Source organism: Actinospica durhamensis, assembly GCF_018139695.1.
Classification (GTDB): Bacteria; Actinomycetota; Actinomycetes; order Streptomycetales; family Catenulisporaceae; genus Actinospica; species Actinospica durhamensis.
Genome location: NZ_JAGSOG010000014.1, coordinates 1 through 57,671, shown reverse-complemented (window position 1 = coordinate 57,671; position 57,671 = coordinate 1). Strand labels below are relative to the sequence as shown.

Annotated in this window: 48 protein-coding genes (1 of these 48 running past the window's edge); 22 read left to right on the top strand and 26 right to left on the bottom strand. The window is 72.3% G+C overall.

The window, feature by feature from the left end; translation table 11 throughout:
- Positions 1 to 389, top strand: partial view of an adenine phosphoribosyltransferase gene (locus KDL01_RS05335; protein ID WP_307846109.1) — the 3' portion only. Its footprint begins 172 nt before the window's first position; the window shows 389 of its 561 coding nt (coding positions 173-561); its start codon lies beyond the left edge, outside the window; the stop codon is at positions 387 to 389.
- A gap of 182 nt (positions 390 to 571) precedes the next feature.
- A complete protein-coding gene (locus KDL01_RS05330) occupies positions 572 to 2,971 on the top strand; it encodes a RelA/SpoT family protein (RefSeq protein ID WP_212527191.1) in 2,400 nt (799 codons plus the stop codon).
- Between the two features lie 144 nt (positions 2,972 to 3,115).
- Here KDL01_RS05330 and KDL01_RS45120 read toward each other — a convergent pair whose 3' ends face one another.
- Complete coding sequence (locus KDL01_RS45120; protein ID WP_212527205.1) at positions 3,116 to 4,381, bottom strand: DUF349 domain-containing protein; 1,266 nt, start codon at positions 4,379 to 4,381, stop codon at positions 3,116 to 3,118.
- Positions 4,382 to 4,810: 429 nt separating this feature from the next.
- Positions 4,811 to 5,668 (bottom strand): peptidylprolyl isomerase, encoded by an 858-nt coding sequence (locus tag KDL01_RS44395; protein WP_212527190.1) that lies wholly within the window; start codon positions 5,666 to 5,668, stop codon positions 4,811 to 4,813.
- 227 nt (positions 5,669 to 5,895) lie between these two features.
- Between KDL01_RS44395 and KDL01_RS05315 the strand changes: the two genes are divergently transcribed.
- The 9 genes from KDL01_RS05315 (at position 5,896) to KDL01_RS05275 (ending at position 15,682) form a co-directional block, all read left to right on the top strand.
- A complete protein-coding gene (locus KDL01_RS05315) occupies positions 5,896 to 6,603 on the top strand; it encodes an MBL fold metallo-hydrolase (protein WP_212527189.1) in 708 nt (235 codons plus the stop codon).
- 34 nt (positions 6,604 to 6,637) lie between these two features.
- The gene (hisS, locus tag KDL01_RS05310) at positions 6,638 to 7,900 is read left to right on the top strand and encodes a histidine--tRNA ligase (protein WP_212527188.1); all 1,263 of its coding nucleotides are present in this window, start codon (positions 6,638 to 6,640) and stop codon (positions 7,898 to 7,900) included.
- The gene (aspS, locus tag KDL01_RS05305; RefSeq protein ID WP_212527187.1) at positions 7,897 to 9,678 is read left to right on the top strand and encodes an aspartate--tRNA ligase; all 1,782 of its coding nucleotides are present in this window, start codon (positions 7,897 to 7,899) and stop codon (positions 9,676 to 9,678) included. The genes hisS and aspS overlap by 4 nt, the downstream gene beginning before the upstream one ends.
- Before the next feature lie 99 nt (positions 9,679 to 9,777).
- A complete protein-coding gene (locus KDL01_RS05300) occupies positions 9,778 to 10,287 on the top strand; it encodes a GtrA family protein (protein ID WP_212527186.1) in 510 nt (169 codons plus the stop codon).
- A gap of 30 nt (positions 10,288 to 10,317) precedes the next feature.
- Positions 10,318 to 11,469 (top strand): MFS transporter, encoded by a 1,152-nt coding sequence (locus KDL01_RS05295; RefSeq protein ID WP_212527185.1) that lies wholly within the window; start codon positions 10,318 to 10,320, stop codon positions 11,467 to 11,469.
- 45 nt (positions 11,470 to 11,514) lie between these two features.
- Entirely contained in the window at positions 11,515 to 12,750 is a 1,236-nt protein-coding gene (locus KDL01_RS05290) for a GNAT family N-acetyltransferase (RefSeq protein WP_212527184.1), read from the top strand.
- 55 nt (positions 12,751 to 12,805) lie between these two features.
- Positions 12,806 to 13,735, top strand: a complete 930-nt coding sequence (locus KDL01_RS05285; RefSeq protein WP_212527183.1) for an NAD(P)-dependent oxidoreductase — start codon at positions 12,806 to 12,808, stop codon at positions 13,733 to 13,735.
- 82 nt (positions 13,736 to 13,817) lie between these two features.
- Positions 13,818 to 14,369 (top strand): hypothetical protein, encoded by a 552-nt coding sequence (locus tag KDL01_RS05280; protein WP_212527182.1) that lies wholly within the window; start codon positions 13,818 to 13,820, stop codon positions 14,367 to 14,369.
- A gap of 77 nt (positions 14,370 to 14,446) precedes the next feature.
- A complete protein-coding gene (locus KDL01_RS05275; protein WP_212527204.1) occupies positions 14,447 to 15,682 on the top strand; it encodes a cytochrome P450 in 1,236 nt (411 codons plus the stop codon).
- A gap of 212 nt (positions 15,683 to 15,894) precedes the next feature.
- On the opposite strand, the gene KDL01_RS05270 is transcribed toward KDL01_RS05275, so the two are convergent.
- Positions 15,895 to 16,395, bottom strand: a complete 501-nt coding sequence (locus KDL01_RS05270) for a DUF5709 domain-containing protein (RefSeq protein ID WP_212527181.1) — start codon at positions 16,393 to 16,395, stop codon at positions 15,895 to 15,897.
- Positions 16,396 to 16,577: 182 nt separating this feature from the next.
- Positions 16,578 to 16,985, bottom strand: a complete 408-nt coding sequence (locus KDL01_RS05265) for a four-helix bundle copper-binding protein (RefSeq protein ID WP_212527180.1) — start codon at positions 16,983 to 16,985, stop codon at positions 16,578 to 16,580.
- 217 nt (positions 16,986 to 17,202) lie between these two features.
- On the opposite strand from KDL01_RS05265, the gene KDL01_RS05260 reads away from it, so the two are divergent.
- The 3 genes from KDL01_RS05260 (at position 17,203) to KDL01_RS45115 (ending at position 21,975) form a co-directional block, all read left to right on the top strand.
- Positions 17,203 to 18,660, top strand: a complete 1,458-nt coding sequence (locus KDL01_RS05260; RefSeq protein WP_212527179.1) for a hypothetical protein — start codon at positions 17,203 to 17,205, stop codon at positions 18,658 to 18,660.
- Entirely contained in the window at positions 18,657 to 20,309 is a 1,653-nt protein-coding gene (locus KDL01_RS05255) for a hypothetical protein (RefSeq protein WP_212527178.1), read from the top strand. Before KDL01_RS05260 ends, KDL01_RS05255 begins: the two co-directional genes overlap by 4 nt.
- Before the next feature lie 316 nt (positions 20,310 to 20,625).
- On the top strand, positions 20,626 to 21,975 hold the full coding sequence (locus tag KDL01_RS45115; RefSeq protein WP_212527177.1) for an AAA domain-containing protein: 1,350 nt from the start codon (positions 20,626 to 20,628) through the stop codon (positions 21,973 to 21,975).
- Between the two features lie 106 nt (positions 21,976 to 22,081).
- Here KDL01_RS45115 and KDL01_RS05245 read toward each other — a convergent pair whose 3' ends face one another.
- The 12 genes from KDL01_RS05245 to KDL01_RS05190 all read right to left on the bottom strand — a co-directional run bounded on the left by KDL01_RS05245 (position 22,082) and on the right by KDL01_RS05190 (position 36,614).
- Positions 22,082 to 23,149: an oligopeptide/dipeptide ABC transporter ATP-binding protein gene (locus tag KDL01_RS05245; protein WP_212527176.1), complete on the bottom strand. Its 1,068-nt coding sequence runs from the start codon at positions 23,147 to 23,149 to the stop codon at positions 22,082 to 22,084.
- Positions 23,146 to 24,123 carry an ABC transporter ATP-binding protein gene (locus tag KDL01_RS05240; protein WP_212527175.1) on the bottom strand — a complete coding sequence of 326 codons (978 nt, stop codon included), beginning with the start codon at positions 24,121 to 24,123 and terminating at the stop codon, positions 23,146 to 23,148. The genes KDL01_RS05245 and KDL01_RS05240 overlap by 4 nt, the downstream gene beginning before the upstream one ends.
- Positions 24,101 to 25,021, bottom strand: a complete 921-nt coding sequence (locus KDL01_RS05235; RefSeq protein WP_307846105.1) for an ABC transporter permease — start codon at positions 25,019 to 25,021, stop codon at positions 24,101 to 24,103. Before KDL01_RS05235 ends, KDL01_RS05240 begins: the two co-directional genes overlap by 23 nt.
- A gap of 5 nt (positions 25,022 to 25,026) precedes the next feature.
- A complete protein-coding gene (locus KDL01_RS05230; RefSeq protein ID WP_212527174.1) occupies positions 25,027 to 26,013 on the bottom strand; it encodes an ABC transporter permease in 987 nt (328 codons plus the stop codon).
- A 125-nt stretch (positions 26,014 to 26,138) separates the two neighbouring features.
- Positions 26,139 to 27,854, bottom strand: a complete 1,716-nt coding sequence (locus KDL01_RS05225) for an ABC transporter substrate-binding protein (protein ID WP_212527173.1) — start codon at positions 27,852 to 27,854, stop codon at positions 26,139 to 26,141.
- A 283-nt stretch (positions 27,855 to 28,137) separates the two neighbouring features.
- Positions 28,138 to 29,139, bottom strand: a complete 1,002-nt coding sequence (locus tag KDL01_RS05220) for an N-acetylglucosamine kinase (protein WP_246575974.1) — start codon at positions 29,137 to 29,139, stop codon at positions 28,138 to 28,140.
- The gene (locus KDL01_RS05215) at positions 29,136 to 30,404 is read right to left on the bottom strand and encodes a 6-phospho-beta-glucosidase (protein ID WP_212527172.1); all 1,269 of its coding nucleotides are present in this window, start codon (positions 30,402 to 30,404) and stop codon (positions 29,136 to 29,138) included. Before KDL01_RS05215 ends, KDL01_RS05220 begins: the two co-directional genes overlap by 4 nt.
- 8 nt (positions 30,405 to 30,412) lie before the next feature.
- A complete protein-coding gene (locus KDL01_RS05210) occupies positions 30,413 to 31,624 on the bottom strand; it encodes an ROK family transcriptional regulator (protein ID WP_212527171.1) in 1,212 nt (403 codons plus the stop codon).
- 354 nt (positions 31,625 to 31,978) lie between these two features.
- Positions 31,979 to 32,809 (bottom strand): HAD family hydrolase, encoded by an 831-nt coding sequence (locus tag KDL01_RS05205; protein ID WP_212527170.1) that lies wholly within the window; start codon positions 32,807 to 32,809, stop codon positions 31,979 to 31,981.
- 44 nt (positions 32,810 to 32,853) lie between these two features.
- On the bottom strand, positions 32,854 to 34,473 hold the full coding sequence (locus KDL01_RS05200) for a molybdopterin-dependent oxidoreductase (RefSeq protein ID WP_246575973.1): 1,620 nt from the start codon (positions 34,471 to 34,473) through the stop codon (positions 32,854 to 32,856).
- A gap of 36 nt (positions 34,474 to 34,509) precedes the next feature.
- Entirely contained in the window at positions 34,510 to 35,616 is a 1,107-nt protein-coding gene (locus KDL01_RS05195; protein WP_212527169.1) for an NAD(P)/FAD-dependent oxidoreductase, read from the bottom strand.
- Positions 35,617 to 35,735: 119 nt separating this feature from the next.
- Positions 35,736 to 36,614, bottom strand: a complete 879-nt coding sequence (locus KDL01_RS05190; RefSeq protein WP_212527168.1) for a sigma-70 family RNA polymerase sigma factor — start codon at positions 36,612 to 36,614, stop codon at positions 35,736 to 35,738.
- 180 nt (positions 36,615 to 36,794) lie between these two features.
- On the opposite strand from KDL01_RS05190, the gene KDL01_RS45110 reads away from it, so the two are divergent.
- On the top strand, positions 36,795 to 38,402 hold the full coding sequence (locus KDL01_RS45110) for a glycoside hydrolase family 53 protein (RefSeq protein WP_212527167.1): 1,608 nt from the start codon (positions 36,795 to 36,797) through the stop codon (positions 38,400 to 38,402).
- A 166-nt stretch (positions 38,403 to 38,568) separates the two neighbouring features.
- Here KDL01_RS45110 and KDL01_RS05180 read toward each other — a convergent pair whose 3' ends face one another.
- The 4 genes from KDL01_RS05180 to KDL01_RS05165 are packed head-to-tail and all read right to left on the bottom strand — an operon-like array spanning position 38,569 to position 41,941.
- Positions 38,569 to 38,979 (bottom strand): DUF3037 domain-containing protein, encoded by a 411-nt coding sequence (locus tag KDL01_RS05180; RefSeq protein WP_212527166.1) that lies wholly within the window; start codon positions 38,977 to 38,979, stop codon positions 38,569 to 38,571.
- Positions 38,976 to 39,758 carry a HipA family kinase gene (locus KDL01_RS05175; protein ID WP_212527165.1) on the bottom strand — a complete coding sequence of 261 codons (783 nt, stop codon included), beginning with the start codon at positions 39,756 to 39,758 and terminating at the stop codon, positions 38,976 to 38,978. The genes KDL01_RS05180 and KDL01_RS05175 overlap by 4 nt, the downstream gene beginning before the upstream one ends.
- A 44-nt stretch (positions 39,759 to 39,802) precedes the next feature.
- On the bottom strand, positions 39,803 to 41,128 hold the full coding sequence (murA, locus tag KDL01_RS05170) for a UDP-N-acetylglucosamine 1-carboxyvinyltransferase (RefSeq protein WP_212527164.1): 1,326 nt from the start codon (positions 41,126 to 41,128) through the stop codon (positions 39,803 to 39,805).
- A gap of 27 nt (positions 41,129 to 41,155) precedes the next feature.
- Complete coding sequence (locus KDL01_RS05165; RefSeq protein WP_212527163.1) at positions 41,156 to 41,941, bottom strand: GNAT family N-acetyltransferase; 786 nt, start codon at positions 41,939 to 41,941, stop codon at positions 41,156 to 41,158.
- Between the two features lie 51 nt (positions 41,942 to 41,992).
- Between KDL01_RS05165 and KDL01_RS05160 the strand changes: the two genes are divergently transcribed.
- Entirely contained in the window at positions 41,993 to 43,390 is a 1,398-nt protein-coding gene (locus KDL01_RS05160; protein ID WP_212527162.1) for a replication-associated recombination protein A, read from the top strand.
- On the opposite strand, the gene KDL01_RS05155 is transcribed toward KDL01_RS05160, so the two are convergent.
- The 4 genes from KDL01_RS05155 to KDL01_RS05140 all read right to left on the bottom strand — a co-directional run bounded on the left by KDL01_RS05155 (position 43,288) and on the right by KDL01_RS05140 (position 47,486).
- Complete coding sequence (locus tag KDL01_RS05155; protein ID WP_212527161.1) at positions 43,288 to 44,028, bottom strand: Pr6Pr family membrane protein; 741 nt, start codon at positions 44,026 to 44,028, stop codon at positions 43,288 to 43,290. The genes KDL01_RS05160 and KDL01_RS05155 overlap by 103 nt on opposite strands.
- A gap of 75 nt (positions 44,029 to 44,103) precedes the next feature.
- Positions 44,104 to 45,351 (bottom strand): MFS transporter, encoded by a 1,248-nt coding sequence (locus KDL01_RS05150; RefSeq protein WP_212527160.1) that lies wholly within the window; start codon positions 45,349 to 45,351, stop codon positions 44,104 to 44,106.
- Between the two features lie 138 nt (positions 45,352 to 45,489).
- The gene (locus tag KDL01_RS45105; RefSeq protein ID WP_212527159.1) at positions 45,490 to 46,257 is read right to left on the bottom strand and encodes a GNAT family N-acetyltransferase; all 768 of its coding nucleotides are present in this window, start codon (positions 46,255 to 46,257) and stop codon (positions 45,490 to 45,492) included.
- A 158-nt stretch (positions 46,258 to 46,415) separates the two neighbouring features.
- Entirely contained in the window at positions 46,416 to 47,486 is a 1,071-nt protein-coding gene (locus KDL01_RS05140; RefSeq protein ID WP_212527158.1) for a serine/threonine-protein kinase, read from the bottom strand.
- A 182-nt stretch (positions 47,487 to 47,668) separates the two neighbouring features.
- Between KDL01_RS05140 and KDL01_RS05135 the strand changes: the two genes are divergently transcribed.
- From KDL01_RS05135 to KDL01_RS05110, 6 genes are all read left to right on the top strand, one after another.
- Positions 47,669 to 48,079 carry a DUF948 domain-containing protein gene (locus tag KDL01_RS05135; protein WP_212527157.1) on the top strand — a complete coding sequence of 137 codons (411 nt, stop codon included), beginning with the start codon at positions 47,669 to 47,671 and terminating at the stop codon, positions 48,077 to 48,079.
- A gap of 5 nt (positions 48,080 to 48,084) precedes the next feature.
- The gene (locus tag KDL01_RS05130) at positions 48,085 to 48,336 is read left to right on the top strand and encodes a hypothetical protein (RefSeq protein WP_212527156.1); all 252 of its coding nucleotides are present in this window, start codon (positions 48,085 to 48,087) and stop codon (positions 48,334 to 48,336) included.
- 172 nt (positions 48,337 to 48,508) lie between these two features.
- Positions 48,509 to 51,172 (top strand): alanine--tRNA ligase, encoded by a 2,664-nt coding sequence (alaS, locus tag KDL01_RS05125; RefSeq protein ID WP_212527155.1) that lies wholly within the window; start codon positions 48,509 to 48,511, stop codon positions 51,170 to 51,172.
- A 191-nt stretch (positions 51,173 to 51,363) separates the two neighbouring features.
- Positions 51,364 to 51,894, top strand: a complete 531-nt coding sequence (gene ruvX, locus KDL01_RS05120; protein WP_212527154.1) for a Holliday junction resolvase RuvX — start codon at positions 51,364 to 51,366, stop codon at positions 51,892 to 51,894.
- A complete protein-coding gene (gene mltG / locus KDL01_RS05115; protein ID WP_212527153.1) occupies positions 51,891 to 53,990 on the top strand; it encodes an endolytic transglycosylase MltG in 2,100 nt (699 codons plus the stop codon). The genes ruvX and mltG overlap by 4 nt, the downstream gene beginning before the upstream one ends.
- Positions 53,990 to 54,820 (top strand): shikimate dehydrogenase, encoded by an 831-nt coding sequence (locus tag KDL01_RS05110; protein ID WP_212527200.1) that lies wholly within the window; start codon positions 53,990 to 53,992, stop codon positions 54,818 to 54,820. The genes mltG and KDL01_RS05110 overlap by 1 nt, the downstream gene beginning before the upstream one ends.
- Positions 54,821 to 54,864: 44 nt before the next feature.
- On the opposite strand, the gene KDL01_RS05105 is transcribed toward KDL01_RS05110, so the two are convergent.
- Together KDL01_RS05105 and KDL01_RS05100 are read right to left on the bottom strand one after the other, a co-directional pair.
- The gene (locus KDL01_RS05105) at positions 54,865 to 56,307 is read right to left on the bottom strand and encodes a DUF6882 domain-containing protein (protein ID WP_212527152.1); all 1,443 of its coding nucleotides are present in this window, start codon (positions 56,305 to 56,307) and stop codon (positions 54,865 to 54,867) included.
- Between the two features lie 362 nt (positions 56,308 to 56,669).
- Positions 56,670 to 57,518 (bottom strand): SAM hydrolase/SAM-dependent halogenase family protein, encoded by an 849-nt coding sequence (locus tag KDL01_RS05100; RefSeq protein ID WP_212527151.1) that lies wholly within the window; start codon positions 57,516 to 57,518, stop codon positions 56,670 to 56,672.
- Between the last annotated feature and the right edge of the window lie 153 nt (positions 57,519 to 57,671).

Here is a 57,671-nt window from a genome sequence, read left to right as displayed (position 1 = left end):
AGCTCGGCGCGACCAAGGTGGTCGGCCTCGAGGCGCGCGGCTTCATCCTGGCCGCGCCGGTGGCCGTGGACGGCGGCTTCGGCTTCGTGCCGGTGCGCAAGGCCGGCAAGCTCCCCGGCGAGGTCTTCGCGGTGTCCTACCAGCTGGAGTACGGCGAGGCCGTGCTCGAGATCCACCGCGACTCGTTCCAGCCCGGCGACCGGGTGCTGATCGTGGACGACGTGCTGGCCACCGGCGGCACCGCGGCCGCCGCGCTCCAGGCCATCCGCGAGTGCGGCGCCGAGACCGTGGGCCTGGCCGTCCTGCTCGAGCTCACCTTCCTCGACGGCCGGGCCCGGCTGTCCGCCGAGGCCCCCGCGATGCCGGTGCACGCCCTGCTGGCCGTCTGAGGCCGGGCCGCCGGCCCGCCCGACGGCCCGCCCGGCGGACCTCCCGCGGCCGCCCGGCCGGGGCGCCCGGAGCGGGAAAACTGCCCGTTTTCTCCCTCCATCGTGTTTTTTTGCCCACATATCCGCAGGTCAGGGCTGGTTCCTCATCAAGAGCTGTCTTCACGGGGGCAGCAACCGATACCATGGAACCCGGAGTACGCCCAGTCGGATTTACTGGAGGCGGTGGCTTGACGACTACGCCGGAGACTTCTGAGGCGGCGCCGAGCATCGAGCGTTCGGCACCTGCGTCTCGCCTGCCCGCGCTGCCGGTGCCGGCTCCCTCTCCGTCGCAGCCCTCCAGCCGCGTCCGCGCCCGGCTCGCCCGCTTGGGCGGCGCCCGCGCGGGTGGCCCCAACCCGGTGCTCGAGCCGCTGTTCCGGATCGTGCGGGCCTCGGACCCCAAGGCCGACCTGCGCCAGCTCGAGCGCGCCTACCAGGTGGCCGAGCGCTACCACCGCGGGCAGCGGCGCAAGAGCGGCGACCCGTACATCACCCACCCGCTGTCGGTGACCACCATCCTGGCCGAGCTGGGCATGGACGTGCCCACCCTGTGCGCCGGGCTGCTGCACGACACGGTCGAGGACACCGACTACAGCCTGGACATGCTCCGGCGCGACTTCGGCGACACCGTCGCGCTGCTGGTGGACGGCGTGACCAAGCTGGACAAGGTCAAGCTGGGCGAGGCCGCGCAGGCCGAGACCGTGCGCAAGATGGTCGTGGCCATGGCCAGGGACATCAGGGTCCTGGTCATCAAGCTGGCCGACCGGCTGCACAACATGCGCACCATGCGCTACATGAAGCGGGAGAAGCAGGAGCAGAAGTCCCGCGAGACTCTCGAGATCTACGCCCCGCTGGCGCACCGGCTGGGCATGAACACGATCAAGTGGGAGCTCGAGGACCTGGCCTTCGCCATCCTCTACCCCAAGATGTACGACGAGATCGTGCACCTGGTGGCCGAGCGCGCGCCCAAGCGCGAGGAGTTCCTGGCCCAGGTCACCGACATCGTCCAGGGCGACCTGCACGGGGCCCGGATCAAGGCCACCGTGACCGGCCGGCCTAAGCACTACTACAGCGTCTACCAGAAGATGATCGTGCGCGGCCGCGACTTCGCCGACATCTACGACCTGGTGGGCATCAGGGTCCTGGTCGAGTCGGTGCGCGACTGCTACGCGGCGCTCGGCACGATCCACGCGCGGTGGAACCCGGTCCCCGGCCGGTTCAAGGACTACATCGCGATGCCCAAGTTCAACATGTACCAGTCGCTGCACACGACCGTGATAGGGCCCGAGGGCAAGCCGGTCGAGCTGCAGATCCGTACCCACGCCATGCACCGCCGGGCGGAGTACGGCGTCGCGGCGCACTGGAAGTACAAGGAGGACGCGCGCGCGGGCAACTCCGGCGACAAGTCCCCGGACACCGGCCCCGGCGACATGGCCTGGCTGCGGCAGCTGCTCGACTGGCAGCGCGAGACGGCCGACCCGGGCGAGTTCCTGGACGCGCTGCGCTTCGACCTGAGCGCCTCCGAGGTGTACGTGTTCACCCCGAAGGGCGACGTCGTCCCGCTGCCCTCGGGCTCGACTCCGGTGGACTTCGCCTACGCCGTGCACACCGAGGTCGGCCACCACTGCATCGGCGCCCGCGTCAACGGCCGCCTGGTGCCGCTGGAGTCCAAGCTGGACAACGGCGACGTGGTGGAGATCTTCACCTCCAAGGCCCCGACGGCCGGCCCGAGCCGCGACTGGCTCGGCTTCGTCGCCTCCCCGCGGGCCCGCAACAAGATCCGCGCGCACTTCACCAAGGAGCGGCGCGAGGAGGCCATCGAACAGGGCCGCGAGCAGATCGCCAAGGCGATCCGCAAGCAGGGCCTGCCGCTGCAGCGGCTGCTCTCCAGCGAGGCGCTGTCCTCGATCGCGCTGGACCTGCACTACGCCGACATCTCCGCGCTGTACGCGGCCGTCGGCGAGAACCACGTCTCGGCCCAGTCCATCGTCCAGCGCCTGCTCCAGACGCTCGGCGGCGAAGAGGGCGCCGAGGAGGACCTGGCCGAGTCCACCCTGCCGACCCTGCCCGGCGACCGGCGCGAGCGCAAGCGCTCCGGCGGCGACCCGGGCGTGCTGGTCAAGGGCGTGGACGACGTCTGGATCAAGCTCTCCCGGTGCTGCACCCCGGTGCCCGGCGACGCCATCATGGGCTTCGTCACCCGCGGCAACGGCGTCTCGGTGCACCGCGCGGACTGCACCAACATCGAGCAGCTCAAGGCCCAGCCGCAGCGCATGGTCGAGGTCGAGTGGGCGCCCACCGCCTCCTCGGTCTTCCTGGTCTCGATCCAGATAGAGGCGCTGGACCGCTCGCGCCTGCTCTCGGACGTGACCCGGGTGCTGTCCGACCAGCACGTCAACATCCTGGCCGCGACGGTCAACACCTCCCGGGACCGGGTGGCCACGAGCCGCTTCACCTTCGAGATGGGCGACCCGAAGCACCTCGGCCACGTGCTCAAGGCCGTACGCGGCATCGAGGGCGTCTACGACGTCTACCGGGTCTGAGAACGTCTGAGGGCCCTGAGTCCTGAGCCCTGAGTCCGGGCCCTGAGCCCGAACGAGCGTGCGAGAAAGGCCCGTCCCCTTCCGGGGGACGGGCCTTTCGCTCGATCGGGTGAGCCGCCGGCCGGTGCGCCGCGGTGCGGCGGACTACCGGGTGAACTCGGCCAGGGCCGACTGGGCCTGCTCGAGCCACTCGCGCCGAGCGCTGATCGCGGCCTCGGCGTCGGCGGCCTTGCGGGCGTTGCCGGCCGCCTTGGCCTTGTTCAGCTCGGTCTCGAACTTCTCCAGCGAGGCCTCGAGCTGACGGACCGTCGCCTCGGCCCGGGCACGGGCCTCGGGGTTGGTGCGCTGCCACTCGGCCTGCTCGGCGTCCGCCACGGCGCGCTCGACGTCGCGCAGCTGGCCCTCGATCCGCGACTTCGCGTCGCGCGGGACCGGGCCGACGTCTTCCCAGCGCTCCTGGACGGCGCGCAGGGCCGACTTGGCCGCCTTCAGATCCGTCACCGGCAGCACGGCCTTGGCCTCGACCAGCAGCTCCTCCTTGCGCGCCAGGTTCTCCTTGAACCCGGTGTCGCGGCGGTCAAGGTCGGCGTTGCGGGCCGCGAAGAAGCCGTCCTGGGCCGCCTTGAAGCGCACCCACAGCTTGTCCTCGACGTCGCGCTGGGCGTGGCCGGCCTTCTTCCAACTGGCCATCAGGTCGCGGAAGCCCTGGGCGTTCTCGGCCCAGTCGGTCGGCTGGGTGATCGGCTGGGCGGCGAGCTCCTCGGCCTGCTCGACCAGCTCCTCCTTGCGGGCCCGGGCGGCCTCGCGCTCGGAGTCGAGCTCGGCGAAGTGGGCCTTGCGGCGCTTGGCGAAGGCGGAGCGGGCGGTGGCGAAGCGGTTCCACAGCTCGTCGTCGGCCTTGCGGTCCAGCCGCGGGACGGCCTTCCACTCCTCGACCAGCGCGCGCAGCCGCTCCCCGGTGGACTTCCACTGGCCCGACTCGGCCAGCGACTCGGCCTCGGCGACGATGTGCTCCTTGCGCTCGGCCGCCTCGACCAGTTCCTTGGCCCTGGCCTCCTTGCGCGCGGCGCGGCGCTGCTCGGCCAGCTGCTCGAGCGCGTCCAGCCGGCCCAGCAGCGCGGCGAGGTCGCCGATCGCGTGGGCGTCGGTGATCGCCCCGCGCAGCTCCGCCAGCGTCGCGGCCGCGTCCTTGCCGCCCTGGTCCGAGCGCAGCCGGCGCTCGAGCAGGTCGACCTTCGTGCGCAGGCCGTCGAAGCGCGTCTGGTAGAACGCCAGGCCCTCGGCCGGGGTGCCGGCCGCCCAGTTGCCGATCTCGCGCTCGTCGCCCTCGGCCGTGCGTACGAACACGGTCCCGTCGACCGCGACCCGGCCCCACGAGCTCTTGGCTTCGACGGCCGGCGCGGCAGGCACCGGCGCGGTGGGAACCGGGGCGGCGGGAACGGGCGCGGTGGGCACCGGCGCGGCAGGCACCGGCGCCGGAGACGGCGACGGCTCGGCGACGGGCTCGGGCTCGGCGGCGGGCGCCGACTCAGCGGCGGGCGCGGGCTCGGGCTCGGCGTCAGGCACCGGCTCGGCGGCGGGCGCCGCGGCGACGGGCACGGCCTCGTTCGCGACGGTCTCGTTCGCGACAGGCGTCGGCTCGCCGGCGCCCTGCGGCGCCTCGGTCGCTGCGCTCACCTCGCCGGCGCCGCTCTCGATCGCCGCGCTGGTCGCGATGGTGGGCTGCTCGCCGTCGGACACGGTAGTCCTCCTACGTTCACTACGGACGGACTCCCGCCCGCACCGGGCACTCTACAGGCGCACGCGGGGCGGACGGGAGGGTGAATCCAGCTAAACCGCTCAGCTCGCCTGGATCGTGACCTTCTCGATGGTGGTCGCGTCCTTGGGCGGCGTGTTGCCGTTGCTGTCCGCGGCGGCGGCGCCCGCCTTGCCGATGCTCTGGAGGATGTCCAGGCCCTTGGTGATGGTGCCGAACGGCGTGTAGGTCGGGGCCAGCGTGGAGTCCTCGCCGACCAGGAAGAACTGGCTGCCGCCGGTGTGCGCCGCACCCGTGTTCGCCATCGCGACGACACCGGTCTTGTAGGTCACGGTGCCGGAGGAGCCGGCCGCGCCCAGCGAGGCCAGGTTCTCGTCCGGGATGGTGTAGCCGGGGCCGCCCTGACCGGTGCCGGTCGGGTCGCCGCACTGGAGCATGAAGAGGCCGGAGGCCCACACCAGGCGGTGGCACTTCGTGTTGTCGAAGTAGCCCTTCTGCGCCAGGTACACGAACGAGTAGACCGTGTACGGCGCTGCCTTGCCGTCCATGCTGATCACGATGTCACCGCGGTTGGTGGCGAGCGTGACCGTGTAGGTCTTCTCCGCGTCGGCCGCGTTGTACGTCGGGACGGCGATGCCGGACTTGGCGGCGGTGCCGGAGGCCTCGTACGCGAGCGGGTTCGCGGCGGCGGTGGAGGACGCGCTCGCGCTGGCGCTCGCCGACGCGGTGCTGGTGCTCGCCGCCGTCTTGGTCGAGTTGTTGCTGCTCGGGATGGCGAACGCGGCGACGAGTCCGCCGGCCACCACCACGGCCGCGACCGTGCTGACGATCGCGATGCGCCTGCGGCGCTGGGTCTCGCGGCGCTTCTGCTGAATCTTGCCCTGAACCCGCTCGTAGCGGGCTCGCTCCAGCGCCCGCTGGCGGTCCTTCGTGCTGGCCACGTCCGTAAGTCTCCTCGTCGCTTCCGCGCTGATCCCTGGTTCGGCGCGAGCCCCGTCCCCGGTGCCCACCGCCCGTGCCCGACGGCCCCGCACGCAGTGTACGTGTGAAGTGCTCGCCGACTTAAGAGCGCGCGCCCATTGTTATGGTTTCCTAAGCCCGTCACCGCGCCGGTAGGCTGGCCGGGATGTCACGCCCGAACCGCAACCGGTAGAAATCAGGACGAACGGTGCTCATCGCAGGGTTCCCCGCAGGCAGCTTCGGCACGAATTGTTACGTGGTCGCGCCCGGGCCCGGCGAGCGCTGCGTGGTCGTCGATCCAGGCCAGGACGCCGTCGGCCCGCTCACCGAGCTGCTGCGCGAGCACCGGCTGCGCCCGGCCGCCGTCATCCTGACGCACGGTCACCTGGACCACATGTGGTCGGTCACCCCGGTCTGCGGCGCGCACGACGTCCCTGCTTACATTCATCCGGCCGACCGGTTCATGCTGGCCGACCCGCTCAAGGGCGTCTCGGCGCAGTTCGCCGCGATGGTCGGGGGGGTCACCTTCACCGAGCCGGAGCAGGTGCGCGAACTGGCCGACGGCAAGGCGCTTGGGCTGACCTCGGTGCTCGGCTTCGACCTGGTCGTCGACCACGCGCCCGGCCATACCAAGGGGTCGGTGACCTTCACGCTGCCGCGCCTGGACGACGCCGGGGATCCGGACGTCATGTTCAGCGGCGACCTGTTGTTCGCCGGCTCCATCGGCCGCAGCGACCTGCCCGGCGGGGACCCGGCGGAGATGAACGTCTCCCTGGCCCGCGTCGTGCTGCCCCGCCCGGACGACACCCTCGTCCTGCCGGGGCATGGAGGCCGCACCACGATCGGCCGGGAACGCGCGTCGAATCCGTTCCTGCGGGGACTCAGGAGCGTCGATTCCGCCCGTCCCGGTCTGTAGCCACCCGACGACCTGAGACGAAACGAGTACGAGCATGACCACCTTTCGGGCACCGAAGGGCACCTTCGACCTGCTTCCGCCGGACTCGGCGGCGTTCCTCGCGGTACGCGAGGCGATGGCGCGCACGGTGCGCCTGGCCGGCTACCAGTACGCCGAGACCCCCGTGTTCGAGGACACGGCCCTGTTCAAGCGGGGCGTGGGCGAGTCCACGGACATCGTGAACAAGGAGATGTACACCTTCACCTCGCAGGGCGGTGACTCGCTGACGCTGCGGCCCGAGGGCACGGCCTCGGTCCTGCGCGCCGCGCTCCAGGCGAACCTGCACAAGGCCGGCCAGCTGCCGGTGAAGCTCTACTATTCGGGCTCTTACTTCCGCTACGAGAAGCCGCAGAAGGGCCGCTACCGGCACTTCTCCCAGGTCGGCGCGGAGGCTCTCGGCTCCGAGGACCCGCAGGTGGACGCCGAGCTGATCATCCTGGCCGTGGACGCCTTCCGCGGGCTCGGGCTCACGAACGTCAAACTGCTGCTGAACTCGCTCGGCGACGCCACCTGCCGCCCGGTCTACCGGGCCGCGCTGCAGGAGTTCCTGCGCGGCCTCGACCTCGACGAGGCGACCAGGGCGCGGATCGAGATCAACCCGCTGCGGGTGCTCGACGACAAGCGCCCCGAGGTCAGGGCCCAGCTGGCCGGCGCGCCGATGATCGGCGACTACCTGTGCGAGGACTGCAAGGCCTTCCACGCCGAGGTGCGCGAGCTGCTCACCGACGCGGGGGTCGCCTTCGAGGACGACCCGAACCTGGTGCGCGGCCTCGACTACTACACCCGTACCACCTTCGAGTTCGTGCACGACGGGCTCGGTTCGCAGTCCGCCGTGGGCGGCGGCGGGCGGTATGACGGGCTGTCGGAGCTGCTGGGCGGACCGGCGCTGCCGTCGGTCGGCTGGGCGCTCGGGGTGGACCGGACCGTGCTGGCCATGGAGGCCGAGGGCGTGCTGGAGAAGGAGACCTCGCGGGTCGAGGTCTTCGCCGTTCCGCTGGGCGAGCAGGCGCGGCGGCTGCTGTTCGGCGTCGTGCGCGACCTGCGCCGGCTCGGCGTCAGCGCCGACATCGTGTTCGGCACGCGCGGGGTCAAGGGCGCGATGAAGGCGGCGGACCGTTCCGGCGCGCGCTATGCCCTGGTGGCCGGGGAGCGCGACCTCGCCGATAACCTGGTCCAGCTCAAGGACTTGGCCAGCGGGGAGCAGATCCCGGTGGCGCTCGACCAGATCATTCCGACGATCAAGGAGAAGTTGTCGTGATCCGCACGCGCGAGGCGGGGACCCTCAGGGCCGCCGACGCTGGCACTACCGTCACCCTGGCCGGGTGGGTGGCCCGGCGCCGCGATCACGGCGGCGTGACCTTCCTGGACCTGCGCGACGGCTCCGGCGTCGTGCAGGTGGTGGTGCGCGACATGGAGTCGGTGCACGACCTGCGCAACGAGTACTGCGTCGCGGCGACCGGCGAGGTGCGTCCGCGCCCCGAGGGCAACGCCAACCCCGACCTGGCCACCGGCGAGGTCGAGGTCGTGGTCGAGACGGTCGAGGTGCTCTCCGAGGCCGCGCCGCTGCCGTTCCCGATCGACGAGCACAAGAGCTCGAACATCAACGAAGAGGTCCGGCTGCGCTACCGCTACCTGGACCTGCGCCGCGAGGACATGGCCGCGAACATCCGCACCCGGGCCCGGGTGACCCGGGTGATCCGCGAGGTCATGGACGAGAACGGCTTCTTCGACGTCGAGACGCCGTACCTGACCCGGGCCACGCCCGAGGGCGCCCGCGACTTCCTGGTGCCGGTGCGCCTGCAGCCGGGCTCCTGGTACGCGCTGCCGCAGTCCCCGCAGCTGTTCAAGCAGTTGCTGATGGTGGGCGGCCTCGAGCGGTACTACCAGATCGCCCGCTGCTTCCGGGACGAGGACTTCCGGGCCGACCGGCAGCCTGAGTTCACCCAGCTCGACATCGAGATGTCCTTCGTCGAGCAGGAGGACGTGCTCGCGCTCGCGGAGAAGATCTACCAGCGGATCTGGAGCCGGGTCGCCGGGGTCGAGATCCCGCTGCCGCTGCCGCGGATGACCTACGTCGAGGCGATGGCCCGCTACGGCTCGGACAAGCCGGACGTGCGCTTCGGCCAGGAGCTGGTGGAGCTGACCGGCTACTTCCAGGGCACCGAGTTCCGCGTGTTCCAGGCCGAGTACGTCGGCGCCGTGGTCATGCCGGGCGGCGCCGGGCAGACCCGCAAGGAGCTCGACGGCTGGCAGGACTGGGCCAAGGCGCGCGGCGCCCGGGGCCTGGCCTACGTGGTCTTCGACGCCGAGACCGGCGAGGCGCGCGGCCCGGTGGCCAAGAACCTCTCCGCCGAGCACCTGGCCGGCCTGGCCGAGGCCGTGGGCGCGGTTGCGGGCGACGCGGTGTTCTTCGCCGCGGGCGGCAAGACCGCCTCGCAGGAGCTGCTCGGCGCCGCCCGGCTCGAGATCGGCCGCCGCGGCGGCCTGATCGACGAGTCCCGGTGGGCCTTCCTGTGGGTCGTGGACTTCCCGATGTTCGAGCCGCTCACCGACGACAAGGGCGAGTTCGCGGGCTGGCACGCGGTGCACCACCCGTTCACCTCGCCCACCCCGGAGTGGCTCGAGGGCTTCGACAAGGACCCGGGCAGCGCCCTGTCCAACGCCTACGACCTCGTCCTGAACGGCACCGAACTGGGCGGCGGCTCGATCCGTATCCACCGCCGCGAGGTGCAGCAGCGCGCGTTCGAGGCGATCGGGCTGAGCCAGGAGGAGGCCGAGTCCAAGTTCGGCTTCCTGCTCGACGCGTTCAACTACGGCCCGCCTCCGCACGGCGGCATCGCCTTCGGCCTCGACCGCACGGTCGCGCTGATCACCGGCGCGGACACGATCCGTGACGTGATCGCGTTCCCGAAGACGGCCTCCGGCGGCGACCCGCTGACCGGCGCCCCGGCGCCCATCACCCCGGAGCAGCGCAAGGAGGCCGGGGTGGACTTCACCCCCAAGCCCAAGGCTTCCGCCGCGCCCGCCGCTGAGTAAGATCCCGTACATCACCGGCCCCCGCCGCCTCGACCGCATTCCGGCAGGTATGGCGGGGGCCCGTGCGTGGAATCCCTTGAGAGACGAAAGGGCGTAAGCGTGTCCTGGTTGGTGGGCTTGGTGCGTCGCCTGTGGCGCGAGTTGCTCGGCTTCGGTGCCGTGGGTGCGGTCGGCTATCTCAGCGACACGATCATGCTCAACCTGCTTTATCACCACACCCCGTCCGTGGTCGCCTCGGCGATAGCCGTGTCGCTCTCGACGCTGATGGCCTACGCGGGCAACCGCCTGTGGACCTTCCGCGCCCGTGAGCGCAGGCAGACCCGGGCCGAGTTCGGCCTGTTCGTGCTGGTGTCCGCGGGCGGCCTGCTGATCACGGTCTCCTGCGTCTCGTTCACCGTGGACGTCCTGGGCGACGACTCCCGGCTGGCGACGAACGTCGCGCAACTCGTGGTGGGCCAGATCCTCGGCACCCTGTTTCGATTCTGGGCCTGTCACACCTACGTCTTCCCCGAGGCTGCCCCGACCAGCCAGGACGGCGCCGCCGTACCCACCGTCCCGGGGCCGGCGAAGCCGCTGGATGACCATCAGGGCTCGGATTTCCTGGTCTAGCCCATTGATGGGCGCGGGTAGGCTTGATCCATGCTCATGGAGGGGAAGCCGAACACCCGGCGCGACCGCGTTCTCATAGGCCTGGTGTTCGCCGTCCACGGCACGGTCACCGGCACCTTCGCCAGCCGGCTGCCCTGGACCGCCCTGCATGTGCACGCCACCGTCGGCTCGCTCGGTTTGGTGCTGATCACACCCACCGTCGGCGCCCTGGCGGCCATGCCCGCGACCGGCAGCGTGGTGCACCGGCTCGGCCCGCGCGGCGCGATGCGGGTGCTGCTGGCGCTGTGGACCGCCGCCCTCGCGCTGCCCGGCCTCATGCCGAACGTGGGCCTGCTGGCCGTCGCGCTCGCCTGCTACGGCGCCAGCGCCGGCGCCGCGGACGTGGTGATGAACGGATACGCGGTGCGCATCGAGGAGCGCGCCGGCAAGTCGATCATGTCGGGGCTGCACGGCATGTGGTCGGTCGGCGGCATCGTCGGCGGCCTGTTCGGCGCGCTGTGCGCGGGCGCCGGAATCAGTGCCCTGCCCGAATTCCTGGTGACCTCGCTGATCCTGACCGTGATCGCGCTGTGCGCCACCTCGCTGCTGCCGGTCGAGGCCGCGAAGGAGGGCCAGATCCGCCCGCCCCGCTTCGCCCTGCCCGCCAAGGCCGTGCTGGGTATCGGGATCGTGGGCTTCTGCGCCGTGTTCGCCGAGGGCTCAGGCTCGGACTGGTCCGCCGTCTACCTCACCGGCGTCGCGCACGCCTCCGCGGCCGTCGGCGCGTACTGCGTGACCGGCTTCGCCGCCACCATGGCGCTCGGCCGGCTGCTCGGGGACGCGGTGGTGCGCCGGTTCGGCCCGGTCGCGACGGTGCGCGTCGGCGGCGCGATAGCCGCGGCCGGGGCCGTGCTCGTCGTGCTGGCCCGCCAGCCCGCCGTCGGCATCGCCGGATTCGCGGCGCTCGGCCTCGGCATCGCCACCGTCGTCCCGCTCGCCTTCGCCGCCGCCGGTCGCCGCGGCGGGGACACCGAGTCCTCGGTGGCCGGCATCGCCACCATCACCTACACCTCAGGGCTGCTGGCCGGCCCCTCGATCGGCGCGCTCGGCACCGCCGTCTCGCTCTCCTTCGCCTTCGGCGTGGTCGCGGTGCTCGGCTGCGCGATGGCCCTCGGCGCCGGCGCGCTCAGGCCACGCACGTAGCAGCCGAATTGGCCCGCCGCGGGCGCGCCGCATAGGGTCGGAGACATGTCCACCGAGGTCCGCCCCGTCCGCACCGAGAACGAGTTCGATCGCTGGTCCGATGCGCTCGACATCGGCTTCCACGTTCCGCAGAACCGGGGGGACGGGCGCCGCCGCCGACCCAGGCACCCCGATCTGGACCGGGTCTGGGCGGCCTTCGACGGGGAGCGTGTGGTCGGCACCTTCGTCAGCCTCCCGATGGAGCTGACCCTGCCGGGGTTGCGCCGGATCCCCCTCGACGGCGTCAGCGCCGTCAGCGTCGCCGCCACGCACCGGCGTCAGGGCGTGCTCAGCCGGATGATGGCGGGCGAGATGGCCGCCGCGCGGGAACGGGGCGAGTGCGTGGCCGCGCTCATCGCAGCCGAATACCCGATCTACGGCCGCTACGGCTTCGGCCCCGCCACCGAGTCGGCGCAGTGGCGGGCGGACGCCCGCGACCTGCGGTTCCGCCGCGAGCTGCCGGGCCGGATCGAGCTCGTCGACGCCGACACCGCGCTGGCCGAGGCCCCCGTGCTCTACGACCGGATCCGGGCCGAGCAGCCCGGTGCGGTCAGCCGCGACTACTGGCGCTGGGCCCAGGACACCGGGCACGACCTGCGCGAGGGCGCCACTGCGCCGCAGGACGTGCTGCACGCGCTGTGCCGGGACGCCGCCGGCGAGATCGTCGGCTACGCCAGGTACCGCTTCGCCGAGCGGTGGGTGAACCAGCGCCCGAACAACACCATCCACGCGCTCAATCTCATGGCCACGGACGCGCTGTACGAGGCCAGGCTGTGGAAGTACCTGGCCGATCACGACTGGGTCACCGAGGTCGTGGGCCCGGAGATCGACCGGTTCGACCCGCTGTGGCGCGACCTGCTGGCCGACCGCCGCATGGCCGTGGCCGGCGAGGTCTGGGACTTCCTGTGGCTGCGCCCCCTCGACCCGGCCGCGTTCCTCTCGGCCCGCACGTACGCCAAGGCCGACCGCATCGTGCTGCGGGTGCAGGACAAGGACGGCTACGCGACCGGCACGTACGCGGTGGAGAGCGCGGCGGACGGCAGCGGCGAGTGTGTCCGGGTCCAGGACCTGCCGGACCTGACCGTGCCGGTGGACGTCCTCGGCTCGATCAGCCTCGGCGGCTACAGCGCCAGCCGCTACCTCGCCCTCGGACTCGCCGAGGAGCACACCCCGGGCGCCGCGGACCGGCTGAGCACGATGCTCTCGACGCCGCTCCCGCCACACAATCCGATGATCTTCTGAGATCCGCCGGGCGGCGGGCCGTCCGGCGGATTTCCGGCCTGGGAGACTGGGGTCCATGAGCGTACTGGTATGGACGGCGCGGGGCACCGCGAAGTGGCTGGACGGGCTCGACGAGCGGCTGGAGGTCCTCGAGATCCCGGCGGATCCGCTGGCCGACCCGCGGCTCGACGAAGTCAAGGTCCTGATCCCGCCGCTGATGCGCAACCTCCAGGACGAGGCCTACGACCTGCGCGCCCTGATGGCCGCGACCGGCTCCCTGGAGTTCGTCCAGGCGCAGACCGCGGGCGTGGACGGCATCGTCCATGCGGTACCGCACGGCGTGCTGCTGTCCTCGGTGCGCGGCGCCTACGACGAGCTCATGGCCGAACTGCTCGTCGCCGGGATCCTCACGTCGTACAAGTCGATCCCGCACTACGTGCGCGCGCAGGACGAGGCGAGCTGGCGGCCGGAGGAGGTGCGCGTCGTGCAGGGCGCGAAGGTGCTCTACGTCGGCTACGGCTCGATCGCGCAGTGCGTGGAGCGCTACCTGGCGCCGTTCGGCGTCGAGAGCCTGAAGGTCGCCCGCACCGCCCGGGACGGCGTCGACGCCCTCGAGGCCCTGCCGAGGCTGCTCCCGCTGGCCGACATCGTCGTCGTGCTGACGCCGTTGACCTCGGCCACGCGCAACCTCGTCGACGAGCGGTTCCTCGCGTCCATGAAGCCCGGCGCCCTGCTCGTCAACGGCGCCCGCGGCGCGTGCGTGGACACCGACGCGCTGATCGCCGCCGCACGCGAACGCGGCATCCGCGCGTTCCTCGACGTCACCGAGCCGGAGCCGCTCCCGGACGGCCACCCGCTCTGGTCGGCCCCCGGTGTGTTCATCACCCCGCACATCGGCTCGCTGGTGGCCGACAACAACGAGCGCTGCTTCCGGGTGATCCGGGAGAACCTGACGCGCTGGGTCGAGGGAAAGCCGGTGCTCAACCGGGTCGAGCACGGGTACTGAGGATGAGACGCCGGACGGAGCACCAGACGAGGCGTCGGACGGGCCGGCGCCCGATACGCCGGGCGATCGCGGTCCCCGCGCGATGAACATGCCCGAGCGCGTCGCGCACATGACGCCCGAACAGGTCCGCCGCAGGCGCAGGCTGAGCCTTGAGCTGTTGTGGGCCTGCACGGCGTTCCTGCTGCCCTGGTCGATCTATCTGATGATCACTCTGCCGCGCACCTACAACGCGCAGCACTACGACCTGGCCTGGTTCGGCTTCGACGTGCTCGAGCTGCTCGCCCTCGGTGCCACCGCGTACTTCGGCCTTCGGCGCCGGCAGGCCATCATCGGCGCCGCCCTGGCCTCCGCGACCCTGCTGATCTGCGACGCCTGGTTCGACATCGCCCTCGACCTCGGCACGCCCGGCATCTGGACCGCGCTGGCCGCCGCCGTGTTCCTGGAGCTGCCGCTGGCGGGATTCCTGATCCATCGGGTCAGGCTGCTGATGCGGCTGACGGTGCTGCGGTTCTACCCGGCCACGGACGAGCACGGTCGGCCGATGAACCTGATGCGCCTGCCCATGCTGGTCGACCCCGAGCTGCTCGGCGACCACGCGACACGCCCGGAGGAAGATCCCGGGAACCTCACCTGACACCACGTCCGTTACACCGGTGAAGGCTCGGAAAGCCCGGGTGGACGCGGGGAGGGGTAACGGACATGGCGCAGGGGTTGGAGCCGCAGGAGATCCTCGGCGCGTTGATGAGGCCCCCGGGGCGGGATGATCCGTACCCCCTCTACGCGGCCGCCCGGCAGCTCGGGCCGCTGTTCGCCATCCCCGAGTTCAACCTGCACGTGTGCACCGGATTCGAGCTGATCAACGGCGTGCTGCGCTCGCCCGACTTCGGCAAGTACGAGTTCGAGTATCTGCCCCAGGAGGTCATCGACCAGTATGTCGAGGGCGGCTCGGTGCACACCATCTCGAGCTCCATCCTGGACGCGAACCCGCCCGACCACCGCCGTGTCCGCTCCCTGATCAGCTCCGCGTTCACCCCCCGCCGCATCGCCGGCCTCGCCCCCGCCATCACCCGCGTCGCCGGCGAGCTGTTCGACGAGTTCGAGCGGCTCGGCGCGCAGGGCGATCCGGTGGACTTCATGGAGTACTTCGCCTTCCGCTTCCCGGTCACCGTGATCTGCGAGCTGCTCGGCATCCCGGAGCAGGACCGGGTCAGGTTCCGCCCGCTGGCCCACGACCTGACCGTGGCGCTCGAGCTCATCGACGACCTGACCAAGCTGGCCCCCGCCGACGCGGCCGCCGCCGAGCTGCGCGCGTACTTCGAGAAGCTCAGCGAGCAGCGCCGGGCGCAGCCCGAGGACGACCTGATCAGCGCCCTGGTGCAGGTCAACGACGCGGACGACGGCCGCCTGTCGGACGGCGAGCTGATCGCGAACCTCACCCTGCTGCTCGTCGCCGGCTTCGAGACCACCACCAACCTGCTCGGCAACGGCCTCGAGCTGGCCCTGAAGCACCCGCACGTGGCCGAGGGCGTGCGCAAGGGCGAGATCCCGGTGGCCGCCTTCGTGGAGGAGGTGCTGCGCTTCGACTCCCCGGTCCAGCTCACCTCCCGCACCGCCCTGACCGACGGCGCGAAGGTGGGCGGGAAGGAGGTCAAGCGCGGCGAGCAGGTGATGCTGCTCATGGGCGCCGCCCACCGCGACCCCGCCCGCTTCACCGACCCCGACACCTTCGACCCGCTGCGCCCCGACAACACCTCGCTCAGCTTCGGCGGCGGCATCCACTACTGCCTCGGCCAGGGCCTCGCCCGCCTCGAGGCCCAGATCGCCTTCGCCCAGCTCTTCGAACGCTTCCCCGAGATACGCCTGGCCGCTGAGCCCACCCGCAGCGACCGCCTCGTCCTGCGCGGCTACGAGACCCTGGAGGTGGTGCTCCAGGGCGCGGCTGCGTAGGCGTAGAGCAGGCGCAGGCGCAGGCGCAGGCGCAGGCGCGGGAGTCGGGGCCGGGCAACAGGGGCGCGGGGCTCGGGCGCAGGCGGCGACACTCGCTGTGGGCGGCGGAGGCGGCGACCCTACCGGGGAGCTCTACGTCCCGGCCGCATCTGTTGCCGTCTCATCTGTCACCGTCTCACCTGTCCCGGTCACGTCTCACCGGTCCTGACGTCTCACCGGTCCAGGTCGCGGTGGGCCGCATCGCGGCTGTCGTCCGCGGCGCTGGCGCGGATCGCGTCCTCCAGCGACTCGTTCTCGTCCGCGTCGGACAGCTGCGCGGCCTCGTCCTGGTCGGGCGTGGTCAGGTGGACCGCGGCCTCCTCGGCCCCGGCGGCGCCGCCGTCCACGCCGACGTCCACCGCGGTCAGTTCCTCGCCGTCGCCGTCCGTGAGCCGTCCGGCGCGCGGGCCCGGTCCGCCCAGCCAGCGGTCGTCGAGTGTGGCCGGGTCGATGTCGGGCTCTTCCTGCGCCAGCTGCTGGTCCAGCGTCTCGCCCCCCTGCGCGACCTCGGACGCGGTGAGGCCGACCAGGCTCATGCTGCGGTAGCGGTCCGCCGGGATGATGCCGGTGTCCAGCGGGTCGTAGTCGAGGTCGTCGGTCTCCAGCGAGTCGGACGGATCGAGCACCCCGTCATCCTCGGCGGGGTAGCCTTCCTGCTCCTCCGCATCGCTCACGGCGAGGCCCACCTCTCAGTGTCCGACAGTTCCTTCAACAGTGTGACCGCCGACGGCCGTGTCCCGGCAGCGGCCAGGACCGAACGGGGCCATCCGTTAGCCCGTCGGTGTGGCCGGGCCGATTGGCGGCCTGGCGTATTCGTTACCTGCGTCTTCCCCGGTGCTCGGCGTGGTCGCACGCGTCAGATTGCTTCGAGCAGGGTCTCGCACGCCTCGAGGCAGGCGCGGCTCGCCTCCATGCACAGGCGGCAGTGCTGGTGGTGCATCTCGTGCCGGAAGCACTCACGGGCCGTCAGTTCGCACATTCCCGCGCACGCCTGTACCAGCGCCGCCATGGCCTCGCGCCGCGCGGCCGAGAGCGGGCGCAGCGCGATCCTGGCCGCCGCGTCGCACACGTCGGCGCAGTCGAGGCAGGTGGCCGCGCACTGGGCCAACCGGCCCGCGTCCGACTCGGCCAGACAGCCCGCCGCGCAAGCCGTACACGCACTGGCGCACGCCCGGGCCGCGTCGATGAAGGCCGCCAGGAGCGCGAGCGTCCCGGGCTCGGGCGGATTCGGCTGGGCCTCGAGTAGCTCGATCGTGCCGGACATCCTGGCGGACCATCCTTTCTCGTGCGTCCGTGGCGCAGCACGGCTTGGTCACGTCACGGTCGATGGGCCACCCGGCCCGTCGGCTCGTGACGCCGCGTCAACGGCCGTGGCGCGTCGTACCACTCAGCCATATTCCGGCGCGCCACCCGGGGTGCGGTCGCGACCCGCCGGGTTCCCAAGAACCACAAGCCTCTTTTGGTCTATCGTGGTTGGGCAAATGCCCACGTCACCTTCCGCCCCAGGCACCGCGGTGGCCGCGCGGCTCGACGCGTTGCGCGGGCCCGTGCCGCCCCGCAGCCATGACGCGCGCACGATCGCCGCGTTGACCGTCAACCCGGGCTGCTCCCGACGTGCCGTACTCGACGCGGCGGGGGTCGACAAACGTCGGCTGGCCGAGCGGATCGGGTCCCCGGCGCGCTTCGGACAGTCACCGTTCGCGATCACCCGCGGGTTGATGTTCGAGAAGCAGATCAAGGCCGACGGCTGCACGCAGCTGATCGAGCTGCTGCGGACCGAACTCGCCTTCGACGTGCCCGAACACGCCTATGTCGACCTCGGTGCCGAGCAGAGCTCGGGCGGGACGTCGGGCGCCGCGGCCGGCGTCGTGGTCGACCGGGCGAGCCGCCACCAGCGCACGCGCGAACTCTTCGGCCGCGTGGCGCAGGGTGCGGCGGTGCTGGCCGACCATCCGCTGCTGACGCTCGAGGTGGCGGGACGCACCGCGTACGTCGAGCCGGACGTCGTCGCCCTGCGCGCCCGACGTACCGGAGCGGGCGCGGGGTCCGGTGCGGCGACCGGGGCCGGTGCCGAGTCGCTGGGGCTCGAGCCCTCACTGCTCTACATCGCCGAGGTCAAGTCCTTCGCCGTGATCGACGGACAGGCCGATCCGACGAAGGTGGGCGCGGCGGCCACGCAGTCCGCCGTCTACGTGCTTGCGCTGCGTCGGCTCTTCGCTTCGCTCGGCATGGACCCCGACATCGTCGCGAGCGACGTCGTGCTCGTGTGCCCGAAGGACTTCTCCAACAAGCCGACCGCGCACCTCGTCGACGTCCGCCGGCAGATCGCCGCGGTGAGCAGGCAGCTCGACCGGCTGCCGCGGATCGAGGCACTGGTGGCCGGGCTCGACCCGACGATCGACTTCGACCTGGCCGTGGACCGGCAGGGCGCCACGCAGGACGCGCCGCATCCGCACCGCTCGGCGGCCGAGCTGTCGAAGTCGCTCACGATGATCGATGCCCGATACGCGCCGGAGTGCGTCACACGCTGCGAACTCGCGTTCCACTGCCGCTCGGAGGCCAGGGCCGCCGGCTCGGCCGACGCGCTCGGCCGCTCGGTGCGCGACGCACTCGGCGGAATCGAGTCGATCGACGAGGCACTGGCGCTCGCCGCCGGAGACGCGTCCGCGGCTTCGCGTCTGTCCGGCGGAGGCCGAGGCGTGAACGGCGGTGGCGGACGTGGCGGTACGGACGAGGCGGCGCGTCTGCTGCGGGCGGCCGCCCGAGCGTACGACGAGGCGGTCGACATGCTGCCGCGTATGCCGGACTCGGTGGCGGCGGGTGCGGACGCGCCGTTCACCGCTGGTCACGCGTCGGTCGGGACGCAGAGGTCGAACGCCTCGGGGACCGCGGATGACGCGGGTGTCGCGGCGACCGCCACCCCCGAGGCGCAGTCGTGAGCACACTGACGGCGCTGGCTCGTGCGCGGGCGGCGCGGGCGGGGCATGCGGTGCCGATCGCGGCGGTGCGGCACGTCCACCTCTCGGATGAGCCGCTGGTCGTGGTGCCGGTGATGCAGGCCGGCGAGGCGGCCGCGCCGCTGGCCGTGCTGGTGGGCACGTCGCGTTCGACGCCTGAGTTGCTCGTGGTCGCGCAGCCGCGAAACCGCGATCAGCGCTTTGCCTTCCTCACCTCCTTCGCCCGCGTGCTTCTTCCCTACATCGAGTCGCGCCGGGTGGACACGGAGACCGTCGAGGCGACGAAGAACCATGAGGAGTGGGAGCGCTACACCGAAGCGCCGCAGCTGATCCTGCCCAACTCCGGCGGCATCGAGGCGTTGCGGCTGCTCGGGCGCTCGTCCCGCTTCCGCACGATCGACGGCCCTTATCCGGTCGACCCGCTGGTGCCGCTGCTCGGGCGCTACCTCACCTGGTTCGCCGAGGATCGCGCGGCGATGCCCGGGTCCAGCGTCTGTCTGGCCCTCACATCGGTGCTCGCGCAGCACTGGGCGACGGGGCAGAGCGCGCTCGAGGACCAGCATCTGCCGGCGTTGCTCGGCTGGATAGATCCTCCCGCCGGACTCTCCGGCGCCGAGGCCGCGCTGCGTGCGGAGGACCCCGACCTGGTGCCGCCGGCCGGGCCCGTCACCGACCCGGCGTTCGACACCGGCGTGCTCGCTCCGCTCGTGCGCGCGCAGGAACTGGCGCGTGCCGCGGACGACGTGCGGGCGGTGTCGCTGGCCGAGCAGGAGCTCCGGTCGGCGCTCGAGGCCCAGCTGCTGCCGACCTGGGAGACGGCCTGGCATGCCATCGACGTGCTGCGCTCGCTGCCCGTCGCCGCGTCGGACGAGATTCGGTGGCAGGTGGACCGCGGGCGGTTCACCGACTTCGCCACCGCCCTCGAGGACGGCGCGCCGCCGCAGCCGAAGCGGCCGACCGCGGTCTCGGCCGCGCGGCGGCTGGCCGATCTCGAGGCGGCGCAGCTGAGCTACGACCGGTCGCAGGCCATTGACGATCCGCTGGTGCTGGCCGGGTACCGGGTCGGCGGCGAGGCGTTCGCCGGACGTGTCATCGCGGTGGACGCGGAGCGCCAGGAGATCAAGGGCAAGCGGGCCTGGCCGCGTCCGCTGGTACGGCTGCTGACCGAGGACGAGGTGATCCTGCGCCCCGGCGCCAAGCTCGCCAGCCCGGTACGCGTCGGCCAGACGGTACGGCTGCGTTCGGTGCGGGTCGCGGACGGCGCGCGGGGCGGGACCGGCGAAGGCGGTGACCGCGGGAGTGGCAGCGGGTACGAGGTCGAACTCGAGCTGCTCAGCGGGATGGGCCGGGGCAAGACGCCGGAGCCCGGGTCGCTGCCGGAGGTGGGGGAGCAGCGCTGCTACGCGACCTTCCTGGCCGAGCAGCGCGGTACCCGGCCGGAGCTGCCGGATGCGGATCAGACTCCGTGGACGCACGGGGGTCCGCCGTGGCCGCCGGTGGCGCGGGCGGAGGACCAGTCCGAGGCCTGGGGGCTCGAGCGCGGCGCGAGCGAGGTGGACGACGCCGGGATCGCGGCGGCTCGGGCCGAGTTGGCGGACGGGGCTGGGCTGGGGACCGGAGGTTGGGAGTGAGCGGAGAGCGCACTGGCACCGGTCAGTCGGGCGTGCAGCACATCCGAGTCGGCGAGTCGGGCGTGCCGCGCACTCGAGCCGGAGAGTCGGGCGTGCCGCGCACTCGAGCCGGAGTGCCGGGCGTGCAGCGCGCCCGAGCCGGCCACATCCGAGCCGGCGAGTCGGGCGTGCAGCGTGGCGGGCGCGGCTTGGGACGGTGTGCGGTGAGGGCGAAGGTGGCGCGGGAACGGGGAGCGTACCGGTGCTTGCGCAGCCTGTCGGGCGTGCGGCGCGATGGACGCGGCATGGGACGGTGCGGTGAGGGCGAGGGTGGCGCGTGAGCGAGGCTAAGTCGGCGCAGGCGCGGGCGGTGATCGAGGCGGTGTGCGCGGACCTGCTCTCGCGGGCGCACCGCGGGGTGATCGTCGATTCGCCGCCGGGGGCGGGTAAGTCGACGCTGGTGGTCGAGTTGGCCGGGCGGCTGGCCGGGACCGGCGAGCGGGTGATGATCGTGGCGCAGACGAATGAGCAGGTCGACGACCTGGTCGCCCGGCTCGCCACTGCGCACCCGGACTTGTCGCTCGGGCGGCTCACGGCTTCGGACTACGAGGTGCCGGAGCGGCTTGCTCCGCTGCGCGGGCCCAACCTGGCGTTCTCGGCGAAGCTGCCGGAGCTTGCCGCGAGTTCGGTGGTGATCGCGACGGCGGCGAAGTGGGCGCTGGTGAAGGAGGGGGAGTTCCCCTGGGCGATCCTGGACGAGGCCTACCAGATGCGCTCGGACGGGCTGCTGGCGGTGGCGCCGCGGTTCGCTTCGGGGACCGCGCTGTTCGTGGGCGATCCGGGGCAGCTCGACCCCTTCGCCACGGTGGAGACGGACGCCTGGGCGGGCTCGCCGTGGGATCCGAGCGACAGCGCGGTGGCCGTGGTGCGGGCGCACAACCCTGATCTGCCGGTGCATCGGCTGCCCTACTCGTGGCGGCTGCCCGAGACGGCGGCGCCGCTGGTGGCGCGGGCGTTCTATCCGTTCACGCCGTTCGAGGCGGGCAGCGGGGCGCGGGACAGGAGCCTGACGGTCGGGGCGCGGACGGCGAAGGGTACGAACTCGGCGGACGCGGCCTACGATCGCTCGCTCGAGTCGGCGGCGGAGACCGGGTGGGCCTGGCACGGTCTGCCGGCGGCGCACACGATCCGTACCGACGGCGACGCGGTGGACGCCTGCGCGGGGCTGGCGGCGCGGATCGTGCAGCGCGGGGCCAGTGCGGTGGACCGCTCGGCCGGCTACGAGCGTCCGGTGACGCCGGACCGCATCGCGATCGGCACGGCGCATCGGGATCAGGCCGCTGCGATCCGGGCCGCGCTGTCACGTCCCGCCTGGGAGGGCCTCGGCCTCGGCGAGGTCACGGTGGACACGGCCAACCGGCTGCAAGGCCGCGAATACGATGTGACGATCGTTCTGCATCCGCTCTCCGGGCGCCGGGACGCCACCGCGTTCCACCTGGAGACGGGCCGGCTGTGCGTGCTGCTCTCCCGGCACCGGCACGCGTGCATCGTGGTGGGACGGGCGGGTATCGCCGACCTGCTCGACGCGCACCCCCACGCGGAGCCGGTACGCCTCGGGGTGCCGGTGAAGTTCCCGGACGGATGGGCGGCGCATCAGGCGGTGCTCAGCCACCTCGGCGCGGACTGAGACGACGAGGGGACACGTGGGCTGACACCGCACGTGATGAAGGGGTCTTCTCCGCCTTCCAGAGAATCTGGGCGGAGAAGACCCCTTCTGCGTGCGCGGCGCGGGGCTACGACACAGCCGACGCGGCTGACGCGCTCGGCCCCGGTGCGTTGACGTGGCACGCGGCCTGGTGGTCGGGCGCCGCCAGCGGCTGAAGCACGGGGGTGACCTGGTCGCAGGCGTCCACCGCGAGGGGGCAGCGGGCGCGGAAGCGGCAGCCGGGCTTGGGGTCGATGACGGCCGGGGGTTCGGCGCGGGCGGCCTCCGTCGTCACCGTGAGCGGGGCGCGCGGGTCGGGGACGGCTTCGAGCAGCAGCTGGGTGTACGGGTGCTGCGGGTCGGCCAGGACCGTCTCGGTCGGTCCCGACTCGACCACGTGGCCGCCGTACATCACCATGACGCGGTCCGAGACGTAGCGGGCGCTGGCGATGTCGTGCGTGATGTACAGGAACGACACGCCCTCCTTCTCCCGCAGCTGCGCCATCACGTTGAGCAGGCCGATGCGGATGGAGACGTCGAGCATCGAGACCGGCTCGTCGGCCAGGATCAGCTTCGGCCTGTACGCGAGCGCCTGGGCGAAGCCGATGCGCTGGCGCTGGCCGCCGCTCATCTCGTACGGGTAGCGCTCCAGGATCTCCGCGCCGGGCCGCAGGCCCACCGCCTCCACCACCCGCACGGCCTCGGCGTGGCGCTGCTCGGCGTCCTTCAGGTCGGGGCGGTGCAGCTTGAGGCCGCGCATGATGCCGTGGGCGACCTTGTACACCGGGTTGAGCGAGGCGAACGGGTCCTGGAAGACCATCGGCACGTCGCTGCGGTAGCGCAGCTGGTCGCGGCGGCCGTGCAGGTCGGCCAGCGACCTGCCCTGGAACCGGATCTCGCCGCTGGTCGGCTTGTAGACCTGGGCGAGCAGGCGGGCCATGGTGGACTTGCCGCTGCCGCTCTCGCCGACCAGCGCGACGATCTCGCGTTCGCGGATGGTCATGCTGACGTCGTCGACCGCGTGCAGGTGGGCCCGGGAGAGCAGGCCGCCGCCGACGCGGAAGTGGCGGGAGAGATGGACGGTCTCGAGCAGCGGGGGCTTGGCGGCCGCGACCGCGGCCTCGGGCACGGCCGCGTTCTCCGTGGTCGGGCTCATGACGCCGCCTCGCTTCCCTGGTGCAGCAGACAACGGGAGAGCACCTCGCCGACGGGGTAGAGCTCGGGTGCCTCGGTGTGACAGCGGTCCATGACCTTCGGGCAGCGCGGGTGGAACCGGCAGCCGGAGGGCAGGTCGGCCAGGTTGGGCGGCGCGCCGGGGATGCCGGTGAGCGGGACCTTCGGGCCGCGGATGGAGGGGAACGCGTTGAGCAGGCCCTCGCTGTAGGGGTGCGACGGGCTGTCGAACACGGTGCGGGTCGGGCCGGCCTCGACCACCTGGCCCGCGTACATCACCAGCAGCCGGTCGGAGAAGTGGCTGACCAGCGACATGTCGTGGGTGACGAAGATGACCGCGAAGCCGAGCAGCTGCTGCAGCTCCTTGATCTGCACCATCAGCGAGCGCTGCGCCACCACGTCCAGCGCCGAGGTCGGCTCGTCCATGATGATCAGGTCGGGGGTGAACAGCAGCGCCATCGCGATCATCGCGCGCTGGCGCATGCCGCCGGACAGCTGGTGCGGGAAGCTGCGCAGGTGGATCGGGTCGATGCCGACGAGCCGCATCACCTCGACCGAGCGCTCCTGGATCTGCTGCCTGCTCCACGACTCGTGCGCGGCGATGGCGTCCTTGAACTGGGCGCCGATGGAGGTGACCGGGTTGAGCGCGTTCATCGCGCTCTGCATGACGACCGAGTAGTCCTTCCAGCGCAGGGCGTTGAGTTCCTTCTCGGTCATGGTGACGAGGTTGCGGCCGTGGAAGCCGACCGTTCCCTCGGCCACCCGCGCCGGCGGGCTCAGCAGCTGGGCGATGGCGAACAGCAGGGTGGACTTGCCGCAGCCGGACTCGCCGACGACGCCGACGAACTCACCGTCGCGCACGTCCAGGTTCACCGCGGAGCACGCCTCGACCGGGCCGCGCGGGGAGTCGTAGACCACGCGCAGGTCCCTGACCTCAAGCAGCGTCGACGAGGGCATGGTCGGTTCCTTCCTTGCGGAGCTTCTCGGCCTTGGCGGCGGCGCGCAGGTCCTTGCGCCGCACCGGGCGCAGCGCGGGGTTGCCGATCTCGTCGAAGGCGTAGTTGATCAGCGCGAAGGAGGCGCCGAGGACCGCGATGGCGACGCCGGGCGCGATGGCCCACAGCGGCGAGCCGGCCTCCAGCGCCTCGCGGTTCTGGGCCCAGTAGAGCATCTGGCCCCAGCTGTCGTGGCTCTGGTCGCCGAGGCCGAGGAACTGCAGGCCCGCGGCGGCGCCGACGGAGTAGAGCGCGGCGCCCAGGAAGTTGGCCACGATCAGCGAGCTCATGGTGGGGAGCATCTCGAAGCAGATGATGTAGGAGCGCCGCTCGCCGCGTACCCGGGCGGACTCGAGGAACTCCCGGTTGCGCAGGGACAGCGCCTGGGCGCGCAGCTGGTTCGCGCCGTAGGACCAGCCGGTGGCGACCAGCACGGCGATCATCACGGTGTTGGACTGGCCCGCGTACTTCGCCAGGATGACGATCAGCGGGAAGGTCGGGATGATCAGCACGACGTTGGTGAGCATGGACAGCAGGTCGTCCACGACGCCGCCGAGGTACGCCGCGGTCACGCCGACGAGGACGGAGAGCACGGTGGCGAAGAACCCGGCGATGACCGCGATCTGCAGCGACTGGCGGGCGCCGTAGACGAGCAGCGAGTACGTGTCCTGGCCGAGCCCGGTGGTGCCGAGCAGGTGCGCGGTGGAGATCGGCAGCTGCGGGTCGTACTGGCCGAGCGTGTCCGGGTTGCTGTTCGAGGTGAACAGGCCGGGCACGTAGGACATCAGCACGATCAGCAGCAGGATCAGCAGGCCGGCCACGGCCTTGCGGTTGTGCAGCAGGGACCTGAGGAATTTCACGGCCCTTATCCCTTCGCCCGGGCGCGCGGATCGAGGCGCAGCATCAGGAAGTCGGAGGCCAGGATGGCCACAAGCACCGCGACGGTGTAGAGCAGGAACAGCGCCTGCATCAGCGGGTAGTCCGCGCTGTCCACCGCGTCGAGCAGCAGGTAGCCGACGCCCTGGTAGTTGAACACCCACTCGACCAGGACCGCGCCGGAGAGCACGAATCCGAGGGACATGGCGAAGCCGGAGAGGTTGGGCAGCAGCGCGTTGCGGGCCGCGTACCCGTACATGATCTTCCGGTTCGACAGGCCCTTGGCCCGGCCCATCCGGATGTAGTCCTCGGCCAGCGTGGTGATCATGTTGTTGCGCATGGTCAGGATCCAGCCGCCGACGGAGGTGATCATCAGCGCGGCCGCGGGCAGCAGCGCGTGCTGCAGGATCGAGCCGATGAAGCCGGGGGAGAAGCCGGGCACGATCGTGTAGTCGTAGGTGTAGTCGTTGGGCAGCCAGTGGTTGGTGACCGAGAAGACCTCGATCAGCAGCATGCCGACGACGAAGTAGGGCAGGGCCGTGGTGATCACGAAGGTGGTCGGCAGCACCGAGTCGACCAGGCCGCCGCGGCGCCAGCCGGCCGCGATCCCGATGCCGGTGCCGGCCAGGAAGGCCAGGATCGTGGTGACGCCGATCAGCCCGAGGGTCCAGGGCAGGGCGCTGAGCACCATGTCCCTGATCGGGGCGCCGGGGGCGACGGTGAGCGAGACGCCCCAGTTGCCCGTGACCATGTTGCCGAGATAGGCGAAGTACTGTTGGAAGCCGTTCTCGTTCTGCTTGTAGCCGAACGAGGCGAGCATGTCCGCCATCGCCTGGGCGGAGATCTTTCCTCGGCCCCTGGCGACCAGGTCCTGCAGCGGATTGCCCGGCATGAAGCGCGGGATGAAGAAGTTCAGGGTGAGCGCGGCCCAGAGTGTGAAGACGAACATGCCCACCCGGCGCAGGATGAATCTCACTGCAGTCGGTCCCTTTCTCGACCCGGGGGCCGTCGGCTCGCCGCGTCCCGGGGGTTACCGGGATCGCGGGCGGCCGAGCGGCCCCCGGATGCTTGAGCGTGGCGGTGCGGGTTGTTGGGAGGTTCCTACTGCGCGGACGCGGAGTACAGGTGCAGCAGCACCTGCTCCATGTCGGGCACGATGGCCGGGCCCGGCTGGGCGTAGGGGTCCGAGGCGGTCGGCCAGCCCTTGATGTCCTGGTCGTCGTACTGGAACCAGTCCACGTTCTCGACCACCGGGATGATCGGCAGGTCCTTGGTCATGTAGTCGCTGACCTGCTGGATGATCGAGATCTGCGAGGCGGCGCTGGCGGTGGCGTACTGGTCGAGCAGCGAGTCCACGGCCGGGTTGCTGTAGCGCTCGTAGTTGGTCGAGGCGGGCTGCCCGATCGGGGCGCTGTTCTGCGAGAGCAGTTCCTCGCGCAGCTCGGTGTACGGGGTGGGCCCGCCGGTCTCGCCGTAGTAGGCGAGCTGGAAGGTGCCGTTCTGCAGGTTGGAGAAGTAGGTGCCGTTGGTCTCGTCGTCCACGGTCAGGTTGATGCCGATCGCGGCCAGCTCGCTCTTCATGACGGCGAGGTCGGCGTCCCAGTCGGTGTAGCCGGTGATGGAGATGACGGTCAGGTTCAGCGGGTGCGCGGGCGAGTACCCGGCGCCGGACAGCAGCGACTCGGCCTTCTGGGTGTTCGCGCTGGTCGCGGTGGTGGCGTAGCCCGAGGTCTGCAGGTTCGCGACGTCCTGGTACTGGCTGAAGGTCGGGGTGATGATGCCGGACTGGTTGGCCGGCGGCTCCTGCCCGTTCTCGCCGATGTCGGAGATCTTGGTGCGGTCGATCGCGTAGGAGATCGCCTCACGCACGGCCAGGGTCGCCGTGGCGCCCTGCTTGAGGTTCGGGAAGAGCGCGACGTTGGAGACCGGCGGGGACCAGGTGTGGTAGCTCGGGGACTTGCTCAGGTAGAAGCTCTGGATGTTCGGCACGAACTGGTTGCCCCAGTTGTCCTTGCCCGAGGCCAGGTCGTTGTTCGCCGGGTCGTTGCTCAGGTACGCCGGGTACTCCACCTTCTGGATGGCCGGCTCGCTCGGCTGCCAGTAGTGCGGGTTGGCGGTGTACTGGATGTTGTTGGCCGTGCACGGGTTGACCTCGTACGGGCCGGTGCCGACCGGGGTCGGGTCCGACCACTGGTCCGGGCTCTTGCCGCCGAAGGTGGACTTCTCGCTCCACAGGTGCTCGGGCACGATGCCGACCTGGTCGGCGAAGTTGTAGAAGTAGGTCTGCGCGTTCTGCTTGAACGTCAGCACCGCGGTGTTGCCGGAGGCGGTGGCGCTGGTCAGACCGGCCGCGGACCACAGCGAGTAGAGGTCGAGCGCGGGGTCCTGCTTGAGCAGGTTGAAGGTGAACGCGACGTCGGCGGCGGTGAAGGGCTTGCCGTCGGACCAGGTCACGCCCGGCCGGACGGTGAAGGTGATCTGGGTCTTGTCGGCGTTCCAGGTGTACCCGGTCGCCAGCATGTCCGTCTCCTTCTGGTTGTCGAGGGCATCGACATACACCAGAGGTTCGTAGATCATACCGAGGGACTGCAGCTGGTAGGACGGGCTGAACGGGTTGAACGCGCAGGACCAGGTCTGTCCCTGCTCGTTCGAGATCGTGACGACCCCGCCGGGCTTGTGCGCACCAGTGGCGCTCGCCCCCGTGCTGGAACCTCCTGAGCTCCCGCCCACGTGCTGGGTGGAGCTACAACCGGCCAGGGCCGCGGTGGCGGCCAGGCCTATCGCGGCGCCGGCGGCGACTACGGTGGTACGCCTCATCCTGGGGACCTCTCGGGAAAGGGGTTGAGTGGCTGTGGAGTTCGGAGCCCGGCCGGTGTTCCGCCCGACCTGGGGGAAGTGTAAGTAAAGTTAACTTCCACCGACGAGCTGTGCAACGGTCCCGGGCAAAGGATTAATAACGGGTGGGCAACGGTGGGCCGAGGCGGGCGACGCCGTCAGTGGACGGATTCACCCGCCGGGCTCGGCGAGCGGACTTGAAGCAGGTGGACCGCTGCCGGACGGACGCGCGGTACGCAGGTGCCGTACGCGCGCGCCGCCGGACTCAGCCGTCGGTGACGGCGAGGCCGAGGCGGTCCAGGCCCAGCAGCAGCGCGCCGTGGATGGGGCGCTGCGCGGGTACGACCAGGCGCGCGGCCGGGATCTGGGCGGCGGCGAGGGCGTGCACGCGGTCCATCAGGACCGGCTCCGCGGCGCGGAGCACGCCGCCGCCGAGCACGACCTCGGTCTCCCGGCCGAGCAGGTCGAGCCGTTCCAGCGCGACCTTGGCCCAGACCACGATCTCCGAGGCCTGACGTTCCACGAACCCCAGCGCCGTCGCGTCGCCCTGAGTGGCCACCCGCAGCAGCAGGGGGGAGAGCTCGTGGATGCGTTCCTCCGGGATCGCGCCCAGATGGATGCCGAGGGCGACGTCCAGCGCGGTCGCGACGGCGAAGTGCGCGGCCACGGCCTCGGTGAGCGCGGTGCGCGGGCCACGGCCGTCCTCGCCGCGCACCGCCGACCACAGCGCCGTGCGCCCGAGCCCCGAGCCGCCGCCCCAGTCGCCGGTGAGCTCGCCCAGCGCCGGGTAGCGGGCACGCCGGCCGTCCGGACCGATGCCCACACAGTTGATCCCGGCGCCGCAGACCACGGCGACGCCCCAGGGCCGGCTGGCCCCGGCGCGCAGCAGCGCGAACGAATCGTTGCCGACCTCGACGCTCTCGGCCCAGCCGCGAGCGGTGAAGGCCTCGGCCAGCGCCTCCTCCTCCTGCGGCAGGTCGGCTCCGGCCACGAACGCGGACAGGTGCCGGGCCAGCGGGCCGGCCGCGGGCAGATCGAGCGCGGTGCGCAGTTGCCCGACCGCCTCGGCCACCACGTCCACGGCCGTGGCCACGCCGCTGGCCTGCGGCGTGAACGGGCCGACCCGCGCGGTGGCGAGCACCTGTCCGGTCTCGGTGGCCAGCAGCACGTCGGTCTTGCTGTTGCCGCCGTCCACGGCCAGGATCGTGCCCGCCGGAAGGGGCCGGCCCGCCAGCGTCGTGCTTCCGGCGGGGGTCGCGGTGCTCAACGTTCCCCGGCCCAGGGCAGGTGCCGCCGGTTCGCGGCGATCAGGGCGTCGCCGAGGCGGTTGGCGAGGTCGTACTGGCCGATCAGCGGATGCGCGAGCAGCGCCTGGACCACCCGGTCCCGGCCGCCGTGGAGCGCCGCGTCAAGGGCCAGCTCCTCGTACGCGCTCACGTGCGCGATCAGGCCCCGCATGTGCGCGGGCAGCGGCCGCTGCGGCAGCGCCTCGATCCCGTCGGCCCCGACCTTCGCGGAGACCTCGATCACCGCGTCGTCGTCGAGGAAGGGCAGGGTGCCCCGGTTGCGCAGGTTGACCACGCGCACGTCGGCCTCGCCCGCGGGCTTGGTGAGCGAGGCGATCAGCTCCACCGCGGCCTCGGAGTAGAACGCGCCGCCGCGCTTGGCCAGCAGCTCGGGCTTGGTGTCCACGGACGGGTCGAGGTACATCTCGAGCAGCCGGCGCTCCATGTCGGCGACCTGCTGCGCCCGCGACTCGCTCTCACGCAGCTCGCGCACCACGGCGTCGTGCTCGTAGTAGTAGCGCAGGTAGTACGACGGGATCGCGTTCAGGTCGCGCAGCACCTGGGCGGGCATCTCCAGGTCCCCGGATATCTCCTCGCCCTGATTCTCGATGATCTCGGGCAGCGCCTCCTCGCCCGCGATCCGCACGCCCCTGATCCAGGTCAGGTGGTTGAGGCCGACGTGGTCGAGCTGCACCGCGCCGGGCGCCACCCCGGCGCTCGCGGCGAAGCGGCGCTGGAAGCCGATCGCCACGTTGCACAGGCCCACCGCGTCGTGCCCGGCGTCGAGCAGGGCACGGGTGACGATGCCCACCGGGTTGGTGAAGTCCACGATCCGCGCGTGCGGGGCGTACCTGCGCACCTGTTCGGCCAGGTCGAGCACGACCGGTACCGTGCGCAGCGCCTTGGCCAGGCCGCCGGCGCCGGTGGTCTCCTGGCCGACGCAGCAGAAGTCGAGCGGCAGCGTCTCGTCCACGTTGCGGGCGGCCTGGCCGCCCACGCGCAGCTGGAAGAGCACGGCGTCGGCGCCCTCGAGGCCCTCGGCCACGTTGGAGGTGGCGAGCACCTGCCCGGGATGGCCCTGCTTGGCCAGGATGCGCCGGGATACCGCGCCCACGGCCTCGAGTCGTTGCGGGTCCGGGTCGATCAGCGCCAGCTGTTCCACCGGGAGCTGCTCGCGCAGGCGGGCGAAGCCGTCGACGAGCTCGGGGGTGTAGGTGGAGCCGCCGCCGATGATGGCGAGCTTCATGATGGTCCTTACAGTCCTCGGCCCTTGCGGGTGTGGTCGAAGAGTTCTTGCTTGGTCTCGGCCAGGGCGGCCTCGATCGCGCCGGTGAGCACCGGGTCCTCGGGCACCTCGGAGAGCACAAGACGGGGGCGCGGGATGACCATCCCGTAGAGCGCGTCGGCGATCAGCTCGCGCAGTACCTCGCCGCCGGCCTGCAGCATCGCGCCGGTCAGCACGATCAGTTCCGGGTCGAGCACCGCCACCAGCGGGGCGAGCCCCACCGCGAGCCGGTCGGCGACCTCGGTCAGCAGCGGGGTGCCGACCGAGCCGGAGGCCGCGGCCCGGCGCAGCGCGGCCGCCGCGTCCGAGCCGGGGAAACCCTTGGCCCTGGCCAGTTTCAGCACCGCGGGCGCGCCGGCCAGGTTCTGGAAGCCGCCGGTGTTGCCGCGGCTGATGTTGCGCACCGGGGGCAGGCCGGAGACCGGCATGTAGCCGATCTCGCCCGCGCCGCCGGTGAAGCCGCGGTGCAGCCGGCCGTCGATGACCACGGCCGCGCCGATGCCCTCGCCTATCCACAGCACCGCGAAATCGCGGCAGGCCAGCGGGGCGTCGCGGCGCACCACGCCGCGGGTCTGCTCGGCCACCGCGGCCAGGTTCACGTCGTTCTCGATCTCCACCGCCGGGTTCGGCCGGCCGGGCCCGGTCAGCTCCGTGCGCAGCCGCTGGAGCAGGTTCGGGTCGTGCCAGCCGGGCAGGTGCCGGGCGTAGCCGATCCGGCCGGTGTGCGGATCCGGCGCGCCGCCGAGGCCGACCACGACCCGGTTGAGCTGCGCCGTGTCGATCCCGCCCTGCGCGCACGCCGCGGTGAGCGCCTCGCGGATACGCTCGAGGGCGTCCTTGACCTCACGCCGCGGCGTGGCCAGCGTGGTCTGCGCGATGGCCTGTCCGGTCAGGTCGCACACCCGCACCCTGATGTTCGCCGGTGTGACGTCGAGTCCGGCGACGTACGCGGCGCCGGGCCTGACCCGGTAGAGCCGGGCGTTGCGGCCCTCGCCGGGCAGCGCCTCGACCAGGCCGGCCGCCTCGAGCCGGTCCATCAGCTGGGTGGCGGTGGGCTTGGACAGTCCGGTCAGGGCGCCGAGCCGCGCACGGGTGAGCGGGCCCTGCTCGCTGAGCAGCTGCAGCGCGGTGCGGTCGTTGATCGCCCGCAGCAGGCTCGGGGTCCCCGGTACCTGGTCCATCGCACCTCTCTAATAAGGAAAGTTTCCTTACTTTTCGGGGTTACGGTAATGCCCGCCCCGAGTCGCGTCAAGCATAGCGAGCGGGGTTGAGACGGCGGGGGGATCGCGTGCGCGGACGGCCGCGGGAGAGCGGTGGGAAAGCACATGCCGCCCGAGGCTTTGTGAGCCTCGGGCGGCGAGAAGGGGAACACCGCTGAAGGTAGGGATCGCGGCGCGGCGGTGCATGAGAAGCGGCTGAGGCCTGGATGAGAATCCCGTGCACCGGGTGCGCGGGAGCCGCGGCGTGCGCCCGGGTCTGGCGGTGCGTCAGCTCGGTGGGTCAGCTCGGTCGGTGTGTCAGCCGCGTCAACCGCGTCAGCCGGTCACGCGGGCGCCCGCGAGCAGGTCCTCGAGCGCGGCGGCCACCCCCTCCTCGGCATGGTGGCCGACCACGCGGTCGGCCGCGGCGAGGACCTCGGGGTGCGCGTTGGCGACGGCGTGGCCGACTCCGGCCCAGCGCAGCATCGGCAGGTCGTTGGGCATGTCGCCGAACGCCACCACCTGCGCCGCCTCGATCCCGCGGCGGGCGCACAGCCAGGCCAGGCCGCTCGCCTTCGACGCGCCGGGCGGCGCGATCTCCAGCAGGCCGCGTCCGCCCGAGTGCGAGATCTCCGCGTCCACCGTGAGCGTCCGCTCGGCGAGTTCCACCATCGCGTCCGCGCTGCGCTCCCAGGCCCGGGCCAGCACCTTGATGCTGGGGCCGGAAGCCGCGATCGTGCCGAGCAGATCCTCCGTCAGCACCCTGCGTTCATCGGTGACCGCGCCGAGGCCGAACGCCGCCTCGAAGATCACCTCGTCACCGGTCTCCAGCGCGAATCCGGCGTCCGGCAGCACCGGGCGCAGCTGTTCGACGATCCGGGACGCCTCGGCCGGGTCGAAGGTCTTGATCCGCGTGCTGCGCCACGTGCCGTCGAGGGAGTATTCGGCCAGCAGCGTGCCGTTGCCGCACAACGCCTCCACGCCGCCGCCGAGGCGCGCCACCAGCGGCGCGACGGTGCGCGGCGGCCGTGCGGTGACCAGCACGACCTCGACGCCGAGGGCCACGGCCGCGCGCACCGCGGCGACCGTGCGCGCGGTGAGCTCGCGCCGGTCGTCGAGCAGGGTGCCGTCGAGGTCGGTGGCGATCAGGCGGGGGAGCGCAGGCATGAACCGATCATCGCACGAGCACACCGCGCCCCGGCCGCCCGCGTTCAGGACACCTGGACGTTGATCGTGTGATAGCCGGTCGCGCCGTCCGGCACCACGTCCTGCACCGCCGAGGTCTGCAGCATGCCGGTGCCGTCGGTGGCGCGGACCTTCACCGTGTGGTTGCCGGAGGTCGCGCCGGCCCAGGTGTAGGACCACTGCCGCCAGGTGTCGGGGGTGTCCGCGGTGGCCAGCGCCGTGGTCTGCCACGGGCCGCTGTCGATCTGCACCTCGACGCCCGCGATCCCGCGGTGGGTGGCCCAGGCCGTGCCCGCGAGCACCACGTTGCCGGCCGAGACCGTGGCGTTGTCGTTCGGGACGTCGATCCGCGAGGCGGTCTTGACCGGGCCCTGCGGAGACCAGCCGTTCTGCGTCCAGTACGCCGAGGACGAGGCGAAGGTGGTGAGGTTGATGTCGGTGACCCACTTCGTCGCCGAGACGTAGCCGTACAGGCCCGGGATCAGCATCCGGCACGGGAATCCGTGCTCGATCGGCAGCACCTCGCCGTTCATCGCCACCGCGAGCATCGCCTGGCGGCCGTCGAGCACCGCCTCCACCGGCGAGCCGATCGTCATACCGTCGGTCGAGGTGGACAGGATCATGTCAGAGCCCGCCTGCACTCCGGCCCGGCGCAGCAGCGGGGCCAGCGGTGTGCCGAGCCAGCGGGCATTGCCGCAGAGCGAGCCGCCCACCGGGTTCGACACGCAGGTCAGGGTGAGGTCATGCTCTTCGAACCCGTACTTGAGCAGTTCCTCGAAGGTGATCTCGAACGGCCGGTCCACCATGCCGTGGATCCGCAGCTTCCAGGTGTCCGGGTCCACCTGGGGCACCGTCAGCGCCGTGTCCACCCGGTAGAACTGCGCGTTCGGGGTGAAGAACGGCCCGAGCCCCGGAACGTTCGGATGCACCGAGGCGGGCGGCTCGGGCAGCACCGCCTCCGGCTCCGGCAGCTTCACCGCCTCCCGGGCCGGCTCCGCGTCGTACCGGGAGTCGATCCACGCCTTCGCCCCGAAACCGCCGACCGCCGCCACCAGCGCGGTCCCGACCAGACTGGCGAGGAAGCGGCGCCGCTCGGCCGGACCCCCGCCCGCGTCGGTGTCCTGCAACGACAGGATCGTGAGCCAGCGCAGCACGAGCACCGCGGCGATCCCGGCGAGCAGCGAGGGGAACAGGTAGCTCGGGCCCGCGTCCGGCCGCGCCACGGCCACCACCATGCCGACGACCCCGAAGGCGGCCGCGACGTAGCCGGCCAAGGTCAGATGTCTGCGTGCGAGCACCCCGGCCGCGGCCGAGACCAGCGCGAGCACGACGTACACGCCGAGCAGCAGCATGCGCTTGTCGTGGGTGCCGAAGTTGCGGATCGCCCACTGCTCGAGCCAGGTCGGCGTCAGGCTGATCGCCCACTGCCCCACGGCCACGCCGGGGGAACTGGCCTCGCCGGTCAGGACCGCGCCGAGCTCGCCCACCGCGAGCCCCGCCCCGCCCGCCGCGACCCCGACGATCGCACCGCGCACGACCCCGCTCCAGCCGCCCACGCCGCGCAGCATCCGTGCAGCGTACGAGCCGCCGGACGGCTTTCGCTCCGGCGGCTCGGGGTCGTTCTGGTCTTGCTCGCTGGCCGACATGAAGGGCACTGTAGCGCCGTTAACTGAACGACAGCGCTAGAACCGCAGCATGGCCACCACACCCCACACGATCAGGGCCTTGATGCTCTTGCCGACCCGTCCGCCGTAGGCGCGCTCGCGCATGGAGTCGTCCTTGCCGACGCGCTGGACCATGCCCGCGTGGCGGCCCAGGCTCAGGCAGTGCACGGTGTATCCGTACTCGAACGGCTCGGCCTCGCCCTTGCCCTGCGCGGAGCGGCGCAGCGCCTTGCCCAGGTACACGCCCATCGGCTCGGCGGTGGCGCAGGCCTTGCGCAGCCGGCCGACGCCGGGCAGCGTGACGGCCGCGGCGTCGCCGATCGCGTAGACCTCGGGGTGGGAGACGGAGCGCAGGTAGGTGTCCACCACCACCTCGCCGGTCTCGGTCACGGCCAGCCCGGCCTCCTTCGCCAGCGGTGAGACCTCGAAGGATCCGGCCCAGGCCACCACGTCCGCCTCGATCCGGCCCTGATCGGTCGTCAGGCCGCTCTCGTCCACGGCCGTCACCCGCCGGTGCTCGTGCAGTTCCACGCCGAGCCGGGCGAAGGCCTCGAGCACGATCGCGCGGCCCTTCGCGGAGAACCGGCCGCCGACCTCGCCCATGCACACCAGTTGCACCCGCAGGCCGGGGTAGGCCTCGGCGAGCTCGGCCGCGAGCTCGATACCGGTCGCGCCGCCGCCGACCACCGCGACCCGGCCGGTGCCGGACGCGGCCAGCCGCTCGCGCAGCTCGCCCGCCCGCTCCATGCCGTACGCGCGCTCGGGCGCCCCGGGCACCTCGTGCCATGCCGTCCGGCTGCCGATCGCGTAGACGAGCGTGTCGTAGGGCACGGCCCGCCCGGTGTCGGTGAAGACCTTCCGTCCGGCCAGGTCCAGCTCGGTGACCCGGGCCTGGACGTGGGTGACCTGCCGGCCGCGCAGCACGTCGGCGATGAGCGGCTTGGGCACCGTGCGCCCGGCCGCGACCTCGTGCTGCCTGATCCGGTTCGGGATGCGCTCCTCCGGCGCGATCAGCGTCACCCGGGTGCTGCGGCCCGCGCGCGCCGCCGCGCACAGCCCCGCGTATCCGGCGCCGATCACGACGATCCGGCCGGTCGGGGCGGGTCGCGTCGTCTTCGTGGTCATGTCGGTTCCTCCTCGTTGTGTCGTCGGGAAGGGGACGACACAGCCGCGCGGAGTGTGACGGTGACCTGGCTCACACGGGCGACGAGGCTGTCACGCGGCAGGTTCGGGGCGCGCGGCGGTCACCCGGTCGGCGCGGGCGGCAGGTGCCGGAGCTTTTCCGGGTTGGCCACCACGTACCCCGCGGTGATCAGGCCGTCGGCCACGGTGAAGCCGAGGACGCCGCCCGAGGTGCCGTCCGGATGGAAAACGACGAGGCCGGGCTCCCCGTTGACCTCGACGAACGCGATGGTCCCGGCCGGATCCCAGAACTTGGCCGCCAGACCCAGCACCAGCCGCGCCACCCGGTCCGCGCCCTCGATCGGCCGGGCCGCGGCGCGCACGATGCCGCCGCCGTCCGCGTGCCAGACGATCTCGGGATCGAGCACCTTCATCAGGCCGATGATGTCGCCCTTGACGACCGCGTCGGTGAAGGCGCGCACCGCCTGGTGGTGGGCGGCGCGGTCCACCGAGGTGCGCGGCGAGCCGTCCTTGACCTGCTTGCGGGCGCGCGAGGCGAGCTGGCGCACGGCGGCCTCGCTGCGCTCGAGGGTCGCGGCGATCTCCGGGAATCCGACCCCGAACACGTCGTGCAGCACGAACGCCGCCCGCTCGGCCGGGCTCAGCCGCTCCAGCAGCGCCATCAGCGCCAGCGAGATCTCCTCGCCGCGCTCGGCCCGGTCCTGCGGGCTCGGCTCCTCGTCGACGAGCGGTTCCGGCAGCCATTCGCCGTAGTACGCCTCCCGGCGGGCGCGGGCCGAACCGAGCTGGTCGTAGCACAGCCGGGTCACCACGGTGGTCAGGTAGGCGCGCGGATCGTGCACCGCGGAGGCGTCCACCTCGCTCCAGCGCAGCCACGCCTCCTGCACCGCGTCCTGCGCGTCGTACACGGAGCCGAGCATGCGGTAGGCCACCGCTCCGAGATAGCGCCGGTGCTGCTCGAACTCCTCGATTCCCGCCACGGCTCCAGGGTAGCCGGGCCTCGCCGTGAAGATCGCACTGGGAGCGTTCACGGAATTGTGAGCTGCGAAATCCGCTGTTGCATCTCGACTCTGACGCCGTGTGGTGGTAAATCTTGCCGCGGGGTTGGGAACGGTCCCAACGGTGGTGTGCCGGCCGACCCCCCTGAGGGAGTGGTGTGAGTGACGAAGAAGAAGTCGCATACGCGCATACGGCGATGGTGCTCCGTCGCCCTGGTCGTGGCCCTGACCGCGTCCCCGACCCTCGCCTCCGCGCAGGCCCAGGGCGTATCGCAGGGCACGGGCACGGTGGCCAACCCGGGCTTCGACCTCGACGGCACCGGCACCGCCACGCCGACCGGCTGGACCACCACCGGCACCGCGGGCGCCTCGTTCACCGAGGCCACCGCCTACGGCTACAACGGTGACGGCTTCCAGCTGGCGCACTGGTCCGCCACGGCCTACTCGGTGGACACCTGGCAGCGCGTCACCGGCCTGCCCAACGGCGACTACACCCTCGGCGTCTACGTCCGCTCCGGCGGCGGGGACACCGCGAACTACATCGAGCTGGACTCCGGGCCGAACCGCAACCGCACCGACGTGCCGGTGATCTCGGACGGCAGCTGGCTCAACATCGTCACCTCGGTGCACGTGGTCGGGCACGAGGCCGTGATCCACCTGGTCTCGCACAGCGCGGCGAGCGACTGGACCAACTACGGCCTGGTCACCCTCACCCCCGGCTACGCCTCGCTGCCGATCCGCGGCGGCGACGTCTCCAGCCTGGTGCGCAGTGAGCAGGACGGCGGCGTGTACTACACGGCGTCAGGTCAGCAGGAGAACGCCCTCGACATCCTCGGCGACGCCGGCATGAACTACGCCCGGCTGCGCGTGTGGGTCAACCCGGTCGACGGCTTCGACGACGAGCAGCAGCTACTCGAGGGCGCCAAGCAGGCCAAGGCGCACCATATGAAGATCTTCCTGGACTTCCACTACTCCGACACCTGGACCGACCCCGGCCATCAGACCGTCCCGGCCGCCTGGGCGAACGACTCGCTCAGCCAGCTCGAGACGGCGCTGTACACGTACTCGGCGAAGGTCGTGGGCGACATGGTCAGGCAGGGCACCCCGCCGGACATGGTCCAGACCGGCAACGAGGTCAACGGCGGGTTCCTCTGGCCGACCGGCCTCAACTACGGCTCCGACAGCGCTTGGCCGACCTTCGGCGCGCTGCTCAAGTCCGCCATCGCGGGGGTCAAGAGCGCGGATCCGTACACGAAGATCGCCCTGCACATCGCCAACGCGGCGGACTTCAGCGGCGTGGAGTGGTTCTACGACAACGCGATCGCGCAGGGCGTGCCCTTCGACGTCATTGCCCTGTCGTACTACTCCTACTGGCACGGTTACCTGGACGAGCTGCAGAGCACGCTCGACAGCACCGCCACGCGCTACGGCAAGCCGATCATCCTGGCCGAGACCGCGTACCCGTGGACCCTCGACAGCGGCGACCCGACCGCCTCGCTCAGCTTCAGCACCGCGAGCGAGCTGGAGACCGGCTACCCGGCCACCCCGGCCGGGCAGGAGGCGATGTTCCGCGACACCCTCAGCATCGTGCAGGCGGTGCCGGACGGGCTCGGCCTCGGCGCGTTCTACTGGGAGCCGACCTGGACCGTGGTCCCCGGCAACGGCTGGGACCCGACCGACCCGACCTCGGGTGACGGCTGGGAGAACCAGGCGATGTTCGACTACAACGACACCGCGCTGCCGGTGATCGCGGACTACGCGCCGAGGTAGGCCGGAGGCAAAGAAACAGCACCCTGATCAGGCCGCCGCGCCGCGCGTCTCCCGGCGCGGCGGCCGTTCCACCCGTGGCCGAGTAGCCGAGCGCCGGTCTACCGAGCACTGAGCAACCGAGCGCCGAGCTACCGAGCGTCGAGCAACCGAGCGGGACGGGACGGGATCAGCGCACCATGCGGTTCATCAGCCGCTCGAGCTCCGCGCCCGGATCGGCCGTCAGCCCGCCGTGGATGGGCCCGGGCTGGAGCACCGTGCTGCGCGGGGCGCTGAGCCAGCCGAACCGGTTGCGCAGGTTCGCCGCCCCGGCCTCGCCCGCGCAGGGCGCGCCCGCGCACACGTCGCGGATACCGTCGAGGGCGGCGCTGAGCAGTTCGAGGTCGACGTCGGGGTCGAGCGCGCGCAGCCGGGCCGGGTCGAGGTACACCGCGGCGCCGAGGAAGTCGGCCTCCTGGCAGTAGAGCACCGCGCCGACGTTCACCTGCTCGCCGCGCTCCGGTCGGGGCACCGCGCGCAGCACGACGCAGTCGTACCCGAGCAGACGGACCGCGGCCTTGGCACTGGTCGTGGCGCTCATACCGCACTCTCCGGCCACCAGGCGCGGTCGGAGGACCGCCGCGCGAGTAGGTACTCGGCGTAACGCTCCCGCAGTCCGGCCGCCGAGGCGTCCGCGGGGGCGGAATTCAACTTCAGCAGGAACTCGTCCGGCACCAGCGCCAGCACCTCGGTGAGTATCTCCGGGGTCACCGCGTCGGCGAGCTGCTCGTCCATCGCCTTGAGCTCGGCCGCCGGCATCGCGCCCACCTGCCCGCCGAGCACGTGCTTGGACAGGTCGTAGCGGCGCGCGGCCCAGGCCGGGACCGCGGGCCAGGAGTGCTGGAACACCAGCGCGGCGCCGTGGTCGATCGCCCACAGCTTCCGGTGCCAGATCAGCGTATTGGGATTGGCCCAGGTGCGGTCGACGTTGCCGGTGAGCGCGTCCAGCCAGTAGATCCGGGCGGCCTCCTCGGCCGGCGGCTGCCAGTGCATGCCGTCGAAGCCGATCGAGCCGGGCAGGAAGTCCATGCCCAGATTCAGCCCGACGCTCGCCAGCAGCAGCTCCTGCACCTCCTGGTCCGGCTCGCGCCGGCCGATCTCCGCGTCGAGCTCGATCAGCACCAGGTCGGGCACGCGCACCCCGAGCCGCCGCCCGAGTTCCCCGACCACGATCTCCGAGACCAGCGCCGCGCTGCCCTGTCCGGCCCCGCGGAACTTGACCACGTAGGTCCCGAGGTCGTCCGCCTCGACGATGCCGGGCAGCGAGCCGCCCTCGCGCAGCGGGGTGACGTAGCGGGTCGCGGTGACGTGTTGCAGCACCTGATCACTGTACGCCGGGATCGCGGCGCGCCGAGCCGCCCGGTTCAGTCCTCGCCCGCCTCCTCGAACGCCTCGTCCACCGTGATGGCCATGCCGAGTGACTGCAGCCGGGTCAGCGGTTCGTCGTAGCCGCGCTCGAGCGACTCGACGTCCATCAGCACGGACGGGCCGTCGGCGATGGAGGCGGCGATGACGGAGGAGTAGCCGGTGCGCACGTCGGGGACGTGCACCTGGGCGCCGACCAGCTTGGACGGGCCGTGTACGACGGCGGAGTGCAGGTGGTTGGTGTCGTGGAAGCGGCAGGCGTTGCCGCCCAGGCACATCGGGAACAGCTCGATCTCGCAGCCGAGCTGCTGCAGGGCCTTGACGTAGACGAACCGGTTCTCGAACACCGTCTCGTGCAGCACGGAAAGGCCGCGGGCCTGGCTCATCAGCACCAGCAGCGGCTGCTGCCAGTCGGTGGCGAAGCCGGGGTGGGTGTCGGTGTGCACGGCGGCCGAGCGCAGGCCGTCCGGGGCGGAGGCGGTGATGTACTCCTCGCCGATCTCGAACCGGGTGCCCATCCGGCGCAGCGTCTCGATCGCGGTGACCAGCCGTTCCTGGGCGCAGCCGTGCACCCGCACCTGACCACCCGTCAGCAGACCCGCGACCAGGTAGCTGAAGGCCTCGAGCCGGTCGCCGGAGAGCCGGGTGTCGGCCCCGTGCAGCCGCTCCACGCCCTCGATCACGATCCTGCGATCCGGCTGGAGCTGGATGCCGGCGCCCATCCGCTGCAGGAACAGCGCAAGCTCCATGATCTCCGGCTCCACCGCCGCGTTCGAGATCACCGTGCGGCCCTCGGCCAGCACCGCGGAGAGCATCACCGACTCGGTCGCGCCCACGCTCGGGTAGGGCAGCGCCACCTTCGTGCCCTGCAGCCGGCGGGTGGAGGCGTGGATGCCGTTCTCGTCCACCGTGATCTGCGCGCCCATCGCGGTCAGCGCGGTGATGTGGAAGTCCAGCGGGCGCGGCCCGATCCGGTCCCCGCCCACCAGCGGCACGAAGGCCTCGCCGGTGAGGTTGAGCAGCGGGCCGAGCAGCAGCACCGGGATCCGGTTGCGGCCGGTGAAGGACTGCGGCACGGCCGAGGCGAGCTTCTCCCCGCGCTCGACCACGAGCGTGTCCGCCTCCCGCTCGACCGAGCAGCCGAGCGCGCGCAGCATGGACGCGGTGATCTCGACGTCGCCGACCCGGGGTGCGTTGGCGATCCGGCTCGGGCCCTGGCCGAGGATCGCGGCGACCATGTGCTTGGTGACGGCGTTCTTCGATCCGCGCACGGTGACGTCGCCGCGCAGCGGACCGGTGGGTTCGATCTTCCAGGCTCGGGTCATGAGGCCATTGTGGCTCCGACCACGCTGCTATGCGTCGGTTCGATCTTCGGCCGCGGCCTGCCGGGGCAGCGCGTGGGACCGGTTCTGATGGGTCGTCCGATAGCCGAGCCGCTGGTAGACGCGGCGCGCCGGGTCGTTGGGGTGGTAGTGCGCGAGGGTGCACAAACCGTCCCCCGACGCGAAGGCGTGTCGGGTCAGCGCCGCCGTCACCGCGCCGCCGAGGCCCTGCCCGCGCGCCTGCTCGTCGGTGGCGATGGAGGCGAGGTACGCGGTGCCGGACACCCGCCGGGTGAACGCGCCGACCGCGAGCAGGCCGCCGCCCGCCTCGTCCGCCACGCCCATCCACCGCTCCACCTCCCGGTGGTCCGCGCGCACCGAGTGGTGCGGGTTGACCCGGTCCAGGAACGCCTGCACCGCGGCCAGGTCGGTGAGCGCGGCCACCCGGTCCTCGCCGGGCTGTGCGGCGGGCGCCCGGTCGCAGCGCATCAGGTCCCACTCGCCGGGCTCGCCGTCCGGGATCCAGCGGGCCAGGTCCACCCCGCGCGGCACGGTCAGGCCGCAGCAGGCCTCGCCCAGGTGCGCGATCGCGGCCTCGAGCAGCGCGGCGGCGACCTCGGGCCGGCCGGCCACGTGCAGCCAGCACGGGTCGCCGCCGTACCCGTCGGTGGAGGCGAGCGCGTAGCCGCCCTCGGTGATCCACGCGCCGTGCAGCACGTCCGGGTCGGCCTCGATCCGCACCAGCGCGTCGTCGAGGACCTCGGCGGGCAGGTGCGCGTAGGAGTCGAAGCGGGCCACCGCCGCTGTACCGTTCATGCTCTGGATTCTCGCACCCGCGCTGTCCGGGCCTCGCGTTAGGCTCGGGACATGCCCGCTGACAGCCTCTTCGACTACGCGAACCGCGAGCACCAGGCCGCGCGCGCCCCGCTCGCCGCCCGGATGCGCCCGCGCACGCTGGACGAGGTGGTCGGCCAGCGCAAGCTGCTGCGGCCGGGATCCCCGCTGCGCCGCCTGGTCGACTCCTCGCCGCAGTCCCGGGCCGTGCCGGCCTCGGTGATCCTGTGGGGGCCGCCCGGCACCGGCAAGACCACCCTGGCGCACGTGGTGGCCCGCAGCACCGACCGGCACTTCCTGGAGCTGTCCGCGATCACGGCCGGGGTCAAGGAGGTGCGCGCGGCGCTGGAGGAGGCGCGCAACCAGCTCGCCGGGTACGAGCGGGAGACCGTGCTGTTCCTGGACGAGATCCACCGCTTCTCCAAGGCGCAGCAGGACTCGCTGCTGCCCGCGGTGGAGAACCGCACCGTCACCCTGATCGCGGCCACCACCGAGAACCCGTACTTCTCCGTGATCTCCCCGCTGATGTCCCGTTCGCTGCTGCTCACGCTCGAGCAGCTGGACGAGGACGACACCAGCTCCCTGATCGACCGGGCGCTGGTCGAGCAGCGCGGCCTGGCCGGCACGGTCACCCTGGCCGAGGACGCCCGGGCGCAGCTGCTGCGGCTGGCCGGCGGCGACGCCCGGCGCGCGCTGACGGCGCTGGAGGCGGGCGCTGGCGCGGCCAAGGACAGCGGCTCGGACGAGATCACCGTGGCGATCCTGGAGCAGGCGCTGGACCGCGCCGCGGTGCGCTACGACCGGGACGGGGACCAGCACTACGACGTGGCCTCGGCGCTGATCAAGTCGATCCGCGGCTCGGACGTGGACGCCGCGCTGCACTACCTGGCCCGGATGGTCGAGGCGGGGGAGGACCCGCGCTTCATCGCCCGCCGCCTGGTCATCTCGGCCAGCGAGGACATCGGCCTGGCCGACCCGTCCGCGCTGCAGACCGCGGTCGCGGCGATGCAGGCGGTGTCCTTCATCGGCTGGCCCGAGGCCCGCATCTCGCTGGCGCAGGCCGTGATCGCGCTGGCCGCGGCCCCCAAGTCGAACGCGGCCTACCTGGCTATCGACGCCGCCCTGGCCGACGTGCGCGCGGGCCTGGCCGGGCCGGTGCCGCCGCACCTGCGCGACAGCCACTACCAGGGCGCGGGCAAGCTCGGGCACGGCCAGGGCTACGTCTACCCGCACGACCTGCCGAACGCGGTGGCCGCGCAGCAGTACGCGCCCGACGCCGTGCACGGCAAGCGGTACTACCGCCCCACCCGGCACGGCGTCGAGGAGCGCTATGCCGACCGGGTGGAGAAGTTGCGCTCGCTGCTCGGCTCCGGCGAGGCCGACGCGTCGCCCGAGCCGGCGGCGGAATCCGAGCGCCGCGAAGAGAACTGATTGCCCGCCAGCACGACCAGCGCCATGAAGACCACGAACACGGTCGTGACGATCAGCGACCAGGTCGTGACGTGCATGTACCCGCCCGGCTTGCGCGGGTCGAGGAACCCGTACGGCCACCAGTGCACCAGCGGCCCGCGGATGAGCGAGACGGCCAGGTAGAGCACCGGGAAGACGAGCCAGCGCGAGGCCCTGCCGTAGCCCAGCCGCGCGGCCGGGGGCAGCAGCAGCCAGTCGAGCACCAGGGCGCACGGCATCACCGCGTGCACGATGTCGTTCTGCCAGGTGATCGTGGCCGCGGTGGCCTGCCCGGCCAGCAGAGTCCAGTACACCAGCCCCGTGATGATCAGGTAGAGCACGGCCGCGCCCCGCACCAGGTCGGGCACCCCGGCCCGGCCCCGCAGCAGCGCCCGGCCGCCGAGCAGCAGCAGCGCGGCGCCGAACAGGTTGGACAGGTCGGTGAAGTAGAAGAAGAAGTTCACCGCGTCGCCGGTGTGCACGTCCCGGTCGTAGCCGACCACGAGCGCCACCAGCGCGAGCACGGCCAGGGCCGTGCGCAGCGCGCCCGCGACGGGGCGGGCGGCGAGCCGGCTCGCCGGCTGGATCGGGTCGGAGGTTACCGCTGGGTCGGATCGCATCCGAGAAAGGTAAGGGCCGGACGGCTCCGTCCGCCAGAGGCCGTGCGCTCGGGCGCCGTGCTCAAGGCCCCGGTCTCAGGCGGCCCGCTCGAGCACGATCTCCGCCGGGGCCTCGATCCGCACCGTGCGCGCCGCCGCCGCGTTGACGCGGCGGGTGGCCACCAGGGCGATCAGCGCGACCGCGCAGCCGAGCAGGCCGACCGCGGCCATGCCCCAGGCCGGGCCGGAGCCGTCGATGACCACGCCGATCACCGGGGCGCCGATCGCGCTGCCGACGGTGAGCGCGGCCGCGTGCAGGCCCATGGCCTGGCCGCGCCGGGACGGGGGCACCGCCCGGCTGACCGCGTCCACGGTGGAGGAGATGGTCGGGGCGCAGGCCAGGCCGGCCGGGATGACCGCGAGGCACAGCACCCACCAGGTGCCGGCCAGGCCCACCGGCACGCTCAGGGCGCCGAGCAGCAGCAGGAGCACGCCCATCGGCACCGGCCGGGGCAGCGCGCCGTGCACGAAGCCGCCCACCAGCGAGGCGGCGCACCACGCCATCACCACCACGCCGGCCCAGGCGATCTGCCCGTGCCCGCGCAGCACCGCGACGATGGCCACGTCGGTCGAGGACAGGATGACGCAGCAGGCCGTGCACACGGCCAGGATCAGCAGGAAGCTCGGCGCCAGCCAGTGCGGCTTGGCCTCCGGCTCGTCCGCCCCGGCCGCGGTCTCGCGCGCGAGACCGGTGCGCCCGGCGCTCTCCTGCCGCTTGGAGTACGCGTAGAACACCGCCGCGCCGCCCGCGATGCCGAAGCCGACCACGCGCAGGGTGGAGGTGGCCTCGCCGAGCGAGGTGATCGCCAGCACCGCGAGCGCGGGGCCGACCATGAACGAGAGCTCCACGGCCATCGAGTCCAGCGAGTACGCCTGGCGGCGCACCGACTCCGGCACCCGCTGCGCCACCGACTGGCGCACCAGCGTCATGATCGGCACCTGCAGCGCGCCGCACACCACCGCGCAGGGCAGCAGCGCCGGGTAGGGCAGCACCGGCACCAGGTTCCAGAACAGCAGCGAGACCACGCCCGTGACCAGCAGCACCGGCCGCGGGCCGCGCCGGTCGATCATCCTGCCCAGCAGCGGCGAGCCGACCGCGAGCCCGACGGTGAACATGGCCGTGGCGGCGCCGGCCGCGGCGTAGCTCAGGTGCCGGTCGAGCACGACGCTCAGCGTCAGCGCGGTGGTCCAGGCCGTCCCGGGTATTCGGGCGATCAGCGCGACCAGCATGAACGACTTCATGCCGGGCAGGTCGAGGACGGACTTGTAACGGGCCAAGTGCATGTGGGTCTCCTACTTTCGCAGGACATCCTTGCAGAAGCCCTCGACAGAATCGAAAACCTTCCCGCGCCGGGAGCCCACCGCACAGCGTACGTCCGGGTCGTACACCGTACGGTGGGGTCAAGGCGGGGCGCCGGGAGCTCAGCCGAGCGGTGCGCCTCCCGGCAGCGAGATGTTGAGCTTCTCGCCGATGGTCCGGTAGCCGATGCCCGCGTAGACCCGCTCGCTCTCCTCGCCCGAGGGCTCCAGCCAGGGCAGCCGGAACCCGCGTTCGAAGGCGAGCTCGGTCAGCCGGGCGGCGACGGCGGCGCCCACCCCGCGCCGGCGCAGGCCCTCGGCCACCGCGACGCCGGCCAGTTCGGTCAGGCCGTCGACCGGACTCGAGCAGGAGCCGCCGCCCGCAGGCTGCCCGTCCAGCACGGCCAGCAGGACCAGGCCGCCGTTCTCGTAGGTGCGGCGCAGGCGCGCGACCGCGTGGCGGTCGGGCTCGCCCGGCTCCCCGTAGGCGTAGTGCTGCACCGTCGCGAGCGCGAACAGGTCCTCGTCGGTGCGCGGTTCGAACAGCTCAAGGCCTGGCACCGTCCTCGGCGCGGTCAGGTCCCCGGGCGGACAGGCCATCAGCGGCGCCCGGTTCTCCACCTCGAACCCGGCCGTGCGCAGCGCCGGCTCGACCGCGGGCGCGCAACTGGGCAGGAACTCCAGACGCGGCAGCCGGTCCCGGTCCAGGAAGACCTGGATCAGTGCACGTATGTCCTCGGCGGTCGGCTCGGCGTGGTCGTCCGGGATGGCGTAGTTGGCCATGGGATTGGCCCAGTCCGGGTTGAACCGGGCGACGAAAGGCCCGGTGCGCGTGTGCACCGGGCTGCGCAGAACGAGGGTGCGCGCGTGCTGCTGGACGTAGAAGTCCACTCTTGAAGTCCTTCTGTGGCATGTGAGAGCACGGACATGCCGCCTGCTGCGTCAGGACTGTCGGCGGCCCGGTACGATGTGCGCGCGGACAGGCATTGACCCCACTCCCCGGTGATCGAGAACACGATGTTCGGCGCCGGCCCGGCTCCCCCCACGGCTCACCGGTGCTCGGCCTGCCGATCGTGCCATTGCCGTCGGCTGGTCGCAAGGGTGCGCCAGGCGCCGCGCAGCGCCCGCCGGGCCAGCGCGGCCGGTCCCTCGGGGTCGGCCGCGGTGCCCGGGCCCGTCCAGCGCACCTCGCCGCGGCGCACCCCGTGCAGGGACGGCGCGGCCGCGGCCGCGATGATCTCCCGGTCGAGGAACCGCCGGCGCAGCCCGTCCACTTCCTGCGCCCGCGCGTTGACGTCCCGCAGCACCTCCGGGGACTGCCAGGGCTCTTCCAGCCAGTGCGCCGAGAGCGAGGCGCCCGCCCAGCCCTCGTCCGCCGCCCGGGCCAGCTCGGCCAGGCTCGGCCGGGACTCGGGCCGGGCCCGCTGGCTGGCCTCGATCGGCTCGCGCAGCGCGCTGGGGCACGCGCCCACGGCCGGGCTGAGGATGTCGCCGCAGCCGTGGAAGGCAGGGCGCCCGGTGACCGCGAGGTAGAGCACCGCCCCGAGCGCGCGCACGTCGTCGGCGAGGCACCAGTCCCAGGACTCGAACTCGCCGCCCGTCTCGATCCGCCCGCCGGTGCCCTCCACCCGCGCGAATCCCGGGTCGACCAGCACCGGCCCGGTCCGGCCGAGCACGAGATCGGCCGGTTCGAGCCCGCGCCCGGCCAGCCCGGCCTCGTGCAGTCGTCCGGTCAGCTCGATCAGCCCACGGGCCAGATGCCGGACGCCCTCGCGCGAGAGCGGCCCGAACCGCTCAACCGCCTCCGGCAGCGGCGGGCCCGGCACGTACTCGGCCGCCACCCACAGCCGTCCGCCGGCCCCCTCGCCGATCTCGAAGTGCCGGGCGGCGCACGGCGAATCCAGTGCGTTGATCAGCTCGGCCGTCTCCTGCATCCGGCTGAGCACCAGGTACGGCGCGGACTGCGGCGGATGGAAGGCGACCGCCCGCGCCCGCCGGTCGGGCCCGAAGCCCAGCACGGTGGGCGGCCCGCCGCCCGCCAGACGCGCCGCCGGCGGATACGGCGAACCCGAATACTGCCAGAGCTCGTCGTCGAATTCCTGAACGAAGACTCTCCCCATGGCGTCAGGGTACTTCGGCCCCCGCGCCCCCGATGCGCCGCCGCCCGCATCCGCCGTCGCCCGGGTCCGCGAGGCCTGACCGCGTCGGCGCCCCGGGACGCGATATCGTCTAGCGGGTCTGGTCCCTCGGGGGATTTCAGACGGCAATCCCACTCGGGTGTGAGCGAAGGGACGGATCCCACGTGTCGGCAGGAGCAGTCGTCGGACTGATTTTCGCGATCTTCTTCGCGATCGGGGTGGTGTTCCTGTGCGTGGTCCTGCTGCGCCTGGCCCAGGTGCTCAAGGAGACCAGGGAACTGGTGGCGGGCATCGGGGAGAAGACCGCGCCGCTGCTGACCGAGATCACCACCACCGTGGTGACGACGAATCAGCAGCTGGGCAAGGTGGACGTGATCACCGACAACGTCTCGAACATCTCCACCAACGCCTCCGCGCTCGCCTCCACCTTCTCGGCCACCGTGGGCGGGCCGATGATCAAGGCGGCGGCCTTCTCCTACGGCGTGCGCTCGGCTCTGGCCAGCCGCCGCCGGGCGGATGTGGAGAAGCGGGTCAAGTCGGAGATCAAGGCCGCCCGCAAGACGCGGAAGGGCTGAGCGACATGGTCAAGCGGGTGTTCTGGGCCGCCCTCGGGGCGGGCGCGGGCGTGATGGTGGCCGCCAAGGTCTCCAAGGCCGCGAAGAAGCTGGCCCCCTCCAGCCTGGCCGACTCGGCCTCGGGCGTGCCCGGCCGGGTCACCTCGGCCTGGCAGGACTTCGCCGAGGACGTGCGCTCCGCCGCCGCCGAGCGCGAATTCGAGCTCTACCACGTGCTCGGCGTGGACGCCAAGGACCAGGAGACCGGCGGCCGCTGACCGGCCGTGCGCCCGGTGCCACGCGGCCGGGTCCCGTCGCGGCGCCCGGCGAGCCGCGGCCGCGGCCGGCGCGGTCCCGAGCGCCCCGCCGCGGCTGGAAGAATGGGTGCGGCAGCACGGCTGCCCGCAGACCGGTGAACGTCTAGAGATGTGAGCGAGAGGTAGTTCGACCATGGACTCCGCAGAGATCCGCCGCCGCTGGATCGACTTCTTCGTCAAGCGCGGACACACCGAGATCCCCTCCGCCTCGCTCATCGCCTCCGACCCGACGCTGCTGCTGGTCAACGCGGGGATGGTGCCGTTCAAGCCCTACTTCCTGGCCGAGGAGCCCCCGCCCGCGCCGCGCGCCACCAGCGTGCAGAAGTGCGTGCGCACCCTCGACATCGAGGAGGTCGGCAAGACCACCCGGCACGGCTCCTTCTTCCAGATGTGCGGCAACTTCTCCTTCGGGGACTACTTCAAGGAAGGTGCGATCACCTTCGCCTGGGAGCTGCTGACCGCCCCGGTCGCCGAGGGCGGCTACGGCCTCGAGCCGGACCGGCTGTGGATCACCGTCTACCTGGACGACGACGAGGCCTTCGAGATCTGGAACACCAAGATCGGGGTCCCGGCCGAGCGGATCCAGCGCCTGGGCAAGAAGGACAACTTCTGGTCCATGGGCGTGCCCGGGCCGTGCGGACCGTGCTCCGAGATCAACTACGACCGCGGCCCCGCCTACGGCGAGGAGGGCGGCCCGGCCGTCAACGGCGAGCGCTACCTGGAGATCTGGAACCTGGTCTTCATGCAGTTCGAGCGGGGCGAGGGCACCGGCAAGGACGACTTCGAGATCCTCGGCGACCTGCCCGCCAAGAACATCGACACCGGCCTCGGCCTCGAGCGCCTCGCCGCGATCCTGCAGGGTGTGGACAACCTCTACGAGATCGACACGTCCCGGATGATCCTGGACAAGGCAGCCGAGCTGACCGGCACCGGCTACGGCAAGGACCACAAGACGGACGTGGCGCTGCGCGTGGTCACCGACCACATCCGCACGGCCCTGATGCTCATCGGCGACGGCGTCATCCCCGGCAACGAGGGCCGCGGCTACGTGCTGCGCCGGATCATGCGCCGGGCGATCCGCAACATGCGCCTGCTCGGCTCCGCCGCGCCCACCGTGGCGGCGCTGATCACCGTCGCGATCGACGCGATGGGCCCGCAGTACCCCGAGCTGGTCACCGACGCCAAGCGCATCCTGGCCGTGGCCACCGGTGAGGAGACCGCGTTCCTGCAGACGCTGCGCACCGGCACCGGCATCCTGGACAACGCCATCGCCGCGGCCAAGTCCGCCGGCGCAGACCGGGTGAACGCGGCCGAGGCCTTCCAGCTGCACGACACCTTCGGCTTCCCGATCGACCTGACCCTCGAGATGGCGGCCGAGCAGGGCCTGTCCGTGGACGAGGAGGGCTTCCGCCGGCTGATGGCCCAGCAGAAGGCCAACGCCAAGGCCGACGCCAAGGCCAAGAAGACCGGCCACGTGGACGTCTCGGCCTACCGCGAGCTGCTCGACGTCGCCGGCACCCCGGAGTTCACCGGCTACCGGGAGACCACCAGCGAGGCCCTGATCCGCGGCCTGCTGGTGGACGGCGCGGTGGCCGGCAGCGCGGTCAGCGGCCAGGAGATCGAGCTCGTGCTCGACCGCACCCCGTTCTACGCCGAGGGCGGCGGCCAGCTCGCCGACCAGGGCCTGATCCGGCTCGGCAACGGCGCGCTGATCGAGGTCGTGGACGTGCAGAAGCCGGTCGGCGACCTGATCGTGCACCGGGCCGTGGTGCGCGACGGCGAGGTGACGGCGGGTCAGTCCGCCGAGGCCGTGGTGGACGTGGCCCGCCGGGTCGCCATCTCCCGCGCCCACACCGCGACGCACATGGTGCACAAGGCCTTCCGGCAGCTGCTCGGCGACACCGCGACCCAGGCCGGCTCGGAGAACTCGCCCGGCCGCTTCCGCTTCGACTTCGCCCACCCGCAGGCCGTGCCGCACTCCGTCCTGGCCGACGCCGAGCAGCTGGTCAACGAGGTGCTCATCGACGACCTCGCGGTGACCGCGCAGATCATGTCGCAGCCCGAGGCCAAGGCCATGGGCGCGATGGCGCTGTTCGGCGAGAAGTACGGCGACCGGGTCCGGGTGGTCTCGGTGGGCGAGTGGGCGCACGAGCTGTGCGGCGGCACCCACGTGGACAACACCGGCCGGCTCGGCCTGGTCAAGCTGCTGCACGAGTCCTCCATCGGTGCCGGCGTGCGCCGGGTCGAGGCGCTCGTGGGCGCCGACGCCTACGGCTTCCTGGCCCGCGAGCACGTGCTGCTGGCCCAGATCGCCGAGGCGGTCAAGGCGCGGCCGGAGGAGCTGCCCGAGCGCATCAGCGGCATCATCGGCAAGCTGCGCGACGCGGAGAAGGAGATCGCCGCGCTGCGCGCCGGACAGGTGCTCGCGGTGGCCGCCGAGCTCGCCGCCAACCCCGTCGACGTGCACGGCGTGTCCTACGTCGCCCACCGCGCGCCCGACGGCACCGGCCCGGACGACCTGCGCAAGCTCGCCCTCGACGTGCGCGCCCGACTCGGCTCGCGCCCCAGCGTGGTCGCCGTGGCCGCGGTCGCCGGCGAGCGCCCCGTGGTCGTGGTGACGGCCAGTGAGGCGGCCCGCGAGCAGGGCCACAAGGCCGGCGCGCTGGCCCGCACCGCGGCCCAGACCCTCGGCGGCGGCGGTGGCGGCAAGGACGACATCGCGCAGGGCGGCGGCACCAACGCCGCGGCGCTGGACGACGCGCTCGAGGCGGTCCGCCGTCAGATCGCGGGAGTGTAAGCAGAAAGCCATCACCTCAGCACGATCATGTAGACCACAGCTTGCTCGGCGGAGAATCTTGGGGACGAAAACCGTGTCCCCAAGAGCCTCGCGGCGCCGGGGTGGTGTCATCCCCGAGGCCCGTCCGCCAAGCGTGCGGGCCTCGTTCGTGCGAGGCTGAACCCTGACGGTGTGCGGGTGCGTGTACCCGTATGTCGGGTTGGATCTGGAACGGAGCAGGTGTGAGAGCGGGCAGAAGACTCGGTGTGGATGTGGGCGCGGTACGCATCGGGGTGGCCGTGTGTGACCCCGAGGGGCGCTTGGCCACTCCGGTCGAGACCGTCTCGGCCGGGGACGGCGACGTGGCCCGGATCGTCGAACTGGCGCACGAGTACGGTGCCGTCGAGATCGTGGTCGGTCTGCCCCGTTCGCTCTCCGGCGCCGAGGGCCCGGCGGCGGCCAAGGCACGGGCGTTCGCCGACCGCATCGTCGGGAAAATCCACCCCATTCCGGTGCGAATGGTCGACGAGCGGTTGACAACCGTGACGGCGACACGTGGACTACGCGAGTCGGGTGTGCGCGGGCGCAAGAGCCGTGCGGTGGTGGATCAGGCCGCCGCGGTGGTGATCCTGCAGAACGCCCTCGACATCGAGCGCGGTTCGGGCACCGCGCCCGGTACCCTGGTCGCCCTGGAGCAGGGCACCTCGCCGCACGCGGCGGCCCCCGTGAAGGAGAGCGAATGAGCGACGGCGGCTGGTACGGCTATCCGCAGGAGCCGGATCCCTACGCACAGGCGCAGGACGATTGGAACCGCCCCCCGCTCGACTACAGCAACCCTCCGCAAAACCCCGGATACCCCTCGTACGGACAGACCGGCCAGCAGCCTGCGGCGCAGTACTACGACTACCCGCAGCAACCGGCCCAGCAGCCGCAGGCTCCCCAGCAGCCGCAGCAGCCCCCGCAGCAGCAGCCGCAGCCGCCGCAGGGCAACCGCGGCCCGCGTCCGGCGCAGCCGCCGCAGGATCCGCGCTACCGGCAGCAGCGGGCGCAGCCGCCGTCGCAGAACCCGTACGTCCAGCCGGGTCAGCCGGCCCAGCCGGGACAGGGCTACGCCTCGGGCGGCTACGACACCGGCGGGTACGACGGCGGCTCGTACGACGCGGGCGGCTACGACACCGGCGGGTACGCCGCGCCGCGCCAGCAGTACACCACCGGCCAGCAGCCGCGGCTGGGCTACGACGGCTACCCCCAGAGCCCGCAGAGCCCGCAGAGCCCGCAGAGCCCGCAGGCCGGCTACGACACCGGCTCCTACGGCTCGGGCGGCTACGAGACCGGCGGCTACGGCGCCCAGACCCAGAACTACGCCTCGGGCGGCTACCCGACCGGCGCGGGCGCCGCTCCCGGCGCCCCGGCCGGATCCCGCCGGCGTTCCGGACCGCCGGCCGACCCGTACGCCGAACCGCGCGACCGCGACCCGCGCGACCCCAGGGACCCGCGCGAGGCCCGCGATCCGCGTGACCCGCGCGGCGTGCGCGACCCCTACGGCGACCTGTCCGAGCTGGCCGAGGGCGAGGAAGGGTACGACTACCCGGCCCGCGGCGGCCGCCGTCGCGCCGAGGCCGAGCAGCCCGGCCTCGGGGAGCGCGGTGAGCGCGGCGACCGCATCGGCCTGCTGACCCCCGAGCGCTCCGACTCCGACGGCGGCGGGTCCGGCGGCGGCAAGCGCGGCGACGGCGACCAGCCGGGGCGCAAGCGCAAGAGCTGCCTCGCGGTCTTCGTGGCCTTCAGCGTCCTGGCCGGAATCCTGGGCGGCGGCGTTGTCTACGGCTGGAAGTACTACGAGTCGAAGTACGGGCCGCCCGCCGACTTCACCTCCACCACCGGCATCGCGGCCACCGTCGTGGTCCAGATACCCGACAACTCCGGCGGCACCGCCATCGGCGCGCTGCTGTACAACGACGACGTCGTCAAGAGCCAGCGCGCCTTCACCAAGGCCTGCGAGGCCAATCCCAAGTGCGGCAGCATCCAGGCCAACACCTACCTGCTGCACAAGGAGATGAGCGCGGCCGCCGCGGTCAACGCGCTGCTGGACACCAACAACGTCTACAACAAGTCCCAGCTGCTGGTACGCCCCGGCGAGCGCGCCTCGGACGTCTTCCTCGACCTCGAGCAGAAGACGGGCTGGACCCAGGCGCGGATCCTGGCCGCGATCGGCAGCGGCAAGGTGGACCTGCCGAGCTGGGCCACGGCCAAGACCGGCAAGAACTTCCCCTTCGCCAACGTCGAGGGCCTGCTGTTCACCGGCACCTACCAGCTGCCCGACTACAAGGACCCGACCTCGCTCGTCAAGGCGATGATCGACAAGCAGCTGGACATGTTCGACGCGCTCGGCCTGACCACCAAGGCCAAGTCGGCCGGCGGGATGAACCTGACGCCCTACCAGGTCCTGATCGTCGCCTCCATGGCGCGGGCCGAGGCCGGCACCGACACCAAGGACCTGGGCAAGATCGCGGGCGTGATCTACCACCGGCTCAAGGACACCGCGGACTTCGCGCACCTCGGCTTCGACACCACCACGCTCTACGGCATGGGCGAGACCACGACCGTGCCGGACAACAAGGACACCACCAACCCGTACAACACCAGCGTCTTCGGCATCAAGGGCCTGCCGCCGGGTCCGATCGACAGCGTCGACCAGACCACCCTGCAGGCGGCGCTGAACCCGACCGACTCGACCGACCTGTACTTCTGCGCGGTCCAGGGCACGGTGCTCTACGCCGCGAACAGCACGCAGTGGGCCGCGCTGGGCAACGCACACAAGGGACTGTGCGGGAACTGATGCGCCCGAACGCCCATCAGGCCGCCGTGCTCGGCTCGCCGATCGCGCACTCGCTCTCGCCGCTGCTCCACCGCGCCGCCTACGCCCGTCTGGGCCTGGCGCGGTGGAGCTACGGCCGGCACGAGGTGGACGAGGCGGGCCTGGCCGGCTTCCTCGACGGCCTGGACGAGAGCTGGGCCGGACTGTCGCTGACCATGCCGCTCAAGCGCGCGGTCATCCCGCTGCTCGACGGCATAGCGGACACCGCCCGTGCCGTGAACGCCGTCAATACCCTGGTGTTCGGCCCGGATGGTTCGCGCCACGGCGAGAACACCGACGTACCCGGCCTGGCCGCGGCCCTGCGCGAACGCGGTGTGCAGCAGGTCGCCGCGGCGGCCGTGCTCGGCGGCGGCGCCACGGCCGGCTCCACCCTGGCCGCGCTGGCCGGGCTGGTGCACGGACCCATCGCGGTCTATGCGCGCACCCCGGCCAAGGTGGCCGAGTTCGCCCCGCTGGCCGAGCACTTCGGCCTCGAGCTCCAGCCCCGGCCGTGGAGTCAGGCGCGCGAGGCGACCGAGTACGAACTCGTGGTCAACACCACCCCGGCGGGTGTGGCCGACGAACTCGCCGAGGACCTGCCCGTCAAGGTCGGCACACTCTTCGACGTGATCTACCACCCGTGGCCGACCCGTCTGGCCGAGGCCTGGACGCGGCGCGGCGCCGTCGTGCTCGGCGGCCGTGACCTGTTGCTGCATCAGGCGGTGACCCAGGTGGAGCTGATGACGGGCGTGCACGGGCGTGCCGGGGACATCCTAGACGCGATGCGTACCGCCCTGGCCGCGCGGGACTGACGCTGCACTGAGCCGCCGCGCCGCCCTTAGTGCGGCGCGGCGGCTCAGTGCAGCGAGATGCCGGTGAGCACCCCGTCCGCGGACAGATCCGCCGTGAACGAGCCGAGTCCCGGCGCGCTGACCTCGATCCCGTCCGCGCCGCGGCTCCACTCCCAGTCGTGGTGCTCGACGTAGCCGAGCACACAGTCGGCCGCGTCCTCCTCGAACTTCAGCACACCCTGGGCCAGGTACTGCGGCACGTCGCCGAGACCCGGCTCGGCCAGCGGGATCGCCTCGTCGAAGGCCAGGTAGTAGATCCGCCCGCGGGAGCCCTGGCTGTGCCCGATGTACGCGCGCGCCCCGGCCAGGCCCATGACGCACCAGACCAGCATCTCCGCCGCGGTCTCCGGATCGTCGGCGTCGTCGGTCACGGTCAGGTCCAGGATCGGCGAGGCGAGCTCGGCGATGTCGAGCTCGCGGCCCTCCTCGCACAGCGCCCGCACCCGCTCGGTGATGCGCGGATCGGCCGACCACGCCTCGGGCTCGGCCCAGGCCCACCACCACCGGCCGTCCTCGGTCAGCCGCCCGAGCGCGTCCACCGTGAACTGCCGCCCAGCCTGGCGGTAGATCCGGGTGTCGTGGTCCACGCTCCAGTCGTCGACCGGCATGAACTCCAGGAACGTCTCGATCTGCTCGAGCACCCACGCCGCGTGCCGGTTGCCGACCTCGGTCAGCGCGCGGCTGAAGGAGACCACCGGCCGCGCTCCGTCGGGCAGCCGCGCCGCCGGGGCTTCGGGAGCCGGGTCGGCGGGCGGCTCAGGGGACGCCGCGGAAGCCGCTTCGGGGGTGGCGGTGTCGTCAGGGGCGGCGGCGGGCTCCGGCAGCCAGAGCGAGCCCGCGGGTTCGGGCTGCGGCTCTTGCGGCCGCGGCTCCGGCTCTGACGGGCTCTCAGGAGCCGCCTGCGGCTGCGGCTGCGGTTCGGGCGTCGGCGTCGGCTGCGGCAGCGCCGCCGGGCGCGCCTGCTCGGTCTGCTGGCGCTGCCGGGCCGCCGCGAGCTCCTCGAGCATCTGCGCCGCCGCGGCCTGCCTGGCCGGCTCCGGCACCGCGCCGACCTCGAATCCACGGGCCCTGATGTGCGCGACCAGGTCCGGCTGCGGAGGCAGCCGGTAGCGGAACAGGTAGTAGCCGACCGCCGCGGGCCAGATCCAGTACCCGTCCGTGTGATACGCCCGCGGAACCGCCATGCCCGCGTCCGGGGACATCTCGTCCTGCGCGGTCTTCGTCGTGGCCAGCGCCACCGGAGCCGTCGTCAGATACCGGGCCAGCGCCTCGAACTCCGCGTCCGGCACCGCCGGGCGCTTGATCAGCACGCCGCCGTTCGGACCGCGTCCGTCGAAGACCTCGGCCACCCGCATCCGCTCCGGCGCGTCCGCCGCGACGCCGGGCCCGGTCGCGACCGACCCCGTCTCCGGCTGCACGCCGGGCGCCGTGCCTCGCTCGTCAGTCACGCTCCGGGTTCCCCTCGAGCCTCCGCCGCCCGCGGGTGGCGGGTTCGCCTCCGGGCGGTTGGGACGCCGCCCTGCGGGTGGCAAGTCTAGGGGCTGTGCGAGGTCCGGATCCAGGCGAAACGGCCCAGCGCCCTTGGGGCTTGCCTTCGGCGCCGGGCCTTCGCCCGGCCGCACGCCCGAACCACCCACAGACGACCAAGTACGAGGATGTTCCGGGCGCGCGCCCAGACTCGGCGCTGAGCCGTTTCGCTGATCTGGATCCGGACCTCGCACAGCCCCTGGGAGCAGTGCGGGGTGCAGATCCAGATCACTCGTTCCCCGGCCGCGCCGCGCCCGTCCCCGGCCGGCTCGGGCACGAGCGCCTACCGCACCGCGTCCACCGCCGTCGGGAGCCGGACCGCGACCGAGTCGCCCGGCTGCAGCCCCAGCTCCTCCGCGGCCGAGTTCGTGTGCCGGGCCAGCGCGAACAGGCCGGCCGAGTCCAGGTAGCCCACCGCCTCGCCCGGCCGCACGTCGGCGTGGCTGCGGCCGAAGGGCACCCGCACCTCGCCGGTCCGGCAGTGCACCGTGAGCGTGTCGCCCACGCGCAGCCCGGCCTCCTCGAAAAGACCGGCGCCGAGCGTGGTCTGCACCGTCCCCCAGCGGTCCACCGAGAGCACCACGCCCTCCAGCCGATGCGCCGTCAGACGCGCCACCGGCTCGGGCAGATGCACCAGCGCCTCCACCGGCACCTCGGGCCCGAGCGCCGCGGGCGAGAGCCCGGCCGCGATGTGCGCGGCCACCGGGGCGAACAGGTCGCGGCCGCGGAAGGTCGCGGAGACCGGGTGGCGCATGTGCGTGCGCGAGGTGATGGCGTACGCCGCGCTCGCCCCGCCCAGCGCCCGCGCGGCCGGCAGCAGCAGCCCGTTGTCCGGCCCGACCAGCACGCTGCGCCCGGCGGTCACGGCCAGGGCCCGCCGCCGTGTCCCCGCACCCGGCCCGGTCGCCGGGTCCACCACCGCGAGCAGTACCCCTGGCGGCAGGTACGGCGCCGCCTGGGCCAGCAGCGCGCCGCCGCGGCGCAGATCCCCGGGGGGCACCTCGTGGCACAGGTCGATCACCCGGGCCGTGGGCGCGGTCGTCGCGATGACGCCGTGGCACACCCCGACATGGCAGTCGCTCAGCCCGTAGTCGGACAGGAACCCGATCCAGGACCTGGTGTTGGCGCTCATCCCCGCACTCTAGGCAAGGCAGATGGCCGCGCCGCGCCAGCAGCGCGAGCACCGCGGTGCGCGTCCCGTCGCCGGAAACCGAACCCGCGCCCCAGCGCATCGCCCCTCCCTCGCCGTGTCCTCGGTCCATCCGCCGGTACCTGCGCGCGCCGC

What these genes read in the sequence shown, in the direction of transcription:
- KDL01_RS05330 (WP_212527191.1), top strand. Translation starts at nt 572, where the DNA reads ATGGAACCCGGAGTACGCCCAGTCGGATTTACTGGAGGCGGTGGCTTG.
- hisS (WP_212527188.1), top strand. Translation starts at nt 6,638, where the DNA reads ATGACCACCTTTCGGGCACCGAAGGGCACCTTCGACCTGCTTCCGCCG.
- KDL01_RS05295 (WP_212527185.1), top strand. Translation starts at nt 10,318, where the DNA reads ATGCTCATGGAGGGGAAGCCGAACACCCGGCGCGACCGCGTTCTCATA.
- KDL01_RS05290 (WP_212527184.1), top strand. Translation starts at nt 11,515, where the DNA reads ATGTCCACCGAGGTCCGCCCCGTCCGCACCGAGAACGAGTTCGATCGC.
- KDL01_RS05285 (WP_212527183.1), top strand. Translation starts at nt 12,806, where the DNA reads ATGAGCGTACTGGTATGGACGGCGCGGGGCACCGCGAAGTGGCTGGAC.
- KDL01_RS05280 (WP_212527182.1), top strand. Translation starts at nt 13,818, where the DNA reads ATGAACATGCCCGAGCGCGTCGCGCACATGACGCCCGAACAGGTCCGC.
- KDL01_RS05265 (WP_212527180.1), bottom strand. Translation starts at nt 16,985, where the DNA reads ATGTCCGGCACGATCGAGCTACTCGAGGCCCAGCCGAATCCGCCCGAG.
- KDL01_RS05260 (WP_212527179.1), top strand. Translation starts at nt 17,203, where the DNA reads ATGCCCACGTCACCTTCCGCCCCAGGCACCGCGGTGGCCGCGCGGCTC.
- KDL01_RS05245 (WP_212527176.1), bottom strand. Translation starts at nt 23,149, where the DNA reads ATGAGCCCGACCACGGAGAACGCGGCCGTGCCCGAGGCCGCGGTCGCG.
- KDL01_RS05240 (WP_212527175.1), bottom strand. Translation starts at nt 24,123, where the DNA reads ATGCCCTCGTCGACGCTGCTTGAGGTCAGGGACCTGCGCGTGGTCTAC.
- KDL01_RS05225 (WP_212527173.1), bottom strand. Translation starts at nt 27,854, where the DNA reads ATGAGGCGTACCACCGTAGTCGCCGCCGGCGCCGCGATAGGCCTGGCC.
- KDL01_RS05215 (WP_212527172.1), bottom strand. Translation starts at nt 30,404, where the DNA reads ATGAAGCTCGCCATCATCGGCGGCGGCTCCACCTACACCCCCGAGCTC.
- KDL01_RS05210 (WP_212527171.1), bottom strand. Translation starts at nt 31,624, where the DNA reads ATGGACCAGGTACCGGGGACCCCGAGCCTGCTGCGGGCGATCAACGAC.
- KDL01_RS05205 (WP_212527170.1), bottom strand. Translation starts at nt 32,809, where the DNA reads ATGCCTGCGCTCCCCCGCCTGATCGCCACCGACCTCGACGGCACCCTG.
- KDL01_RS05200 (WP_246575973.1), bottom strand. Translation starts at nt 34,473, where the DNA reads ATGTCGGCCAGCGAGCAAGACCAGAACGACCCCGAGCCGCCGGAGCGA.
- KDL01_RS05195 (WP_212527169.1), bottom strand. Translation starts at nt 35,616, where the DNA reads ATGACCACGAAGACGACGCGACCCGCCCCGACCGGCCGGATCGTCGTG.
- KDL01_RS05180 (WP_212527166.1), bottom strand. Translation starts at nt 38,979, where the DNA reads ATGAGCGCCACGACCAGTGCCAAGGCCGCGGTCCGTCTGCTCGGGTAC.
- murA (WP_212527164.1), bottom strand. Translation starts at nt 41,128, where the DNA reads ATGACCCGAGCCTGGAAGATCGAACCCACCGGTCCGCTGCGCGGCGAC.
- KDL01_RS05165 (WP_212527163.1), bottom strand. Translation starts at nt 41,941, where the DNA reads ATGAACGGTACAGCGGCGGTGGCCCGCTTCGACTCCTACGCGCACCTG.
- KDL01_RS05160 (WP_212527162.1), top strand. Translation starts at nt 41,993, where the DNA reads ATGCCCGCTGACAGCCTCTTCGACTACGCGAACCGCGAGCACCAGGCC.
- KDL01_RS05155 (WP_212527161.1), bottom strand. Translation starts at nt 44,028, where the DNA reads ATGCGATCCGACCCAGCGGTAACCTCCGACCCGATCCAGCCGGCGAGC.
- KDL01_RS05150 (WP_212527160.1), bottom strand. Translation starts at nt 45,351, where the DNA reads ATGCACTTGGCCCGTTACAAGTCCGTCCTCGACCTGCCCGGCATGAAG.
- KDL01_RS05140 (WP_212527158.1), bottom strand. Translation starts at nt 47,486, where the DNA reads ATGGGGAGAGTCTTCGTTCAGGAATTCGACGACGAGCTCTGGCAGTAT.
- KDL01_RS05130 (WP_212527156.1), top strand. Translation starts at nt 48,085, where the DNA reads ATGGTCAAGCGGGTGTTCTGGGCCGCCCTCGGGGCGGGCGCGGGCGTG.
- alaS (WP_212527155.1), top strand. Translation starts at nt 48,509, where the DNA reads ATGGACTCCGCAGAGATCCGCCGCCGCTGGATCGACTTCTTCGTCAAG.
- ruvX (WP_212527154.1), top strand. Translation starts at nt 51,364, where the DNA reads ATGTCGGGTTGGATCTGGAACGGAGCAGGTGTGAGAGCGGGCAGAAGA.
- mltG (WP_212527153.1), top strand. Translation starts at nt 51,891, where the DNA reads ATGAGCGACGGCGGCTGGTACGGCTATCCGCAGGAGCCGGATCCCTAC.
- KDL01_RS05110 (WP_212527200.1), top strand. Translation starts at nt 53,990, where the DNA reads ATGCGCCCGAACGCCCATCAGGCCGCCGTGCTCGGCTCGCCGATCGCG.
- KDL01_RS05100 (WP_212527151.1), bottom strand. Translation starts at nt 57,518, where the DNA reads ATGAGCGCCAACACCAGGTCCTGGATCGGGTTCCTGTCCGACTACGGG.